Origin of the sequence: Streptomyces sp. NPDC088157 (assembly GCF_044741545.1) — a bacterium.
Taxonomy (GTDB): domain Bacteria; phylum Actinomycetota; class Actinomycetes; order Streptomycetales; family Streptomycetaceae; genus Streptomyces.
In genome coordinates this window covers 436235-491481 of the sequence record NZ_JBIUSU010000007.1, presented here as the reverse complement: position 1 = coordinate 491481, position 55247 = coordinate 436235, and the positions used below count along the sequence as shown (strand labels likewise).

General features: G+C 72.1%; 49 protein-coding genes, 1 tRNA gene, 3 pseudogenes and 1 riboswitch (2 of these 54 running past the window's edge). Of the genes and pseudogenes, 29 read left to right on the top strand and 24 right to left on the bottom strand.

The features are described from left to right. Positions 1 to 994, bottom strand: the 5' portion of a protein-coding gene (locus ACIPFH_RS29110; protein WP_356253696.1) for a sn-glycerol-3-phosphate ABC transporter ATP-binding protein UgpC. Its footprint begins 95 nt before the window's first position; only the first 994 of its 1089 coding nucleotides appear in the window; it begins with the start codon at positions 992 to 994; its stop codon lies off the left edge, out of view. A 274-nt stretch (positions 995 to 1268) separates the two neighbouring features. Here ACIPFH_RS29110 and ACIPFH_RS29105 point away from each other — a divergent pair. Further along, positions 1269 to 1342, top strand: a tRNA-Thr gene (locus ACIPFH_RS29105). 65 nt (positions 1343 to 1407) lie between these two features. On the opposite strand, the gene ACIPFH_RS29100 is transcribed toward ACIPFH_RS29105, so the two are convergent. Next, a complete protein-coding gene (locus tag ACIPFH_RS29100) occupies positions 1408 to 2235 on the bottom strand; it encodes an aminoglycoside phosphotransferase family protein (RefSeq protein WP_401831159.1) in 828 nt (275 codons plus the stop codon). Positions 2236 to 2275: 40 nt separating this feature from the next. On the opposite strand from ACIPFH_RS29100, the gene ACIPFH_RS29095 reads away from it, so the two are divergent. Further along, complete coding sequence (locus ACIPFH_RS29095) at positions 2276 to 2974, top strand: rhomboid-like protein (protein WP_401830948.1); 699 nt, start codon at positions 2276 to 2278, stop codon at positions 2972 to 2974. 9 nt (positions 2975 to 2983) lie between these two features. Next, complete coding sequence (locus ACIPFH_RS29090) at positions 2984 to 4402, top strand: NAD(P)/FAD-dependent oxidoreductase (RefSeq protein ID WP_401830946.1); 1419 nt, start codon at positions 2984 to 2986, stop codon at positions 4400 to 4402. Positions 4403 to 4483: 81 nt separating this feature from the next. Here ACIPFH_RS29090 and ACIPFH_RS29085 read toward each other — a convergent pair whose 3' ends face one another. Continuing rightward, on the bottom strand, positions 4484 to 5983 hold the full coding sequence (locus ACIPFH_RS29085) for an MFS transporter (protein WP_401830943.1): 1500 nt from the start codon (positions 5981 to 5983) through the stop codon (positions 4484 to 4486). Between the two features lie 155 nt (positions 5984 to 6138). On the opposite strand from ACIPFH_RS29085, the gene ACIPFH_RS29080 reads away from it, so the two are divergent. After that, entirely contained in the window at positions 6139 to 6843 is a 705-nt protein-coding gene (locus ACIPFH_RS29080; RefSeq protein ID WP_401830940.1) for a pentapeptide repeat-containing protein, read from the top strand. 75 nt (positions 6844 to 6918) lie between these two features. Here the strand turns inward: ACIPFH_RS29080 and ACIPFH_RS29075 are convergent, their stop codons facing one another. Next, positions 6919 to 7419, bottom strand: coding sequence for a hypothetical protein (locus ACIPFH_RS29075; RefSeq protein WP_401831157.1), 501 nt, complete (start codon positions 7417 to 7419; stop codon positions 6919 to 6921). A 58-nt stretch (positions 7420 to 7477) separates the two neighbouring features. On the opposite strand from ACIPFH_RS29075, the gene ACIPFH_RS29070 reads away from it, so the two are divergent. Continuing rightward, the gene (locus tag ACIPFH_RS29070) at positions 7478 to 8974 is read left to right on the top strand and encodes a M1 family metallopeptidase (protein WP_401830939.1); all 1497 of its coding nucleotides are present in this window, start codon (positions 7478 to 7480) and stop codon (positions 8972 to 8974) included. A 4-nt stretch (positions 8975 to 8978) separates the two neighbouring features. On the opposite strand, the gene ACIPFH_RS29065 is transcribed toward ACIPFH_RS29070, so the two are convergent. After that, complete coding sequence (locus ACIPFH_RS29065) at positions 8979 to 10013, bottom strand: GNAT family N-acetyltransferase (RefSeq protein ID WP_401830936.1); 1035 nt, start codon at positions 10011 to 10013, stop codon at positions 8979 to 8981. 214 nt (positions 10014 to 10227) lie between these two features. Here ACIPFH_RS29065 and ACIPFH_RS29060 point away from each other — a divergent pair. Continuing rightward, positions 10228 to 10710: pseudogene (locus ACIPFH_RS29060) on the top strand (RNA polymerase subunit sigma-24); the annotation flags it as partial. Positions 10711 to 10872: 162 nt separating this feature from the next. Here the strand turns inward: ACIPFH_RS29060 and ACIPFH_RS29055 are convergent. After that, entirely contained in the window at positions 10873 to 11448 is a 576-nt protein-coding gene (locus ACIPFH_RS29055; protein ID WP_121402233.1) for a TerD family protein, read from the bottom strand. A gap of 255 nt (positions 11449 to 11703) precedes the next feature. On the opposite strand from ACIPFH_RS29055, the gene arfB reads away from it, so the two are divergent. After that, positions 11704 to 12141: an alternative ribosome rescue aminoacyl-tRNA hydrolase ArfB gene (gene arfB, locus ACIPFH_RS29050; RefSeq protein WP_356253780.1), complete on the top strand. Its 438-nt coding sequence runs from the start codon at positions 11704 to 11706 to the stop codon at positions 12139 to 12141. A 312-nt stretch (positions 12142 to 12453) separates the two neighbouring features. Beyond that, a complete protein-coding gene (locus ACIPFH_RS29045; protein WP_401830934.1) occupies positions 12454 to 13317 on the top strand; it encodes a sigma-70 family RNA polymerase sigma factor in 864 nt (287 codons plus the stop codon). A gap of 75 nt (positions 13318 to 13392) precedes the next feature. Here the strand turns inward: ACIPFH_RS29045 and ACIPFH_RS29040 are convergent, their stop codons facing one another. Next, complete coding sequence (locus ACIPFH_RS29040; protein WP_401830933.1) at positions 13393 to 13899, bottom strand: GNAT family N-acetyltransferase; 507 nt, start codon at positions 13897 to 13899, stop codon at positions 13393 to 13395. A gap of 50 nt (positions 13900 to 13949) precedes the next feature. Next, positions 13950 to 14525: a flavin reductase family protein gene (locus ACIPFH_RS29035; protein WP_401831154.1), complete on the bottom strand. Its 576-nt coding sequence runs from the start codon at positions 14523 to 14525 to the stop codon at positions 13950 to 13952. A gap of 355 nt (positions 14526 to 14880) precedes the next feature. Here ACIPFH_RS29035 and cdgB point away from each other — a divergent pair, with 355 nt between their 5' ends. Together cdgB and ACIPFH_RS29025 are read left to right on the top strand one after the other, a co-directional pair. Beyond that, the gene (gene cdgB, locus ACIPFH_RS29030; RefSeq protein WP_401830930.1) at positions 14881 to 16548 is read left to right on the top strand and encodes a diguanylate cyclase CdgB; all 1668 of its coding nucleotides are present in this window, start codon (positions 14881 to 14883) and stop codon (positions 16546 to 16548) included. A 121-nt stretch (positions 16549 to 16669) separates the two neighbouring features. Then, complete coding sequence (locus ACIPFH_RS29025; RefSeq protein WP_401830928.1) at positions 16670 to 17620, top strand: carbohydrate-binding protein; 951 nt, start codon at positions 16670 to 16672, stop codon at positions 17618 to 17620. Between the two features lie 18 nt (positions 17621 to 17638). Here ACIPFH_RS29025 and ACIPFH_RS29020 read toward each other — a convergent pair whose 3' ends face one another. The 3 genes from ACIPFH_RS29020 to ACIPFH_RS29010 form a co-directional block, all read right to left on the bottom strand. Continuing rightward, entirely contained in the window at positions 17639 to 18568 is a 930-nt protein-coding gene (locus tag ACIPFH_RS29020) for a 1-phosphofructokinase family hexose kinase (RefSeq protein ID WP_401830925.1), read from the bottom strand. Positions 18569 to 18709: 141 nt separating this feature from the next. Continuing rightward, complete coding sequence (nagA, locus tag ACIPFH_RS29015; protein ID WP_401830923.1) at positions 18710 to 19936, bottom strand: N-acetylglucosamine-6-phosphate deacetylase; 1227 nt, start codon at positions 19934 to 19936, stop codon at positions 18710 to 18712. Continuing rightward, positions 19936 to 20877: an ROK family protein gene (locus tag ACIPFH_RS29010; RefSeq protein ID WP_401830921.1), complete on the bottom strand. Its 942-nt coding sequence runs from the start codon at positions 20875 to 20877 to the stop codon at positions 19936 to 19938. Before ACIPFH_RS29010 ends, nagA begins: the two co-directional genes overlap by 1 nt. A 192-nt stretch (positions 20878 to 21069) precedes the next feature. Between ACIPFH_RS29010 and ACIPFH_RS29005 the strand changes: the two genes are divergently transcribed. The 3 genes from ACIPFH_RS29005 (at position 21070) to otsB (ending at position 23566) form a co-directional block, all read left to right on the top strand. Continuing rightward, a complete protein-coding gene (locus ACIPFH_RS29005; RefSeq protein ID WP_401830918.1) occupies positions 21070 to 22332 on the top strand; it encodes an ABC transporter substrate-binding protein in 1263 nt (420 codons plus the stop codon). Between the two features lie 85 nt (positions 22333 to 22417). Further along, complete coding sequence (locus ACIPFH_RS29000) at positions 22418 to 22663, top strand: DUF3263 domain-containing protein (protein WP_401830916.1); 246 nt, start codon at positions 22418 to 22420, stop codon at positions 22661 to 22663. A 30-nt stretch (positions 22664 to 22693) separates the two neighbouring features. After that, positions 22694 to 23566, top strand: coding sequence for a trehalose-phosphatase (otsB, locus tag ACIPFH_RS28995; protein ID WP_356253756.1), 873 nt, complete (start codon positions 22694 to 22696; stop codon positions 23564 to 23566). On the opposite strand, the gene ACIPFH_RS28990 is transcribed toward otsB, so the two are convergent. Then, on the bottom strand, positions 23554 to 24966 hold the full coding sequence (locus tag ACIPFH_RS28990) for a trehalose-6-phosphate synthase (RefSeq protein ID WP_401830913.1): 1413 nt from the start codon (positions 24964 to 24966) through the stop codon (positions 23554 to 23556). The genes otsB and ACIPFH_RS28990 overlap by 13 nt on opposite strands. A 162-nt stretch (positions 24967 to 25128) precedes the next feature. On the opposite strand from ACIPFH_RS28990, the gene ACIPFH_RS28985 reads away from it, so the two are divergent. After that, positions 25129 to 25854, top strand: a complete 726-nt coding sequence (locus ACIPFH_RS28985; protein ID WP_401830910.1) for a hypothetical protein — start codon at positions 25129 to 25131, stop codon at positions 25852 to 25854. Positions 25855 to 25919: 65 nt separating this feature from the next. On the opposite strand, the gene ACIPFH_RS28980 is transcribed toward ACIPFH_RS28985, so the two are convergent. Beyond that, positions 25920 to 26864: a glucosyl-3-phosphoglycerate synthase gene (locus ACIPFH_RS28980; protein ID WP_401830908.1), complete on the bottom strand. Its 945-nt coding sequence runs from the start codon at positions 26862 to 26864 to the stop codon at positions 25920 to 25922. Positions 26865 to 27033: 169 nt separating this feature from the next. Beyond that, a riboswitch (SAM riboswitch) is annotated at positions 27034 to 27199 on the top strand. A gap of 18 nt (positions 27200 to 27217) precedes the next feature. Here ACIPFH_RS28980 and thrC point away from each other — a divergent pair. From thrC to groL, 4 genes are all read left to right on the top strand, one after another. Next, positions 27218 to 28519, top strand: coding sequence for a threonine synthase (gene thrC / locus ACIPFH_RS28975; protein WP_401830907.1), 1302 nt, complete (start codon positions 27218 to 27220; stop codon positions 28517 to 28519). Between the two features lie 137 nt (positions 28520 to 28656). Further along, complete coding sequence (locus ACIPFH_RS28970) at positions 28657 to 28932, top strand: ubiquitin-like small modifier protein 1 (RefSeq protein WP_385281045.1); 276 nt, start codon at positions 28657 to 28659, stop codon at positions 28930 to 28932. 498 nt (positions 28933 to 29430) lie between these two features. Continuing rightward, positions 29431 to 29637 (top strand): cold-shock protein, encoded by a 207-nt coding sequence (locus ACIPFH_RS28965; RefSeq protein WP_007493268.1) that lies wholly within the window; start codon positions 29431 to 29433, stop codon positions 29635 to 29637. Positions 29638 to 30029: 392 nt separating this feature from the next. Continuing rightward, on the top strand, positions 30030 to 31652 hold the full coding sequence (gene groL / locus ACIPFH_RS28960; RefSeq protein ID WP_356253774.1) for a chaperonin GroEL: 1623 nt from the start codon (positions 30030 to 30032) through the stop codon (positions 31650 to 31652). A 27-nt stretch (positions 31653 to 31679) separates the two neighbouring features. Here groL and ACIPFH_RS28955 read toward each other — a convergent pair whose 3' ends face one another. Then, complete coding sequence (locus ACIPFH_RS28955; protein ID WP_401830904.1) at positions 31680 to 31898, bottom strand: hypothetical protein; 219 nt, start codon at positions 31896 to 31898, stop codon at positions 31680 to 31682. Positions 31899 to 32137: 239 nt separating this feature from the next. Here ACIPFH_RS28955 and ACIPFH_RS28950 point away from each other — a divergent pair, with 239 nt between their 5' ends. The 4 genes and pseudogenes from ACIPFH_RS28950 (at position 32138) to ACIPFH_RS28935 (ending at position 37698) form a co-directional block, all read left to right on the top strand. Further along, positions 32138 to 33316: an NADH:flavin oxidoreductase gene (locus ACIPFH_RS28950; protein ID WP_401830902.1), complete on the top strand. Its 1179-nt coding sequence runs from the start codon at positions 32138 to 32140 to the stop codon at positions 33314 to 33316. Between the two features lie 81 nt (positions 33317 to 33397). After that, positions 33398 to 34252 carry a metallophosphoesterase gene (locus tag ACIPFH_RS28945; protein WP_401830900.1) on the top strand — a complete coding sequence of 285 codons (855 nt, stop codon included), beginning with the start codon at positions 33398 to 33400 and terminating at the stop codon, positions 34250 to 34252. A gap of 152 nt (positions 34253 to 34404) precedes the next feature. Further along, positions 34405 to 35895 (top strand): MFS transporter, encoded by a 1491-nt coding sequence (locus ACIPFH_RS28940; protein WP_401830898.1) that lies wholly within the window; start codon positions 34405 to 34407, stop codon positions 35893 to 35895. 211 nt (positions 35896 to 36106) lie between these two features. Beyond that, positions 36107 to 37698, top strand: a pseudogene (locus ACIPFH_RS28935) (carboxylesterase/lipase family protein). Between the two features lie 216 nt (positions 37699 to 37914). On the opposite strand, the gene ACIPFH_RS28930 reads toward ACIPFH_RS28935, so the two are convergent. From ACIPFH_RS28930 to ACIPFH_RS28915, 4 genes are all read right to left on the bottom strand, one after another. Beyond that, positions 37915 to 38490, bottom strand: a complete 576-nt coding sequence (locus tag ACIPFH_RS28930) for a hypothetical protein (RefSeq protein ID WP_356246441.1) — start codon at positions 38488 to 38490, stop codon at positions 37915 to 37917. A gap of 228 nt (positions 38491 to 38718) precedes the next feature. Next, on the bottom strand, positions 38719 to 40431 hold the full coding sequence (locus ACIPFH_RS28925) for a PTS transporter subunit EIIC (RefSeq protein ID WP_401830896.1): 1713 nt from the start codon (positions 40429 to 40431) through the stop codon (positions 38719 to 38721). A 16-nt stretch (positions 40432 to 40447) separates the two neighbouring features. Continuing rightward, positions 40448 to 41383, bottom strand: coding sequence for an N-acetylmuramic acid 6-phosphate etherase (murQ, locus tag ACIPFH_RS28920; protein ID WP_401830895.1), 936 nt, complete (start codon positions 41381 to 41383; stop codon positions 40448 to 40450). A 72-nt stretch (positions 41384 to 41455) separates the two neighbouring features. Then, positions 41456 to 42349, bottom strand: coding sequence for a MurR/RpiR family transcriptional regulator (locus tag ACIPFH_RS28915; protein WP_401830894.1), 894 nt, complete (start codon positions 42347 to 42349; stop codon positions 41456 to 41458). 55 nt (positions 42350 to 42404) lie between these two features. On the opposite strand from ACIPFH_RS28915, the gene ACIPFH_RS28910 reads away from it, so the two are divergent. Together ACIPFH_RS28910 and ACIPFH_RS28905 are read left to right on the top strand one after the other, a co-directional pair. After that, the gene (locus ACIPFH_RS28910) at positions 42405 to 42788 is read left to right on the top strand and encodes a hypothetical protein (protein ID WP_401830892.1); all 384 of its coding nucleotides are present in this window, start codon (positions 42405 to 42407) and stop codon (positions 42786 to 42788) included. Positions 42789 to 42795: 7 nt separating this feature from the next. Further along, positions 42796 to 43062, top strand: coding sequence for a DUF4031 domain-containing protein (locus ACIPFH_RS28905; RefSeq protein ID WP_401830890.1), 267 nt, complete (start codon positions 42796 to 42798; stop codon positions 43060 to 43062). Positions 43063 to 43073: 11 nt separating this feature from the next. Here the strand turns inward: ACIPFH_RS28905 and ACIPFH_RS28900 are convergent. Together ACIPFH_RS28900 and ACIPFH_RS28895 are read right to left on the bottom strand one after the other, a co-directional pair. Next, a pseudogene (locus tag ACIPFH_RS28900) lies at positions 43074 to 43574 on the bottom strand (GNAT family N-acetyltransferase); the annotation flags it as partial. 11 nt (positions 43575 to 43585) lie between these two features. Next, positions 43586 to 44230, bottom strand: a complete 645-nt coding sequence (locus ACIPFH_RS28895; RefSeq protein WP_401830888.1) for a hypothetical protein — start codon at positions 44228 to 44230, stop codon at positions 43586 to 43588. A gap of 140 nt (positions 44231 to 44370) precedes the next feature. Between ACIPFH_RS28895 and ACIPFH_RS28890 the strand changes: the two genes are divergently transcribed. Next, on the top strand, positions 44371 to 45081 hold the full coding sequence (locus ACIPFH_RS28890; protein WP_401830887.1) for a copper homeostasis protein CutC: 711 nt from the start codon (positions 44371 to 44373) through the stop codon (positions 45079 to 45081). Positions 45082 to 45489: 408 nt separating this feature from the next. On the opposite strand, the gene ACIPFH_RS28885 is transcribed toward ACIPFH_RS28890, so the two are convergent. Further along, positions 45490 to 47550, bottom strand: coding sequence for a HelD family protein (locus tag ACIPFH_RS28885; RefSeq protein ID WP_401830884.1), 2061 nt, complete (start codon positions 47548 to 47550; stop codon positions 45490 to 45492). 430 nt (positions 47551 to 47980) lie between these two features. On the opposite strand from ACIPFH_RS28885, the gene ACIPFH_RS28880 reads away from it, so the two are divergent. Beyond that, positions 47981 to 48163, top strand: coding sequence for a hypothetical protein (locus tag ACIPFH_RS28880; RefSeq protein WP_356246467.1), 183 nt, complete (start codon positions 47981 to 47983; stop codon positions 48161 to 48163). 30 nt (positions 48164 to 48193) lie between these two features. Here the strand turns inward: ACIPFH_RS28880 and ACIPFH_RS28875 are convergent, their stop codons facing one another. Further along, positions 48194 to 49840 (bottom strand): DNA repair helicase XPB, encoded by a 1647-nt coding sequence (locus ACIPFH_RS28875; protein WP_401830883.1) that lies wholly within the window; start codon positions 49838 to 49840, stop codon positions 48194 to 48196. A gap of 161 nt (positions 49841 to 50001) precedes the next feature. Between ACIPFH_RS28875 and ACIPFH_RS28870 the strand changes: the two genes are divergently transcribed. After that, positions 50002 to 50556: a hypothetical protein gene (locus ACIPFH_RS28870; protein ID WP_401830882.1), complete on the top strand. Its 555-nt coding sequence runs from the start codon at positions 50002 to 50004 to the stop codon at positions 50554 to 50556. Positions 50557 to 50569: 13 nt separating this feature from the next. Here the strand turns inward: ACIPFH_RS28870 and ACIPFH_RS28865 are convergent, their stop codons facing one another. Beyond that, on the bottom strand, positions 50570 to 53227 hold the full coding sequence (locus tag ACIPFH_RS28865) for a helicase-associated domain-containing protein (RefSeq protein ID WP_401830879.1): 2658 nt from the start codon (positions 53225 to 53227) through the stop codon (positions 50570 to 50572). A 305-nt stretch (positions 53228 to 53532) separates the two neighbouring features. Between ACIPFH_RS28865 and ACIPFH_RS28860 the strand changes: the two genes are divergently transcribed. Together ACIPFH_RS28860 and ACIPFH_RS28855 are read left to right on the top strand one after the other, a co-directional pair. After that, positions 53533 to 54540 (top strand): hypothetical protein, encoded by a 1008-nt coding sequence (locus ACIPFH_RS28860; protein ID WP_401830877.1) that lies wholly within the window; start codon positions 53533 to 53535, stop codon positions 54538 to 54540. A gap of 22 nt (positions 54541 to 54562) precedes the next feature. Beyond that, positions 54563 to 55210: an HAD family hydrolase gene (locus ACIPFH_RS28855; protein WP_401830875.1), complete on the top strand. Its 648-nt coding sequence runs from the start codon at positions 54563 to 54565 to the stop codon at positions 55208 to 55210. On the opposite strand, the gene ACIPFH_RS28850 is transcribed toward ACIPFH_RS28855, so the two are convergent. After that, a protein-coding gene (locus ACIPFH_RS28850) for a hypothetical protein (RefSeq protein WP_401830872.1) crosses the window boundary here: on the bottom strand, positions 55186 to 55247 show its 3' portion. 190 nt of this gene lie beyond the right edge of the window; 62 of the gene's 252 nt are visible here — the last part of the coding sequence; the start codon falls outside the window, past its right edge — the gene reads right to left on this strand; its stop codon occupies positions 55186 to 55188. The two genes, ACIPFH_RS28855 and ACIPFH_RS28850, sit on opposite strands and share 25 nt — an antisense overlap.

The window sequence follows — 55247 nt, the reverse complement described above, 5'->3', positions numbered from 1 at the left end:
CACGGCCGCCGACGCGGACCACGAGGTCCTTCGACTCGCCGCCGACCTTCGCGGTGCCGTAGACGAAGGCGTCGGAGCCGAGCTCCTCGACCACGTTCACGACGACCGCGAGACCCGTGTCGGCGTCGGCGCCGGCCACGTCGAAGTGCTCGGGGCGGACACCGACGGTGACCGTCTTGTCGGTGGCGGCGGCGAGCGCGTCGCGCTGCACCGGCACCACCGAGTTGCCGAACTTCACGCCGCCGTCGGCGATCGGCACCTCGACGAGGTTCATCGCCGGGGAGCCGATGAAGCCGGCCACGAAGAGGTTCGCGGGCCGGTCGTACATGTTGCGCGGGGTGTCGACCTGCTGGAGCAGACCGTCCTTGAGGACCGCCACCCGGTCGCCCATGGTCAGGGCCTCGACCTGGTCGTGGGTGACGTAGACGGTGGTGATGCCGAGGCGGCGCTGGAGCGAGGCGATCTGCGTACGCGTCGACACACGGAGCTTGGCGTCCAGGTTGGACAGCGGCTCGTCCATGAGGAAGACCTGCGGCTCACGCACGATGGCGCGGCCCATCGCGACACGCTGGCGCTGACCACCCGAGAGGGCCTTCGGCTTGCGGTCCAGGTACTCGGTGAGGTCGAGGATCTTCGCGGCCTCCTCGACCTTCTGCCGGATCTCCGCCTTGTTGACGCCGGCGATCTTGAGCGCGAAGCCCATGTTGTCGGCGACCGACATGTGCGGGTACAGCGCGTAGTTCTGGAACACCATGGCGATGTCCCGGTCCTTCGGCGGCAGGTGGGTGACGTCGCGGTCGCCGATGCGGATCGCACCGCCGTTGACGTCCTCGAGCCCCGCGAGCATGCGGAGCGAGGTGGACTTGCCGCAGCCGGACGGGCCGACCAGGACGAGGAACTCGCCGTCAGCGATGTCGATCTCGAGTGCGTCGACGGCGGGCTTGGTGGAGCCCGGGTAGACCCGGGTCGCCTTGTCGAACGTGACAGTGGCCATGGTGAAAGGCCCCCTTCTACCGGCAGGAACGTGCCGGACGATCCGTTGTAGGAAGGTGGTTGGTGTAGTCCACATGAGCGAACTGGGTCAGGACGGTACCTGGCGTTTCCCGGCCTGTCAGTACCTGGAGGCATGTGAACTTCACGAAAATTTCCCGAGTGGGGCCGCGCCGCTCCCCGGTGAGAGCCGCGCGGACCGGAGAAGTCCGTGGCTGGCGGAAACCGGGGCTGTGTACAGTGGAGCCGCCCTCGCGTGCGGCGTCGCGGCGCGTGGTGCCTCCTTAGCTCAGCTGGCCAGAGCAGCGCACTTGTAATGCGCAGGTCGTCGGTTCGAATCCGACAGGGGGCTCGATGAAAAGCCCAGGTCAGCGCTTGTCTGTCCTGGGCTTTCGGGTGCCTTCGCCCGACGCCCCGTCACCCTCGCAGAAGGCGGGCGATCTCCAGGCGTTCCGGGTCCGGTGGGCGGCCGCCCTGGGTCGCCCACAGGCAGTCCTGGAGGACGCGGCCGAGGGTCCAGGCTCGTGCCCGTTCCCGGTCCAGGCCGAGCACGCCGGTCATCGCGTCGAAACGGCGGCGCACGTCGAGCGGGTCGTAGCGGTTGACGAGCGCGGGGAGCAGTTCGAAGCCGGGGTCGCCGGCCAGCGGTTTGGGGTCGATGGCGAGCCAGGGGGCGCGGTCGGCCGCGAGGACGTTCTCGTAGTGCAGGTCCCAGTGCAGGAGCCGGTCGCCGGGCTCGGCCACGACCTCGCGGACGGCGGCCGCGCAGTCACGGACCAGTCGGCGTTCGGACGGGTCGGGGACGCGTTCCAGGGCCCGGGGAGTTTGTTCCAGCATGGCCCGGGCCATGTCGCCCAGTCTGCGCATGCCCTCGGGGGCCGGGACGGCCGTCAGACGGGCCAGCAGGCCGGCGATGACCAGCGCCGCCTCGTGGACGTCCTCGACGTGGGACAGCATGCGGGCCGGGTCGAGGCGTTCGAGGAGCATGGTGCCCGTCGGCTCGTCGTGCCGCAGCAGCCGTACGGCCCGGTCGCCGTCCCAGATCCGCAGGGCGGCCGGTTCGCCGGCGCTCTCCTCGTCGAGGATCTGCAGCTTCAGCACGGCCCGTGTGCCGTCGGTCGCCGTGACCGGCAGGACGAGCGCGCAGACCCCGTGCAGGGACGGGCCGTCGATCCGCAGTCCCCAGCGGTCGAGGAAGTCCGTCACCAGGGCCGGCAGGCCGGCGATGAACGTGCGTCCCGCCATGCCGTTGATCTTTACCTGTTCTGTCACCAGTGCATCCGGAATGTCGATCACTTCGCGGACGATACTGGGGCGCGTGAAGCGGCTCAGGGGAGTTTCCGGTGTGCGGCGGGCGGTCTGGGCGTACGTCCGCAGCGCGCCCGGCACGTACGTGTGGCTGACGGTCCTGTTCGTCACCACGGTCGCCCTGCATCACATGTCACCGGAGTTCGAGCAGGAGTTCCTGCGCCAGCGGTCCACCAACATCCATGAGCTGTCCCGGCATCCGGTGCGGGTGCTGGTGGCCAGCGCGATGTGGATCGACGGTGGGTACTGGCTGCCGTACGCGGTGTTGTACTCCGTCTTCCACGCCCAGGCCGAGCGCTGGCTGGGGACCGCGCGGTGGCTGGCGGTGTGCGCGGCCGCGCATGTGCTGGCGACGCTGCTGAGCGAGGGGGCGCTGGCGAAGGCGATCCGGGACGGGCTCGCTCCGCGGTCGGCGATCAACACCCTCGATGTCGGGGTGAGTTACGCCTTGTCGGGCGTGGTGGCGGTGCTGGTGTACCGGATCCGCCCGCCCTGGCGGTACGGGTGTCTCGCGGCCGTTCTCGTCTTCTACGCCGTTCCGCTGACGGCCGGGCCGACCTTCACCGACTTCGGTCACTTCGTCTCCGTCCTCATCGGACTGGGGTGTTATCCGCTGGTCAGAGGGCGCGAAAGAGTACGGAATCCGAAGGAGACAGCGCCCGTGCCGCCGGGTTAACGTCCGGCCATGAGCAGCTCGGCGAGCGGTGTCGTGAACGGCGTCGTCAATGGCGGTGTCTCCTTCTGGTACGCGGACGACGGTCTCCCGGCGGTGCGGGAGCCGCTCACCGGTGACGCCTCCGCCGACGTCGTGATCATCGGCGGCGGGTACACGGGCCTGTGGACGGCGTACTACCTGAAGAAGGCGGCGCCCTCCCTGAGGATCACCGTCCTGGAGCAGAGGTTCTGCGGATACGGAGCCTCGGGGCGCAACGGCGGCTGGCTGTACAACGGCATCGCGGGTCGTGACAGGTACGCGAGGCTCCACGGTCACGAGGCGGCCGTACGGCTCCAACGGGCGATGAACGACACCGTCGACGAGGTCGTCCGGGCGGTGGCGGAGGAGGGCTTCGACGCCGGTGTCCACCGGGGCGGGGTGCTGGAGGTGGCCCGGACCCCGGCGCAGCTGGCGCGGCTGAAGGACTTCCACGCGCACGAGCTGTCGTACGGGGAGCGGGACCGTGAGCTCTACGGGGCCCGGGAGACGGCCGAGCGGGTGCGGGTCGCGGGCGCCGTGGGGTCGAGCTGGACGCCGCACGGCGCGCGCGTGCACCCGGTGAGGCTGGTGAAGGGACTCGCGTCGGCCGTGGATGCGCTGGGGGTGGATGTCCGCGAGTCGACGCCGGTGACGGAGATCCTTCCGGGGCGGGCGGTGACGCCGTACGGGACCGTGCGGGCGCCGTACGTGCTGCGCTGTACGGAGGGGTTCACGGCCGCGTTGAAGGGGGAGCGGCGGACCTGGCTGCCCATGAACTCCTCGATGATCGCCACCGAGCCGCTCACCGAGGAGCAGTGGGCGGCGGTCGGCTGGGCGGGGCGCGAGGCGCTGGGCGACATGGCGCACGCCTACATGTACGCCCAGCGCACGGTCGACGGCCGGATCGCGCTCGGCGGGCGCGGGGTGCCCTACCGCTTCGGCTCGCGGACGGACAACGACGGGCGCACGCAGCTCGAGACCGCGCGGGCGCTGCGCGAGATCCTGGTCGGGTTCTTCCCGGCGCTGGCCGGGGTGCGGGTCGAGCACGCCTGGTCCGGGGTACTGGGCGTGCCGCGTGACTGGTGCGCGACGGTGACGCTGGACCGGGACACGGGCCTCGGCCGGGCGGGCGGTTACGTCGGCTCCGGCGTCGCCACCGCGAATCTCGCCGGGCGGACGCTGCGGGACCTGGTCCTTCTCCACTCCGGGCAGGAGGGAAGCACCGAACTGACCGGACTCCCCTGGGTCGGCCACAAGGTGCGCAGGTGGGAGCCGGAGCCGCTGCGGTGGCTGGGGGTGCAGGGCATGTACGCGACGTACCGGGCGGCGGACCGGCGGGAGACGGAGAGCCACGCGGCGGGCTCCTCACGGCTGGCGCGGCTCGCGGACCGGGTGGCGGGGCGCCACTGAGCCTGCCCGGTCGGGGCGGTCGCCCGGTGGGCGGTCGTGCAGCGGGTGCGCGTACCGGGGTTGGCGGCTGCTGGGAGGCGGTCAGTTCACGGGCTCCGGTACGGCCGACTGTGCCGGGGCGTGCCTCGGGGGTCCGGTCGTGACCATCAGGCCCGCCACCAGGCCGGCCAGCAGCATGATGCCGGCGGCCCACCAGATGGCGACCGTGTAGCCGTGCACGGTGCCTTCCGCCGCGACCTGCGCCTTGCGGGCGGGGCCGGTCAGATGGGCCGAGACGTAGGCGGCGCTGCTGGTGGTGGCGATCGTGTTGAGCAGCGCGGTGCCGATGGAGCCGCCCACCTGCTGTGAGGTGTTGACGGTGGCGGAGGTGACGCCCGCGTCCTGCGGGGCGACCCCGGCGGTCGCCGTGGAGAAGACCGGCATGAAGGTCAGGCCCATGCCGAGGCCCATCAGCAGCAGCGCGGGCAGGATCTCGCTGGTGTAGGAGGAGTGCACCGTCATCCGGGTGAGGATCACCATGCCGCCCGAGGCGAGGAGCATGCCGGGGACCATCAGCATGCGCGGCGGCACCCGGTTCATCAGCCGGGCGGAGATCTGGGTGGAGCCGATGATGATCGCCAGGGTGAGCGGGAGGAAGGCGAGACCCGTCTTGAGGGGGGAGTAGCCGAGGATGACCTGGAGGTAGTAGGTCATGAACAGGAACAGGCCGAACATCCCGATGATGGCCAGGCCCATGGTCAGGAAGCAGCCCGCGCGGTTGCGCTCCTTGATGATGTGCAGGGGCAGCAGCGGCACCCGCGCCTTCGTCTGCCACCACACGAAGACCGTGAGCAGGACGATCCCGCCCGCGAAGAGGGCCAGCACCAGGGGGTCGGTCCAGCCGCGCGGCTCGGCCTCGCTGAAGCCGTAGACGATCGCGACCAGGCCGCCGCAGCCGAGCACCGCGCCGGGCACGTCGAGACGGGCGCCCGCGTGGCCGGGGCGGTCGTGGAGCAGCGCGAGGGCGCCGAGCACGGCGACGACGGCGATGGGCACGTTGACGTACAGGCACCAGCGCCAGTCGAGGTACTCGGTGAGCAGACCGCCGACGATGAAGCCGATCGCGGCGCCGCTGCCGGCGAGGGCGCCGTAGATGCCGAAGGCCTTGCCGCGTTCCTTGGGGTCGGTGAACGTCGTCGTCAGGAGGCTGAGCGCGGAAGGGGCGAGTACGGCCGCGAAGGCGCCCTGGAGGGCGCGGGCGCCGAACAGCATGGCCGAGTTGGTGGCCGCCCCGCCGAGCGCGGAGGCGGCGGCGAAGCCGATTAGCCCGATGACGAACGTGCGTTTGCGGCCCACCAGGTCGGCGATGCGGCCGCCGAGCAGCAGCAGGCCGCCGAAGGCGAGGGTGTAGGCGGTGATCACCCATTGCCGGTCGCCGTCGGAGATGCCCAGGTCCTGCTGGGCGGAAGGCAGCGCGATGTTCACGATCGTCGCGTCCAGGACGACCATGAGCTGGGCGAGGGCGATGATCACCAGGCCCCACCAGCGGCGGGGATCGGGTTCGGTGTCGGCGGAGGATTCACCTGTCCGGGTGACACTCATCCAGACAGAACACCACGAATCGGGTCGTGTCGCATCCCTGAACCGGTCGCCTGGGCGGCCTGCGGGGCGGCAGCCTGCCAGGTGGCCTGGCCAGGGGTGGGGTCGCCGGGGACGGGGTTGACGGGATTGTCAGTGGCGGGGTGCAGCATGGGGGCATGGCGAGGACAGGTACCGGCAGGACCGGCAGCGGCGGGGGCAGGGCCAGTACGGCGGTGAAGGGCGCGCGGCGTCCGGAGGTGCGGCTGCCGGCCCTGGAGCCGTACGGGGGCGGGGAGCTGGAGCCCGACGGGGACTACGACGGCGTGGAGTTGCGCGAGCTGGACCTCGTCGGGCAGGACGGCGGGGGCGCCCGTTTCATGGACTGCGCCCTGACGGGCTGCGCGCTGGACGAGACGCGGCTGCGCCACACCCGCTTCCTCGACTCGGTCCTCACCGGCATCCGGGGCGTCGGTACGGACCTGGCGGAGGCCACGCTGCGCGATGTCGAGCTGCTCGACGCCCGCCTGGGCGGCACCCAGATGTACGGCGCCGTCCTGGAACGGGTCGTGATCCGCGGCGGCAAGATCGACTACCTGAACCTGCGCCAGGCGCGGCTGCGGGACGTGGTCTTCGAGGCGTGCGTCCTGGTCGAACCGGACTTCGGCGGCGCCCGCCTGGAACGCGTCGAGTTCGTCGACTGCGCCCTGAAGTCCGCCGACTTCACCGCGGCGACCCTGACGGACGTGGACCTGCGAGGAGCGGTGGAACTCGGCATCGCGGGCGGCGTGGACCGACTGTCGGGCGCGGTGATCAGCGCGGCCCAACTGCTCGACCTGGCACCGGTACTGGCAGGGGAACTGGGAATCAGGGTGGAGGACTGAGGAAGGGTCCGGGAGCCGGGCGGAGCGGAGGCCCGGCGGCGCGGAAGCGTAGGGGACGGGGGATGGTCCTTGGGGCTATCTCGCTCGTGGGAAGCGGGACTGCAGGGTCCAGATCGCGGGGTTCTCGGCCAGGTCCTCGTGCAGATCGGTCAGATCGGCGAGGAGGTCGTGCAGGAAGTCGCGGGCCTCGCGGCGGAGTTCGGCGTGGGAGAAGGTGAGCGGGGGCTCCTCCGCCGGCATCCAGTCGGCCTCGATGTCCACCCAGCCGAAGCGGCGCTCGAAGAGCATGCGGTCGGTGGACTCGGTGAAGTCCAGTTCCGCGTACTGCGGGCGGGAGGCGCGGGAGCCCGCCGGATCCTGGTCGATCCGTTCCACGATGTCGCACAGCGCCCACGCGAAGTCCAGCACCGGCACCCATCCCCAGGCTGTGGACACCTCACGGTCCGCCTTGGTGTCGGCGAGGTAGACGTCGCCGCAGAACAGGTCATGGCGCAGGGTGTGGACGTCCGCGCGCCGGTAGTCCAGCTGCGGCGGGTCCGGAAAGCGGTTGGAGAGGGCGTAGCCGATGTCGAGCACGTAGGCGATGGTGTCACGCCCCCGCGCCGGAGCCGGTCGTCCCCATAAGATCGCTGACATGTCCCGATCCGTACGCCTTGTTCCGGCGGTGGCCGCCGCGACGCTCGTGCTCGCCCTGACCGCGTGTGACGACGAAGGGGCGCCGGACGCCTCGGGCGCCCCGGGCGTGGGCGACCCGTACTTCCCGAAGGCGGGCAACGGCGGCTACGACGTCTCCCACTACGGCCTCACCCTCGCCTACACCCCCGAAGGCAACCGACTCAGCGGCACCGCCGCCGTCACGGCCCGCGCGACCGAGGACCTGGCCGCCTTCGACCTGGACCTGGCGGGCATGGAGGTCGAGGCGGTGACCGTCGAGGGCGGCGCGGCCGAGTTCCGCCGGGACGGCCAGGAACTGATCGTCCGCCCGCGCGACACCCTTTCCGAGGGCGAGACCTTCGAGGTCCGGGTCCGCTACTCCGGCAGCCCGCGGACGATCACCGACTCGGACGGCTCGAAGGAGGGCTGGCTGCGCACCGGGGACGGAGCCCTCGCACTGGGCGAACCGAACGGCTCGATGGCCTGGTTCCCCGGCAACCACCACCCGTCCGACAAGGCGTCCTACGACGTCGCTGTCACCGTCCCGAAGGGCCTGACTGCCGTCTCCAACGGCGAGTTGAGGAGTGAGAGGAGAGCGGACGACGGCCGTACGACCTTCACCTGGCATGCCGCCGAGCCGATGGCGAGCTATGTGGCGACCGTCGCGATCGGCCGCTACACCGTCACTCGCCCCACCGTCACCGGTGCCTCAGACGCGGACGCGGAAACGGACACGGACACGGACACGGAGGCGAACGCGGCCCCGGACACGGGAGCAGGCTCCGGCTCCGCGACGGAGGGCGGCCTGCCGGTGTATGTCGCCGTCGACCCGTCCCAGGTGGCCGCGAGCCGCAAGGTGCTGGCCCGGCTCCCCGAGGTCATGGAGTGGGCGGAGACCAACTTCGGTCCCTACCCGTTCTCCTCCGCCGGCGCGATCGTCGACCGCCCCGAGGATGTCGAATACGCCCTGGAGACGCAGAACCGCCCCGTCTACCCCGGCGCCCCCGACCTCGAGACCCTCGTCCACGAGACCGCCCACCAGTGGTTCGGCGACTCCGTCACGCCGAAGAACTGGCAGGACATGTGGCTCAACGAGAGCTTCGCGACCTACGCCGAGTGGCTGTGGGCGGAGGACGAGGGCGGCGCCACGGCGGAGGAGACGTTCACGAAGCTGTACGACCACGGCGAGGACGAGTACGAGGACCTGTGGGCCTTTCCGCCCGCGAAGCCCACGACCGCGGCCAACATCTCCGACAGCCCCGTCTATCAGCGCGGCGCGATGGTGATCCACCGCATCCGAACGACCGTCGGCGATGACGCCTTCTACGACATCGTCCAGGGCTGGGCCGCCGCCCACCGCCACGGCAACGCGAGCACCGGCGACTTCACCGCGTATGTGGAGCAGCAGGCGCCGGAGGACTTCACCGAGATCTGGGCGGACTGGCTGTACGGGGAGGGGAAGCCGGAACGCCCCTGATTCGTCAGCGGGTTCCGGACGACGGTGGCCGGTGTCGGTCTCCTGCTCCCGGTCCCTCCTCCTCTACCGCTTCTTCTTCCCCTTCTCCTTCTCCCTTCCTCTCCCAATCGTCGATCAGCCGGGCGAGGCCGGGCGGCCACACCGGCTCCGCCTCCTGCGCGAGCTCCTCGCGCGTCCACCAGCGCCAGCCGAGGATGCCGTCCGTGGCATGGGAGGCCGCGAGGTCGGGGCCGCCGGGCTCGCGGTGCGGGCCGGTGGTGACGTAGATGTGCTCGTGCTGGCTGACGAGGATGTTCATGCGGGTGAAGTCGTGTTCCCAGGTGCACAGCAGGGGCCCCGGCTCCAGGTCCGCCCACCCGGTCTCCTCGCGCAGCTCCCGCAGCGCCCCTTCGCGCGGCGACTCGCCCTCCTCCAATCCGCCGCCGGGCAGCGCCCAGTGCTTGCCGACCTCGGCGTTGTGGTAGCCGAAGAGGAAGACGGCGCCCTGCGGATCGACCACGGCCACCCGGGCGGCCCGGCGGGCCCGCCGCAGCGGTTTGCGCAACACAGCGCACGGGCGGCCGAGTTGGAGGTCGGGCCGATGCCCGATGACCTGGTAGCCGAGGGCGGTCCAGAAGGCGAGCCCCTGAGGGTTGGCGTCGAGTACGGCGAGCCGCAGGGCATCGCGGCCGGCCGTGCGGAAGCGGTCCTCGACCTGCTTGACGATCTGCCTGCCGTAGCCGCGGCCCTGCACGGCCGCGTCCACCATCAGCAACCCCACCCAGGGATCGGGATCGGCCGGATCGGGATGACGGTCGAGCGTGACGACGACTCCCACCAGCCGCCCTTCTCCGCGGGCGAGCAGCACCTCCACGCCCTCGCGCGCCAACTCCTGCGCCAGCGCCGCCGCCACCTGCTCCGGCCGGATGTCGTCCGGATCCGGGAACTCGCCGCTCAGGGCGTGGAACTCGTGGTGCGAGGCGTAGAGGGCGGTGAGTTCGGTGAGCAGGGGTGCGGGGATGTCGCGGTCGGAGGTGAGGGGGAGGGGGCTGAGAAGCATGAAGAGAGGCTAGTCGGCGGACCCCGGGGCGGACGTGCCTTCGCCGGGTGTCACATTCTCGGGCCCGGCGGTGTCTTCATGCCGTACACGCCGACAAGGCCGTACACGCCGGCCGACCCAGTACGTCGGCAGGCCGAGCAGAACCGAGCAGAACCGAGCAGGCCGAGCAGAACCGAGCAGGCCGGACAAGACACCGGGACAAGGAGAGAACACCGGCGAGATCGCCGAGGCGACGGGCAAGTCGGCGGCCGCGGTGCGGCAGATCGCGCGGCGGGCCCGCGAGCACGTGGCGGCCCGGCGGCCGCGGGTACGGGTGAGCCCGACGGAGCAGCAGGCGGTGGTGGAACGGTTCCTGGCGTCGTTGGGCACCGGGCGGTTGCAGGAACTGATGGAGATCATGTCGCCGGACGTGGTGCTGATCGCCGATGGCGGCGGGGTCGCGGCGGCCGCGTCGGCGCCGATCCACGGGGCCGCAACGGTGGCGAGAGTGCTCGCGCGTGCGAACCAGCCGACGGCGCCCGCGTTCGACACGACGACGGTGTGGCTCAACGGCGCGCCCGCGGGCCGGTTCGAGATCGACGGCGAGCCGACCGCGGTGAGCCTGGTGGTGGAGAACGGGCGGGTCATCCGGGTCTATCTGATGAGGAACCCGCGGAAGCTGACGCGGCTGGACGAACCGGCCGGACTCGCCAGGTAGGCCCGCCCCCGCTCGCACCGCGCGAGCGACCGGGCGAGCCACCGGGCGAGCGGGCGGGCGGTCCCGCTCCCGGCCGCGTCCGGAGCGAGGACGCCGCGGAGCCCCCGGCCGAGTGGCCGGGGGCTCCGTCGCAGCGTGCGCGCGCGTGGGTGTGCGCGTGGCTCAGACGCTCACGCCGAAGTCCTGGGCGATGCCCACGAGACCCGACGCGTAGCCCTGGCCGACCGCGCGGAACTTCCACTCCGCGCCGTTGCGGTAGAGCTCGCCGAAGACCATGGCCGTCTCGGTGGCCGCGTCCTCCGAGAGGTCGTAGCGGGCGATCTCGGCGCCGCCCGCCTGGTTGACGATGCGGATGTAGGCGTTGCGGACCTGGCCGAAGTTCTGCGAGCGGTTCTCCGCGTCGTAGATCGAGACCGGGAAGACGATCTTCTCGACGTCGGCCGGGAGACCGGCCAGGTTGACGTTGATCGCCTCGTCGTCGCCCGCGCCCTCGCCGGTGCGGTTGTCGCCCGTGTGGACGATGGTCTGGTCCGGCGTCTGCTTGTTGTTGAAGAAGACGAAGTGGCCGTCGGAGTAGACCTTGCCCTGGGGGTTGACCGCGATCGCGGAGGCGTCGAGGTCGAAGTCCGTGCCGGTGGTGGTGCGGACGTCCCAGCCGAGGCCCACAGTGACGGCGGTCAGGCCCGGAGCCTCCTTGGTGAGCGAGACGTTGCCACCCTTGGACAGGCTTACAGCCATGGTTGGGAGTCCTTCCCTCGTTGCGTACGGCTTCGTACGGGGCTTCGTACGGGCACGAAGCTACAGCTATCCCTATGAACGCAGCGAAGGGTGCTCAAGGTTCCCCGCCACTCCGCGTTTCTTTACTTTCTTTACCAAGACGTCCGGCTACGGGTTCCGTGACGGGGCCCGTAGCCGGGCCGCGACGCATCCCGCGCCGGGCCGCGACAGGTCCCGGGGATATTCGCGTGACGTGGGAGTGCCGTGAGCGGGAACATGGTCGGCATGTCTGGTCCCTATGTCGTCCGCGGCTCCGTCTCGCTTCCCGAGGCCGAGCTCATGTGGCGTTTCTCGCGGTCTTCGGGGCCGGGCGGGCAGCACGTCAACACCAGCGACTCGCAGGTGGAGCTCCGCTTCGACCTCGCACGCACCGAGGCGCTGCCCGAGGTGTGGAAGGCCCGGGCGCTCGAGCGGCTGGCCGGCCGGCTCGTCGACGGCGTCGTCACCGTCCGTGCCTCCGAACACCGCTCCCAGTGGCGCAACCGCGAGACCGCCGCCGTGCGTCTCGCCGCCCTCCTCGCCGAGGCCACCGCCCCGCCGCCCAAGCCGCGCCGGCCGACCCGGATACCGCGCGGGATCAACGAGCGCCGGCTGCGGGAGAAGAAGCAGCGGGCGCAGACGAAGCGGGGCCGCACCGGACGGGACTGGTCCTGACGGAACCGGGACCCACCACGACCGGGCGGGACCCATCACGACCGGGCGGGGCCGCTCACGACTGGGCGGGGCCGGTCAGGACCGGGCGGGGCCGCTCCTGATCGGGCGGCGACGGCGTACCGACCGGGCGGCGGGAGCGTTGCCGACCGGGACGGCCCGGTCCCGGTCCTGACCGGGAGAGCCCGCTCCTGACCGGTCCCTGATCGATTTCCTGGCACCTCGCGTGCGCGTGCCACTACTCGTGTGTCACATCCTGGCCGTGCCGTCCGTCAGATATCCAACAGCCGACGACGAACAGGGATGTGACGAACGATGGCACCGGGCGACGACGACTTCCTCGCCGAGCGTTTCGAGGCGCACCGCGGCCGCCTGCGTGCCGTCGCGCACCGCATGCTCGGGTCCGCCACCGAGGCCGACGACGCCGTGCAGGAGGCGTGGGTACGGCTCAGCCGGAGCGGTGGCGACAGTGCGGGCGGGGAGATCGACAACCTGGCGGGCTGGCTGACGACCGTTGTGGGCCGGGTCTGCCTGGACATGCTGCGTTCGCGCCGCTCCCGTGCCGAGGAACCGCTGGAGAGCTGGACGCCGGTCCCGTCGTCCGAGGCGGCCGATCCGGCGCAGGACGCGCTCCTCGCCGACTCCGTGGGCGTCGCGTTGCTCGTCGTCCTGGACACCCTCACCCCCGGCGAGCGGCTGGCGTTCGTGCTGCACGACCTGTTCGGCGTGCCCTACGAGGAGATCGCCGGCATCGTCGACCGGACCCCCGAAGCCGCCCGGCAACTCGCCAGCCGGGCCCGGCGCCGGGTGCGGGGCGCCCAGGAGCCGGACGTCGATCCCGCCCGGCAGCGGAGGGTCGTCGACGCCTTCCTGGCCGCCGCCCGGGGCGGGGACTTCGAGGGGTTGCTCGCCGTGCTGGACCCGGACGTCGTGGCCCGCTCCGAGGCCGGGGTGGTGGCGGGCGCGGCGGCGGTCGCGTCGGGCGCGTCGCGTTTCGCCGCCATGGCCGCCGTGGCCCAACCCGCGCTCGTCGACGGCGCGACGGGACTGGCGGTGCTCGTCGGCGACCGGGTGGAGCGGACGCTCATCTTCACGTTCGTACGCGGCGGCCGGATCGCCGTGATCGACGTCGTGACCGACCTCGACCGCATCCTTGGACTGGAGGTGGTCCTGCTCTAGGGCCTTTCGTTCGGAACAACGCGGCGAGGTGCGGTGCCAGGGCTCGCGAGCCCGGCCTGATCCGAACGAGAGGCCCTAGACCACGAGGTCGGGCAGCCGCGGGGACGGGTCCAGTGAGAGGACGCCGACCGTCTCGCCCTCGCTGGTCTCCCCGGTCCTTCTGAAGCCCAGCTTGAGATAGAAGTCCGCGGGACCGTGCTCGCCCTCGTGCCAGGTCACGTACAGCTCCTCGGTGCCACGGCGGCGCAGTTCCGCGGCGACGGACTCCACGGCGAACCGGCCGTAGCCGCACCCCTGTTCGCCGGCGGCGATGTTGAGCCGCCACAGGCCGGAGCGGATCAGGGTGCGGTCGCCGTGGCCGTTCCATTCGATGTCGAGGAATGCCATGAGAAAGCCGACGGGCCGGTCCTCGTCCATGATCAGGCGCGGCCAGGCGACGCCTTCGGGATGGACATGGGCCTCCGCGAGCGACCGCATGACCGGGGAGACCGCGAACTCCTGCTCAGGGTGCACCCGAATGCCGGTCGCGGCCTCGAAATTCCGCGGAGTTATTTCCTCGAGACGGGGTCCTGGAGACGTCATGCGGGCACCCTAGGCGGAATGATCGTCAGGCGGCCACGGCATTTCCGCCGTCATCCCAACTGCCGGTAACGGCCCCGGAAATACATCAGCGGGCCGCCGTCCGCACTCGGTACCGACGCGGTCAGCACCCGGCCGATCACCAGCGTGTGGTCGCCCGCCGGAACCCGCTGCTCGGTGCGGCACTCCAGGGTCGCCAGAGCGCCGCCGACCAGGGGCGCGCCGGTGACCTCCCCACGCGTGTACGGGATGTCGTCGAAGAGCAGCCGGTCGCTGATGCGGCCCTTCATGGCGAAGCGGCCGGCGATGTGGCGCTGGCTCTCGGAGAGCACCGACACCGCCCACGAGGGCTGCTCGTCGAGCAGGTCGTCCATGCGGGAGCCGGTGCGCAGACTGATCAGGACCAGTGGCGGGTCCAGGGAGACCGACATGAAGGCCGTCGCGGTCATGCCGACGTCCTCACCGTCCGGTGCCCGGGGATCGTCCGGGTCGAGGGACGCTTCCCGGGCGGTCACCAGCACCACGCCGTCGGCGAGCCGGGACATGGCGGCGCGGAACTCGTCGTTGCTCACCCCCTCAGGATGCCTGGGAGGAGTCGTCGACACGGTCTTGGGTACGGTGTTGAGCACGTCTGGGGACACGTCCGAAACGCTAGTGTCCGGCCGGTGCGCGCCGCATCGGACCTCCGCCCGAGTAGGGTCGTAGGACTGTGGACCGATTCCCCCGGCTCCCTTTCGGTGCCTGTCCGTGTTCAGGAAACACACAGGAAAACGCGGAAACTCCACTCAAATGTTCACCTTCGCCTGTGACTTGAGTCACAAGGCGTATTAATTGTTGACCCTGTGTACCGAGTGGGCAGCGCGCTGTGATTCAGTGGCGGAGGCGTCACAAGGAGACACACACCGACAACACAGCACCAGAAACGACGTTACGCCGAAGACAACCCTTGATTCGCTGCGAAGTCTCGGGGGGAGGGCGAAACACATGGAGACCGAGTCGGAGCCTTACGTCCGCCTTGCGTCCCTGCGACAGCTGCACCAGGTCATGGGCGACATGAACACGGCCCGTAGCCTGGCCGACACACTGCAGACCGTCGCCGACGGCGTGGTCACGGCACTCGGGTACGAACTGGCGTGCGTCAACCTCGTACGCGCTGACAACAACCTCGTGGTCGCCGCCTTCGCCGGCAACCCGGCCGCCGAGGCCCTCATCACCGGCCGGGTCGGCTCGCGCGAGTCCTGGGATCGGCGCCTCGGCATGGGCGAGACCTGGGGCGACCTGGTCTTCATACCCCACACCGAGGGCTGGATCCTCGACGACGACGACGTCCCCCAGTGGTACACCGACGGTCCCGCGCCCCGCTTCGAGGACGAGTGGCACCCCTCGGACCGCCTCTTCGCCCCCATGTACATGCCCGCCGCCCCCGGCAGCGGGGGTGCCTGCGGGGAGCTGATCGGTGTCCTGTCCGTGGACCGGCCGCGCAACGGCCGGCGGCCCGGCGCGTGGGGGCGCGAAGCCCTCCAGATGTACGCCTTCCAGGCTGCCATCGCGATTAGCAACGCGCGTCTACGTGCGAATATGCAGCGGGCACTGGTCAGGCTCGAACGCGAGCAGCAGGCGCTGCGCGCCAGTGAGGAAAGCTTCCGCCAGGCCTTCGAGTACGCCCCCTCCGGCATGGCGATAGCCGAGATGGGCGGCGACCAGCACGGGCGGATACTCAGGACCAACGACGCCCTGTGCCGTCTGCTGGGCCGCCCCGCCTCCGCGATGCGCCGCTACTCCTTCTCCGACCTCGTGCACCCCGAGGACATAGGCACCCTGCTCCGCACTTCCGCGGAGGGCGGCCGCGCCGAACTCCGCCTCGGCCGCAGGGACGGCACCTATGTCTGGGTCAGTCTCCGCAACTCCGTCGTCGCCGACGCCGCCGACGGGCCGCGTTTCCTCCTCACCCACGTCGAGGACATAGAGGACCGCAAGCGCCGCGAGCTCCAGCTCGCCCACCGCGCCTCGCACGACTCCCTCACCGGTCTGCCGAACTCCGCGGAACTGCGCTCGCGCCTCGCCGCCCGGCTCTGTCAGCGCCCCCGGTCGACCCACCCCGCCGCCGTCGACGCCATGGACACGGCCTACGGCCACGCCGCCTTCGACGCCAACGGCCACGGCTTCGACTACCGCCCCGGCGGCACCGAGTCCTTCGACGGCTACGACCACCATGTGCACACCGCCGCCCCCGAAGAGGGCAGCGACGACGGCGCCAAGGGGCTCGCGGTCCTCTTCTGCGACCTCGACGGCTTCAAGTCGATCAACGACCGGTTCGGCCACAACGCCGGCGACGCGGTTCTCATCGAGGTCGCCCGCCGGCTCTCCCGCCAGGTCCGCGACGGCGACACGGTCGCCCGGCTCGGCGGCGACGAGTTCGTGATCCTCGCCGACGGCCTCGGCCGCGCCGACGCCGCCGACCTCGCCGTACGCCTGCGCAACGAGATCATCCAGCCGATCCGCGCCGAGGGCAGGGCCGTGCGGGTCGGCGCCAGCTTCGGCATCGGCTGGGCGCATTGCGGGATGACCGCGGACGAAGTTCTGAAGTCCGCCGACGAGCGCATGTACGTAGAGAAACGATCTCGTCCCAAACAGCACCGACGTGCGGGATGATCACCAGGTCAGCGAACCGATGCGAGCAGAGTCACCTGTTTGGGCCATTCGGAGCGGGTAGGCTCGCCAGTCTGACCGCATCATTCGCATCCGACCCGCACCTGCTGAGGAGTACCAAGGGATGACGTCCGGGAACAACGGGGCGAGCACGCCCGAGGACGACGACCCGTTCGGCTACCTCTACGCCGACGGCCAGGCCAATGGGGCCCAGCCGCCGTCCGGCGGTGGCTACGGCTACCCCAACTCGGTCAGCAGAGTGCGCGCGGTCGGCGAGCGCCGTAACGGACAGCAGCAGACCGCGCAGTACGGGCAGGCGCCGACGGTTCCTCAGCAGGGCGCGTACGGCCAGCCGAACGCGCACTACGCGGCGCCCGAGAACTTCTCCGGCGGCGGCGGTCCCTCCACCGGCCGGCAGCCCGTGCAGGGCGGCGGCGGGCGTGGTCGTGGCCCCAACACCAAGGGTCTGCTGATCGGCGCGGTCGCGGTGGTCGCCGCGGTCGTGATCGGCATCGCGGTGGCCATGGCCAACGGCGACGACGGCTCCGACGACAACAAGGCGAGCGACCAGGTCTCCACCTCGGCCTCGGCCTCCGCGAGCGCCTCACCCAGCGAGTCGGCCCCCGACGACGCGAACGAGGCCGAGCTGCCGAAGGCCGACGCGAAGGCGCTGAACCTCGGCGGCAGCGCCGCGCTGGCCTCGGACGTCGAGGGCGCGCAGGCCGACGGCGGCGTCTACGTCGGCAACCTCAACCAGGTCGGCAACTCCGTCACCTGGACGGTCAACGGCATTCCGTCGGACGGCACGTACACCGTCTTCGCGCACTACAGCGCGGCAGGTGAGGACCAGTCGATGACGCTCACCGTCAACGGCAAGGTCTTCGGCACCAAGTTCAACCTGGGTAACTTCGCCCATGCCAAGGACGGCGACTTCGCCAAGGGCTGGACGAAGACCTACTCCTGGCCCACGCTGACCAAGGGCACCAACACGATCTCGGTCTCCTGCCAGGACGGCGACAAGTGCAACGTCCTGCTGGACCAGCTGTACCTGAAGGCCGGTCAGGTCAAGAACTGACCCGGCTGCCCCCCGGCTTCAGGCCGCGGTGGCCTCCGCGGTCACCGTGATCCGGCCGAGCAGCGACTCGTAGGCGGCGCGGTCGAACTCGCCCGCCACCGGGGCCGTCACGGTCGCCGCCGACAGGGCGACGGCGCGGGACAGGCGGTCCGGCCAGGGGAGGCGTTCCACCAGGCCGGACAGCAGGCCCGCGACCGCCGAGTCACCCGCGCCGGTCGGGTTGCCGTGGACACGCAGTGGCGGAGCGGCGCGCCAGCGGCCCTCCGGGGTGACCGCGAGGAAGCCTTCGGCGCCCAGCGAGGCCACGACGGCGTGCGCGCCGCGCCTGCGGGCGTCCCGGGTCGCCTGCGACGGCTCGTGCGAGCCGGTGAGTTCGGCCAGTTCGTCGGCGTTCGGTTTGACGACGTCCGGGCGGGCGGCGACTCCCCGGCGCAACGGCTCCCCGCTCGTGTCCAGCAGTACGGGGACGCCCGCGGCCCGTGCCGCCCGTACCAGGACCGCGTAAGCGCCCACCGGCACCCCCGGCGGCAGGCTGCCGCACAGGGCCACCGCGTCGGCGCCGGCGACGAGATCCTCGTACGCCTCCTGGAAGGCGGACCACTCGGCGGGCGCGATTATCGGGCCGGGTTCGTTGAGCTGGGTGGTGTCACCCGTGCGGGCGTCGACGACGGCGACCGTGCGGCGGGTGGCCCCGGCGACCGGCACGAGCGCGTCCACCACCCCGGCCGTACCGGTGAGCAGGTCCTGCACGGCCCGCCCGGTGGCGCCGCCCGTGAAACCGGTCACCGTCACCTGGTGGCCGAGGGCGGCCAGCACCCGGGCGACGTTCAGCCCCTTGCCGCCGGGCCGCTCCCGTACGTCGGTGACCCGGTGCGAGGCGTGCGCGCGCAGTGCGGGCACGTGATAGGTGACGTCGAGAGCGGTGTTCAGGGTGACGGTGAGGATCATCTGGGCCGGCCTCCTCCCCGATGGCGTGCGAACGTGACCGGTCCCGGAGCCTTCGCGAGTCCCGGGAGGCCTGATCATGCCAAAGAGACGGCGACCGGCCCAGCCCTCGGGTCGGCCACCGTTTCCGTGCGGGCGGACGTTTCAGGTCAGTTGGGGATCCACCACCCAGTCCCCCTTGCGCATCACGCCCTTGAGCTCGAAGTTCTCGTCCAGCAGGACCAGGTCGGCGTCCTTGCCGGGTTCCAGTGAGCCCACCCTGTCGTCGATGCCCAGCAGCCGGGCCGGGTTGGCGGACAGGGCGGCCACCACGTCCTCGACCGGCAGCCGGTCGATCGTCACCGCCCGCTGGAAGGCGCGGTCCTGGGTGAGGGTGGAGCCCGCGATCGAGCCGCCCTCCACCAGCCGGGCCACGCCCTCGCTGACCTCGACCTCCAGCGGTCCGAGCAGATAGCGGCCGTCGCCGATGCCGGCCGCGTCCATGGCGTCCGTGATGAACGCGACCCGGCCCGGCCCGGCGTGCCGGAACGCCAGTTCCAGGGCGGCCGGGTGCAGATGGGTGCCGTCGTTGATGAGCTCGACCGTCACCCGCTCGTCCTCCAGGAGCGCGGCGATCGGGCCGGGGGAGCGGTGGCCGAGCTGCGGCATCGCGTTGAAGAGGTGGGTGGCGACGGTGGCTCCGGCCTCGATGGCCTGAACCGTCTGCTCGTACGTGGCGTCCGTGTGCCCGACGGCTGCGATGACGCCGTGTTCGGCGAGCAGCCGTACGGAGTCCAGGCCGCCGGGGAGTTCCGTCGCGAGGGTGACCATCCTGGCCCGGCCGCGCGCCGCGTCGATCAGCTTGCGCACCTCCGACGGGTCCGGGTCGCGCAGCAGTTCCTCGGAGTGCGCGCCCTTGCGGCACGGCGAGATGAACGGGCCCTCGAAGTGGATGCCGGCCAGGTCGCCCTGCTCGGCCAGCTCGCTCAGCAGGCCGGCCTGACGGACCAGGATGTCCATGTCGTCGGTGACGGTCGAGGCGACGAGGGTGGTGGTGCCGTGCAGACGGTGGGTGTGGATGGCCTTCAGGACGTCCTCGGCCGTGCCGGAGAAGGAGGCTCCGCCGCCGCCGTGGTTGTGCAGGTCGACGAAGCCGGGGACCAGCCAGTGGCCCGTCACGTCGATCACCGTCGCGGTTCCGCGCGGGGTCCCGTGCGCGGCTTCTCCGGACGTGATCTTCGTGCCGTCGATCGTGACGCGGCCGTCGTCGACCGTGCCGGTGGGGAGTACCACCCGGGCGCCGGTGAGTACCCGCCTCCGTGCGCCGGTTGCGGGCCGCGGGTGCGTCGTGGCTGGTCGCGCAGTTCCCCGCGCCCCTAGGGGGGTGGCCATCAGGGGGTTACCTCCGTACGGTCGGTTGATTTGAGGAGATCCCAGGCCAGTAGGCCCGCGCCCAGGCAGCCCGCGCTGTCGCCCAGGGCCGCCGGGACTATCTCCGGCAGCTTCTGGAAGGTCACCCGGCGGCGGACCGCGTCCCGTAGTGGTGTGAACAGGGTTTCCCCCGCCTCCGCGAGGCCGCCACCGATGACGAGCGCGCGGGGGTCCAGCAGGGTGAGCGCGGTGACCAGGCCGTCGGCGAGCGCGTCCACGGCCGCCTGCCAGATCCGGACGGCGTTCGGGTCGCCGGACACGACGGCCTTCGCGCAGTCCGCGGCATCGGCCTCCGGGTCCCCGCAGGCCGCCGCCCAGGCAGCGCTGACCGCCGCCGCCGAGGCGAACCGCTCCAGACAGCCGTGCTGCCCGCAGGGACACGTGGTTCCGCCGGGCCGTACGACGATGTGGCCGATCTCGCCCGCGAAGCCGTGGGCGCCCGCCTCCACCCGGCCGTCGACGCCGATCGCGCCGGCGATGCCGGTGCCGAGTGCCACGAACAGGAACCGGTCGGCGCCCCGGCCCGCACCGATCCGGCCCTCGGCGAGGCCGCCGGTGCGCACGTCGTGCCCGAGGGCGACAGGAGTGCCGAGGCGGTCGGCGAGCAGGGCGCGCAGGGGTACGTCCCGCCAGCCCAGGTTGGCCGCGTAGGCGGCGACGCCGTTCGCCTCGTCGACGATGCCGGGTACGGCGACGCCGGCCGCGGCGGCGGGTTCGCCGAGCTGCCGGACGCCGTGTTCGCGCAGTTCGGCGGCGAAGTCGAGGATGCCGGCGACGACCGCGTCGGGCCCCCGCTCACGGCCGGTGGGCCGGCGGGCCCGGTGCAGCAGTGTGCCGTCCGCGCCGACCAGGGCGGCCTTCATCCCGGTGCCGCCCACGTCCAGGGCGATGACATGTCTCACGGTGACAGTGTGGACCGAGGACCCGCGAGAGGTCTAGTCCACTCGCGCCTCTTGGGGGTACCGTGCCGCCCCATAGGCCCGAAAGAGGTCTAGTCCACATAGGTGGTGTAGACCTTGATCCGGATAACGGTCCATTGGTATGAGCAATCAGTTGGGAGCAGTGCGGTGCAGCGGCGGGCACGGAAGTCAGGAATGATCTCGGGAACCATCGCGGGGGTGTCCGCCCTCGGCATGGCCGCGGTCCTCACCGGCTGCGGACTGTCCTCAGGCTCCGACGACGTCACCCTGAGACTGGTCGCCGCCGACTACGGCGACAGCAGCGCCAACAGCTCGCAGAAGTACTGGGACAAGCTCGTCGAGGCGTACGAGAAGGAGCACCCCGGCGTCACCGTCGACGTGACCGTCTACTCCTGGAACGACGTGGACGCCAAGGTCAAGGCGATGGTCGAGGCGGGCAAGGCGCCCGACATGGCCCAGATCGGCGCGTACGCCGACTACGCGGCCGCCGACCAGCTGTACAGGGTGAGCGACCTGCTCTCCATCCCCGTCGAAGCCGACTTCGTGCCCCAGCTCGCCAACGCCGGCGAGGTCCGCGGCGTGGGGTACGGCATGCCGTTCGCCTCCTCCACGCGGCTGCTGTTCTACAACAAGACCCTCTTCGCCAAGGCCGGCATCACGCCGCCGACCACCTGGGCCGAGCTCGCCGAGGACGCGAAGGCGCTCAAGGACGAGGGCGTGAAGTACCCGTACGCGCTGCCCCTCGGGTCCGAGGAGGCACAGGCCGAGACCCTTCAGTGGCTGCTCAGCGGCGGTGGCGGCTACACCCAGACCGTCAGCGCCTACAGCATCGACTCCACCGAGAACGTCGAGACCTTCGACTGGCTGAAGAACGACCTGGTCGGCAAGGGCCTCACCGGGCCGGTCGCACCGGGCAAGCTGAACCGGGCCGCCGCGTTCGCCGCGTTCGCCGCGGGCGACGTGGGCATGCTCAACGGACACCCCTCGCTGATGAAGGCGGCCGAGAGCAAGGGCGTGAAGTTCGGCATGGTGCCGATGCCCGGCGTCGCCGGCCCGAGCAAGGTCTCCATGGGCGTCGCCGACTGGATGACGGCCTTCAAGCAGAACGGACACGCCGACGAGGTCGGCGACTTCCTCGACTTCGTCTACGACGAGAAGAACGTGCTCGACTTCTCCCGCGAGTACGACCTGCTGCCGGTCACCAACTCCGCCTCCCTGGTCATGGGCGCGGCCGAAGAGGACGCCGACCTCAAGCCGTTCCTGGACGAACTCGTGCTCTCCGAGACCTATCCCGTCGGGCGGACCTCCTGGGCGAAGGTCAGCGCGGAGATCAAGAAGCGGATCGGCCAGGCTGTGACCGAGAACGGCGACCCGGCCGCGGTGCTGAGCGCGCTCCAGACCACGGCCACGACGCTGGACGACGGCTCCGGCGGATGACCGGGCGGGCCGCCGGGTCCGTCGGGTGCACCGGATCCGTCGGGTGCACCGGGACGCTGTCGGTGCCGGGCGTTACGGTGCGGACATGGAGCGGCGAGCGGAAGAGGACGAGCTGGGGGCGGCGGAGCGGGACCTCCTCGCCCTGGAGCGGCGCGGGTTCCCCGGCCCCGGCGCCAAGGAACGGGCGATACGCGAGGAGCTGGACCTGTCCCCGGTCCGCTACTACCAACTCCTCAACGCCCTCCTGGACGACCCCAGGGCCCTGGCCCACGACCCGGTCACGGTGAACAGACTGCGCAGGGTGCGCGAGACGAGGCGGGGGGAGCGGTAGTCGCGGGCGCCCGTTGGTTATCGTCGCCGTATGGGCAGCCACGAGACGCACTCCACGGATCCCGACCCCCTCACCCTCCCCGTCCCGGTCACCCCGGCGGGCCGCGACGCGCTCGACGCGATCGTCGGCCGGCCGTCCACCACCCTCGTCGCGCTCGACTTCGACGGCACCCTCGCCCCGATCGTCGAGAACCCGGAGGACGCCCGGGCGCACCCCGACGCCGTCCCCGCGCTCGCGGCCCTCGCGCCGAAGGTCGCCGCCGTGGCCGTCGTCACGGGGCGGCCCGCCGAGGTCGCCGTGCGGCACGGCGGGTTCGCCGGAGCGGCGGGGCTGGAGCACCTCTCCGTCCTCGGCCACTACGGCGCCGAACGCTGGGACGCCCGCACCGGCGCCCTGAGCGCCCCCGCTCCGCACCCGGGAGTGGCCGCGGTCCGCGCCGAACTCCCGCGGGTGCTGGCCGCCGCAGGGGACCGGCCGGGCGTCTCGGTCGAGGAGAAGGGCGGCCGGGCCGTCGCCGTCCACACCCGCCGCGCCGACGATCCCCAGGCCGCCTTCGAAGCCCTGCGAGCCCCGCTCACCGACCTCGCCGCCCGGCACGGCCTGATCGTCGAGCCCGGCCGGATGGTGCTGGAGCTGCGCCCGCCGGGCATGGACAAGGGCGTCGCCCTGCTGGAGCACGTCCGCGAGACCGGCGCGCGCGCCGTCCTCTACGCCGGTGACGACCTGGGTGACCTGCCCGCCTTCGCCGCCGTGGAGAAGCTCCGCTCGGACGGCGTTCCCGGGCTGCTGGTGTGCAGCGGCAGCACGGAGGTCGGCGCACTGGCGGAGCGCGCGGACCTCGTCGTGGACGGGCCCGCCGGGGTCGTGCGGCTGCTGCGGCAGCTGGCCGCTCAGCTCGGCTGAATCTCCCGCAGGGCGTTCAGCTGGTCCAGGAACCACTGGGCAGGGGGGAGCGCGGTCGCGGCCGCGGCCAGCCGCTTCGTGCGCTCGGCCCGCTCCTCCGGCTTCATGCTCAGCCCCTCGTGCAGGGCGCGGGCGGTCTCCAGGACGTCGTACGGGTTCACCGTGATCGCGTCCTCGCGCAGCTCCCAGTAGGCGCCCGCCTCCCGGGACAGGACCAGCGCGCAGCCCTCCTCGGAGATCACCGGAACCTCCTTGGCGACCAGGTTCATGCCGTCGCGGATGGGGTTCACCAGGGCCACGTCGGCCAGGCGGTAGGCGGCCAGGGAGCGGGCGAAGTCGTCCTTGAGGTTCAGCAGGACCGGGGTCCAGCCGGGCGTGCCGTAGTGGTCGTTGATCTCCTCGGACAGGCGCTGCACCTCGGCCATGTAGTCGCGGTAGACGGCGAGGTCCTGGCGGGAGGGGTAGGCGAAGGCCACGTGGACGACCCGCTCGCGCCACTCCGGGTGGTCCTCGAGCAGCTGCCGGTAGGCCAGGAGCCCGCGCACGATGTTCTTCGACAGCTCGGTGCGGTCGACGCGGACGATCGTCTTCCGGCCCTCGCCGATCTCCGCGCGGAGTGCCGTCAGGCGCTCGTCGACGTCCGGCCGGTGCGCACGCTCGCGCAGGAAGTCGGCGTCCGCGCCGAGGCCGTGCACGCCGACCCGCGTCTTGCCCGGTCCGCCGGCGAACTCCGTACAGCACGCGGCGAACGCGTCGGCCCAGCGCCGGGTGAGGAAGCCGAGGCGGTCCGCGCCCAGCATCCCGCGCAGCAGCTGCTCGCGGATGTCCCCCGGCAGCATTGCGAAGTAGTCCACCGGCGCCCACGGTGTGTGCGAGAAGTGTCCGATGCGCAGGTCGGGGCGGAGGTCGCGCAGCATCCCGGGGACAAGACACAGGTGGTAGTCCTGCACGAGGACGGCCGCGCCGTCCGCCGCCTCCTCCGCCAGCGCCTCCGCGAACGCCCGGTTGTAGGCCTCGTACGACGCCCACTGCCGGCGGAACTCCGCGTCGAAGGCGGGCTCCAGCGGCGTCTGGTAGAGCAGGTGGTGGACGAACCACAGCACGGAGTTGGCGATGCCGTTGTACGCGTCGGCGTGCACGTCGGCCGGGACGGCCAGCATGCGCACGCCCTCCTCACCGACCCCGCGCCGAACCGCCTCGCGGTCGCCGTCGGAGAGCGCCGAGCACACCCAGAGGGCGCCCGTGTCGGGCCCGATGGCCGACAGGCCGGAGACCAGCCCGCCGCCGCCGCGTTTCGCGTGCAGCGAGCCGTCCTCGCCCACCTCGTAGGAGACCGGGCCGCGGTTGGACGCGACCAGCACCTCGGCGGCCCTGGCGGCAGTGTCGTGCGTGGAAGCCATACGCCTCAACCTAGCCCGGTCTGTAAACGCTCAAACGTTCGCCGCGGCGAGGGCAGGGTCACCCGCGGCTCCCGTTCCCGCCGAGCGCGTTGTGGAGATTGTGTGATGAGAGGAGGATGCGCCCTGCACTCGCACAGCGCACCTCGGGGGGTTTCCATCGCCATGCTCCGACTTCGTCCGCACCACCGCCACGCCCGCGGCGTCTCCTGGGCCGTCGCGCTGACGGCCGCGGCCGCCCTGACCCTGGCGGGCTGCCAGGGCGACGACACCGACGCCGACGGCAAGGCCGCCCCGGAGACGACCGCGGCCGCCGGCGCGACCCCCGCGCCGAGCAGCGCGACTCCGGAACCGGAGCCGTCTCCGAGCAGCAGCAGCCCGGCGCCGACGCCCACGGTCGCGACCCTCGTCGACCACTCCGGCACCGCCGTCGGAAAGGCCGTGGCCGAAGCCGAGGCGGACGGACTCCGCTACGTCGTCTACCTCCAGGGCACCGGCGCCTCCCTCGACGGCGGCGGACGGAAGGCCTCCTCGTGGAACGCGGGGGAGAAGATCTGCGAGCAGATCGACGACCCCGCCGACGTCAACAGCTCCTTCGACGTGGCCTTCGTCGTCCCGCGAGACGGCCGGAACTGCGCCGGCAGCCTGCTGCACACCCCGAAGCCGACGAAGACGGCAACCGGCACGACCAGCGGCGGGACGACCGGCGGCTCCGGTTCCGGCGGCAAGGGGTGCGAGCTCACCAGCCCGGCGGGCAACTGCTACGCCGACGGCCAGTTCTGCGCCCAGCGCCACCGCGGACTCAGCACCTACGGCAAGGGGGGCGAGTACCTCACCTGCGAGGAGGACGCCGCCGGAGTCTGGCGCTGGTCGGACGGCCACGCCGGCTGACGCGCCGCCGCCCGACGATCCCGTCCCGGGCCGGTCCCGGGACGGGATCGTCGGGCGGGAGGGTCCTAGGCCACCTTCCGGGTCGCGTACTCCGCGACGTCCGTCATCGGCGGCCGTTCCTCGGTGTCCACCGAGTAGGTGCGCGGCTCGAAACCGTCCGAGCTCCGTTCGAACTGGGTGAGGGACGGGCGGATCAGGTGCCCGCGGGCCAGCCGGAGCTGGGCGGTGCGGTAGATGGCCGCCGCCATCCGCCCCAGCGCCTGGCCGTCCTGGTGGCGGTGCTTGCGCACGCCGACGTCGACCTGTGCGAGGGCGTCCAGGCCCACCAGGTGGAGGGCGTCGACCAGCATGCCCAGCTCCACGCCGTAGCCGACGGGGAAGGGCAGCTGCTCCAGCAGGCTGCGGCGGGCCGCGTACTCGCCGCCGAGCGGCTGCACGAACCCGGCCAGCTGCGGCCAGTGCATGTTGAGCAGCGGGCGGGCCATCAGCTCCGTGACCCTCCCGCCCTGGCCGGCCGCGCCGCCCAGCGGACGGTCGTACATGCCCTTGACCAGGTCCACCCCGGGATCGGTGAGCAGCGGGCCGACGATCCCCGAGACGAAGTCGGAGGAGAACTCCCGCAGATCGGCGTCGATGAAACAGACGATGTCGCCGGTCGTGACCAGCAGCGAGCGCCACAGCACCTCGCCCTTGCCGGGCACGGCCGGTATGCGCGGCAGGATGTCGTCCCGGTGGACGACCCGCGCGCCGGCCGCCGCGGCGACCTGGGACGTACGGTCGGTCGACCCCGAGTCGACGACGACTATCTCGTCGACGAGCGGGACCTGGTGCATGAGGTCGTGTCGGATGATCGCGACGATGTCACCGACCGTCTCCTCCTCGTTCAGCGCGGGCAGAACGACGGACACCGTCTGGTTCGTGGCGCGCTTCGCGGCCAGGATCCTGTGCAGCGGACGGTCGGTCAGGGACCAGGAGCGGGTGGCCAGCCAGCGCTCGGTTTCTTGAAGCACAGTCTGCGGCTCCTCACTGTCGTGATCACACCGGGTGCACGGAGGGTGACCGTGTGATCCATCTCGCGGTTCGGACGACTATCTCAACTGTCCTGGCCTTCGGTTACAGTCTTGAACAGCGCGGGTGACCATCGCATGTCCGAGGCCGCCCCCGTTCACAACTTCATACCGCTCATCCAGAGGGGCAGAGGGATACGGCCCGATGAAGCCCCGGCAACCCTCCAGCCGGTCTCGTAACGATCACTGATCCACTCGGTGACCGCTCCGCGAGGCTCCCGGCTCGGGAAGGTGCCAAATCCGTCTCACGGCGAGATGCGTCGTGAGGAAGATGAGGAGAAAGGGCCTCGCCTCACATGGCTGCGCAGACTGTTGCAAGCACCACCGACTCTACGACGACCTCCGCTGTCGACCTCGGTCCGGCCACCGGGCTGAGCTGCCGCGAGTGCGGTCACCGCGTGCCCCTCGGCCCGGTCTTCGCCTGCGAGGAGTGTTTCGGCCCGCTCGAGATCGCGTACGACTTCTCCTCCTACGACACGGAGGAGCTCCGCAAGCGCATCGAGGCGGGACCCGCGAACATCTGGCGCTACGCGCCGCTGCTGCCCGTCCCGGCGGACGTGGCCGACAAGCCCAACATCAATCCCGGCTGGACCAAGCTCGTGCAGGCCGACAACCTCGCCCGCGAGCTGGGCGTCGACGCGGGCAAGCTCTTCGTCAAGGACGACTCCGGCAACCCGACGCACTCCTTCAAGGACCGGGTCGTCGCCCAGGCCATCGAGGCCGCCCGCGCGTTCGGCTTCACCACGCTCTCCTGCTCCTCCACGGGCAACCTGGCCGGCGCCGTCGGCGCGGCCGCCGCCCGGGCCGGCTTCCGGTCCTGCGTGTTCATCCCGCACGACCTGGAGCAGGGCAAGGTCGTCATGGCCGCGATCTACGGCGGCGAACTCGTCGGCATCGAGGGCAACTACGACGACGTCAACCGCTTCTGCTCCGAGCTCATCGGCGACTCCGCGGGCGAGGGCTGGGGCTTCGTCAACGTCAACCTGCGGCCGTACTACGCCGAGGGTTCCAAGACGCTGGCGTACGAGATCTGCGAGCAGCTCGGCTGGCGGCTGCCGGACCAGCTGGTCGTGCCGATCGCCTCCGGCTCGCAGCTCACGAAGATCGACAAGGGCCTCCAGGAGCTGATCAGGCTGGGGCTCGTCGAGGACCGGCCGTACAAGATCTTCGGCGCGCAGGCGGAGGGGTGCTCCCCGGTGTCCGTGGCCTACAAGGCCGGGCACGACGTCGTGCGCCCGCAGAAGCCGAACACCATCGCCAAGTCGCTGGCCATCGGCAACCCGGCGGACGGCCCGTACGTCCTCGACATCGCCCGGCGGACGGGCGGCGCGGTGGAGGACGTGAACGACGAGCAGATCGTCGACGCGATCAAGCTGCTGGCGCGGACCGAGGGCATCTTCGCGGAGACCGCCGGCGGTGTGACGGTGGGTGTGACGCGCAAGCTGATCGAGAACGGTCTTCTCGACCCGACGCAGACGACCGTCGTCCTCAACACGGGTGACGGCCTGAAGACCCTGGACGCGGTGGAGGGCACCGGTCTGACCGCCACCATCCGTCCGAACCTCGACTCGTTCCGAGAGGCCGGCCTCGCGTCATGAGCGGGGCGCTCCGCTATAAGACCGTATGTGCGCTGCGGGCCGGTGTGGGCCGGCCGCGCCCACGCGGCGGCAGCCGCACGATCCACATGGCCCCGCGCCCCTGAGGCCGACCCCCGACCGACCGGAGATCACAAGACATGAGCGTCAACGTCCGCATCCCCACCATCCTGCGCACCTACACGGGCGGCAAGGCCGAGGTGAGCGCCGAAGGAGCCACCCTCGGCGAGGTCATCTCCGATCTGGAGAAGAACCACACCGGCATCGCCGCCCGCGTCCTGGACGACCAGGGCAAGCTGCGCCGGTTCGTCAACGTGTACGTGAACGACGACGACGTCCGCTTCGAGCAGGGGCTGGAGACGGCCACTCCGGACGGCGCCGGAATCTCGATCATCCCGGCGGTCGCCGGCGGATGAACGCCGGTTGAACGACGAACTACCGTCGTTTCCACCCCGGCGGTACCCATCGGTAGTACCCACCGGTAGTAACCGTCGGTAACAGTGATTACCGAGTGTTCATCGAATTGCCCTCTCCGCGATAGAAGCGGAGGGGGCAATTCAGTGTGGTTGAGCGCGGTACAGTTGGGGAACCCGGTCCCGATCGCTGGATCCGGTGGTTTTTCTTTCCGCCCGGAGCCCGACAAGAAGCAGCCAAAGTGTGCGCCTCTTTCGTGGCTTTTGTGGCCTTTGTGCGGCCCGACTTGCCCTCAATTCAGGCGAATTCTCGCCACATTCCGGATCCCGTACGTCCGGAATTCTCGTCCGACTGACCTGTTGCAGACGGCAGTTGGACAGATACATTCAGCCGCGGTCGACGCGTTCCGGCGCACGCCCCCAAGCCAACCGGGGGGTGAGGTCTGACCCGGATCCGCGAAGTGCGGGTCTGCGCAAGGGCCAGTAATAGGGGAGTTAGGCATGGCTCAGGGCACCGTCAAGTGGTTCAACGCGGAGAAGGGGTACGGCTTCATCGCGGTCGACGGTGGTGCGGATGTTTTCGTCCACTACAGCGCGATTCAGATGGACGGCTACCGCACCCTGGAAGAGGGTCAGCGGGTCGATTTCGAGATCTCGCAGGGCCAGAAGGGGCCGCAGGCGGACATGGTCCGTCTCGCGACCGGCTGAAGCGCGCGCCGACTGACAGCGTCGTTCTTCTGTACATCTGTCGAAGGGCTCGCACCTCCTGGGGGGTGCGAGCCCTTCGGCCTGTCCTGGGGGCGTCCGGGAACCGCCCCGAGGCTGTCCGGGGGTGTGCGCGGGGGTCGTCCGGCGTCCGTCCCGGGGGTGTGCGGCGGAAGCGTCCGGAAGGGCCCCGGTCCGGTGGAGGCGCTTGCACTCTCCTGGGTCGAGTGCTAATCATTGGCGTTAGCACTCTGAAGGTGAGAGTGACAACGAGGACCGGGTCGGTGAGGCCCGCAGGCCAGGTGGGGCAAGGAACCACGAGGCCGGCGAGCCGTCCGTCGCGGGCGCCAGCGCGGTCCGGAGCAATCCACCCCAGTCCGGGAGGACCACTTCACATGGCCAAGATCATCGCGTTCGACGAGGAGGCACGGCGCGGCCTCGAGCGCGGCATGAACCAGCTCGCGGACGCCGTGAAGGTGACGCTCGGCCCCAAGGGCCGCAACGTCGTCCTCGAGAAGAAGTGGGGCGCCCCCACGATCACCAACGATGGTGTCTCCATCGCCAAGGAGATCGAGCTCGAGGACCCGTACGAGAAGATCGGCGCAGAGCTGGTCAAGGAAGTCGCCAAGAAGACGGACGACGTCGCCGGTGACGGTACGACCACCGCGACCGTCCTCGCCCAGGCGCTCGTCAAGGAAGGCCTGCGCAACGTAGCCGCCGGCGCCAACCCGATGGCCCTCAAGCGCGGTATCGAGAAGGCCGTCGAGGCCGTCTCCGGTGCCCTGCTCGAGCAGGCCAAGGATGTCGAGACCAAGGAGCAGATCGCTTCCACGGCCTCCATCTCCGCCGCCGACACCCAGATCGGCGAGCTCATCGCCGAGGCGATGGACAAGGTCGGCAAGGAAGGCGTCATCACCGTCGAGGAGTCCCAGACCTTCGGTCTGGAGCTGGAGCTCACCGAGGGTATGCGCTTCGACAAGGGCTACATCTCGGCGTACTTCGCCACCGACATGGAGCGTATGGAGGCCGTCCTCGACGACCCGTACATCCTGATCGCGAACTCCAAGATCGCCAACGTCAAGGACCTGCTCCCGCTCCTCGAGAAGGTCATGCAGGGCGGCAAGCCGCTGCTGATCATCGCCGAGGACGTCGAGGGCGAGGCCCTGTCCACGCTGGTCGTCAACAAGATCCGCGGCACCTTCAAGTCCGTCGCGGTCAAGGCCCCGGGCTTCGGCGACCGCCGCAAGGCGATGCTGAACGACATCGCCATCCTCACCGGCGGCGAGGTCATCTCCGAGGAGGTCGGTCTCAAGCTCGAGAACACGACCATCGACCTGCTCGGCAAGGCCCGCAAGGTCGTCATCACCAAGGACGAGACCACCATCGTCGACGGTGCGGGTTCCTCGGACCAGGTCGCCGGTCGGGTCAACCAGATCCGCGCCGAGATCGAGAACAGCGACTCGGACTACGACCGCGAGAAGCTGCAGGAGCGCCTGGCGAAGCTCGCCGGCGGTGTCGCGGTCATCAAGGCCGGTGCCGCCACCGAGGTGGAGCTCAAGGAGCGCAAGCACCGCATCGAGGACGCCGTCCGCAACGCGAAGGCCGCCGTCGAGGAGGGCATCGTCGCCGGCGGTGGCGTGGCGCTCATCCAGGCGTCCGCCGTCTTCGAGAAGCTGGAGCTCGAGGGTGACGAGGCGACCGGCGCCAACGCCGTGCGCATCGCGCTCGAGGCCCCGCTGAAGCAGATCGCCGTCAACGGTGGTCTCGAGGGTGGCGTCGTCGTCGAGAAGGTCCGCAACCTGCCCATCGGTCACGGCCTGAACGCCGCGACCGGCGAGTACGTCGACATGATCGCCGAAGGCATCATCGACCCGGCGAAGGTCACGCGCTCTGCCCTGCAGAACGCGGCCTCCATCGCCGCGCTGTTCCTCACCACCGAGGCCGTCATCGCCGACAAGCCGGAGAAGGCGTCCGCGCCGGCCGGCGGCGGCATGCCGGGCGGTGACATGGACTTCTGATCGACCTGACGGTTGATCGCCTGTCCTTCACACCGAGGGCGGCACTTCCCGGAAACGGGGGGTGCCGCCCTCGGCGTTTCTGTCCGCGTACTCGTTCAGTTCCTCGGTGTCGAGGGTGATGGTCACCGGGGGCGGGAGCTCGACGGTCGTGCCCCAGGGGTAGGAGACGGTCTGCCGGTAGCGGCCGTCCTTGGGGTCGCTGTAGACCACGACGGTGTTGTTGTCGCGGTCGATGAGGCGCGACACCCGCTGCCGTGCGGCGGCCGTCGGTCAGGAGGCGGTGTAGCAGGAGGCGATGGCGGGCTGGCCCGTGTAGTTGGGGCCGGCGGTCGGGTCGGAGGGCGGGTTGGAGGCGGGTCGGAGGCGCGGGGCTGGAGGGAGGGGGCAGCCGGGCGGCCGGTCGGCGTGGCCGGGATCACAGGGGCTGTCCCGTGGGGCTGGAATGGCGCGGGAGGTCCGGGGGGTTCAAGTGGGAGAGGCACTCAATGCATGTGCACATACCAATCGGTTCATCGTCCTCCCGAGGAGTCCCCCACGTGAGCATCACCCCGCCTGCCGCTTCGCGCGCCGCCGAGATCCTCTCCCGTCCGGTGTCCATCAACGGACTGACCGTCCCGAACCGCATCGCCATGGCGCCCATGACGCGTATGTTCTCCCCGGGCGGCATTCCCGGCGAGGACGTCGTGTCGTACTACGGCCGTCGGGCCGCCGCCGGTGTCGGTCTCATCGTCACCGAGGGGACGTACGTCGGGCACGACTCCGCGGGGCAGAGCGACCGGGTGCCCCGGTTCCACGGTGCGGAGCAGCTCGCGGGCTGGGCGAAGGTCGCCGAGGCCGTGCACGCGGGCGGCGGGAGGATCGTGCCGCAGCTGTGGCACATCGGGATGGTGCGCAGCCAGGGTGAGCCGCCGTTCGCGGACGCGCCCGCCGTCGGCCCCTCCGGCATCCGTGTCGACGGCACCGAGGGCACCGGCAAGGCGATGACCCAGCGCGACCTGGACGACGTCATCGGCGCGTTCGCCGAGGCCGCGGCCGCCGCCGAGCGCATCGGCTTCGACGGCGTGGAGATCCACGGCGCCCACGGCTACCTCATCGACCAGTTCCTGTGGGCCGGCACCAACCGCCGCACCGACGCCTACGGCGGCGGCGCCGTGGCCCGGGCGAAGTTCGCCGCCGAGGTGGTGGCCGCGGTGCGCGAGACCGTCTCGGCCGATTTCCCGGTCATCTTCCGTTACTCGCAGTGGAAGCAGGAGGCCTACGACGCCCGGCTCGCCGAGACGCCGGAGGAACTGGAAGCCATCCTCGCCCCGCTCGCCGCGGCCGGCGTCGACGCCTTCCACGCGTCCACCCGCCGCTACTGGCTGCCGGAGTTCGACGACTCCGACCTCAATCTCGCGGGCTGGACGAAGAAGCTCACCGGCAAGCCCTCCATCACGGTCGGCTCGGTAGGCCTCGACGGCGACTTCATCAGGGGCTTCGCGGGTGAGGGCGCCCCGGTCAAGGGCTTCGACGACCTTCTCGACCGGCTGGAGCGCGACGAGTTCGACATGGTCGCCGTCGGTCGTGCGCTGCTGCAGGACCCGGAGTGGGCGGCGAAGGTGCTCGGTGGCCGTCTCGACGAGCTGGAGCCCTTCGACGCCGCCGCGCTGCGGACCCTCAGCTGAGCGTCGTGCCGCGCGTTCTCGGCTGATCGTCCCACTGCGGAGCATCGGCCCGGCCGTCAACTCGGGGGTATTGTCCGGGAGATGAGGATCCTTCATCTCTCGGACACCCATATCGGTCGCGTCGACGGTCCTGAGGGCCGCCGCGTCGAAGCCGTCGACTCCCTGCGGCTCCTCCTCGGTGAACTCCGCCACCAGCGGGACGTGGACGCGGTCGTCGTCACCGGCGACCTCGCCGACGACGGCTCGGTGGAGGCGTACACGACCGTACGGGAGCTGATCGGCGGCTTCGCGCGCTCCCTGGACGCGCCCGTCTTCTACACCACCGGCAACCACGACGAGCGGTCCGCCTTCGCCAAGGTGCTGGGCAGCGGGCACCCGGACGCCGTCCTCGAGTTCCCCGGCGCCGAGCGGGCGGCCGTCAGCACGGTCGGTGGCCGGCGGTTCGTCACCCTGGACTCGCTGGTGCCGGGGCAGGTGTACGGCCGGCTCGGCGCGGAGCAACTGCGCTGGCTGCGGGACGTGTTGAGCACTCCGGCCGAGCTGGGCACCGTCGTCGCCTTCCATCACCCCCCGATCGCTCTCGACATCTCGCCGACCCAGCGGGTCTTCGGGCTGCGCGACCCCGGCGAGCTGGCGGACGTGATCCGGGGGAGTGACGTACGCGTTCTGCTCACCGGGCACTTCCACCTCCAGCTCTTCGGGCTGCTGGCCGCCGTGCCGGTGTGGGTGACGCCCGGGGTCGTCAATCGCATCGACCTGACCACCGCGCCCGGCACCGAGCGGGCGGTGCGGGGCGCGTCCGCGTCCCTCGTGGAGCTGGGCGGGGCGACGGGACCGATGTTCCACACCCTGCACGCGCGGGATCCGCGCGCCCACGAGACGGTCTACGAGCTGGACGAGGAGCGGACCCGGGAGATCATCGCGCGGCACGGCTGAGGCCCGCGGCGGGGTTTCCGCCCGTTCGGCGTCGGCGATGTCCCTGGGCGGCGCGAGGGTGGGAAATTTAGCTTGCTTAACTCAATCAATCTATATAAGCTTGCTTGAGTCAAGCAGTTCAAATCCCTCGTGCATCCGACGGAGGCCCTGTCATGTCCGACGCCCTTGCCCGACCCGCTGCGGCGGGAACATCCGCCCCGCCGAGGTCGAACGCCGTGGTGGCGGTGCTGGCCCTGGCCGGGATCGTCGTCTCGCTGATGCAGACCCTGGTCATCCCGATCGTCCCCGAGCTGCCCAAGCTGCTGGACGCGCCCGCCTCCGACACCGCCTGGGCGGTCACCGCCACGCTGCTCGCCGCCGCCGTCGCCACCCCCGTCGTGGGACGGCTCGGCGACATGGTCGGCAAGCGGCGGATGCTGCTCACCAGCATCGTGCTGCTGGTGTCCGGCTCGGTGGTCTGCGCCCTCGCCGACTCCCTCGTCCCGATGATCGTCGGCCGTGCGCTCCAGGGCCTGTCGGCCGCCGTGGTGCCGCTGGGCATCAGCATCCTGCGGGACACGGTGTCCGCCGAGAAGCTCGCCGGTTCGACGGCGGTGATGAGCGCCTCCCTCGGCGTCGGCGGCGCGCTCGGTCTGCCCACCGCCGCGTTCATCGCGGACAACTGGGACTGGCACATCCTCTTCTGGACCTCCGCCGCCCTCGGCGTCGTCTCCTTCCTGCTCGTGCTGACGTTCGTCCCGGAATCACGGAACCGCGTCGGAGGCCGCTTCGACCTCGTCGGCTCGCTCGGTCTGGCGGCCGGTCTGGTCTCACTGCTGCTGGCCGTGTCCAAGGGCGCCGACTGGGGCTGGACCTCCGGCACGACGCTGGGCCTGGGCGCCGCCGCCGTCCTGATCCTGGCCGCCTGGGGCTGGTGGGAGCTCAAGGCGAAGCGGCCGCTGGTCGACCTGCGTACCACCGCCAGGCCGCAGGTGCTCTTCACCAACCTCGCCTCGATCGCCCTCGGCGTCTCGATGTTCGCGATGTCCCTGGTCCTGCCCCAGCTGCTCCAGCTGCCCGAGCAGACCGGCTACGGCCTGGGCAGGTCGATGCTGACCGTCGGCCTGGTGCTGGCCCCGCAGGGCCTGGTCATGATGGTCATGTCCGCCGCGTCTGCCAAGATCACCAAGGCCAAGGGCCCCAAGGTCACCCTGATGATCGGCGCGCTGATCGTCGCCGCCGGCTACGGCCTGAACATCCTGCTCATGTCCGAGGTCTGGCACCTGATCCTGGTGTCCTGCATCATCGGCGCCGGTATCGGCTTCACCTACGGCGCGCTCCCGGCCCTGATCATGGGCGCGGTGGACCCCTCCCAGACGGGCGCGGCCAACAGCCTCAACACCCTGATGCGGTCCCTGGGCACCAGCTTCGCCAGCGCCATCGCCGGTGTGGTCCTCGCCCAGATGACCACCGACTTCGGCGGCTACGCGCTGCCCTCGGAGAACGGCTTCAAGGTCGTCATGGCCATCGGCGCCGGAGCGGCCCTGGCCGCCTTCCTGCTGGCCACCTTCATCCCGAAGCGCAAGGCCCCGGCCGGCCTCTCGGTGGTGGATGACGCGGCAGGCACGGAAGGCGCCGAGGAGGCCACCCCCGTCAAGGCGTGAGCGCCGACCGGCCTGCCGGAGACCGACCGACCTGCGGGAAGCCGATCGACCTTGCTGGGAGCCGACTGAGCTGCCGGAGGCCGACCGACCTGTGGGAAGCCGACTGAGCTGCCGGAGGCGGCTGTCACCCACACGAGGGGTGATGGCCGCCTTCGGCACTTTCGCCGATCACCGCCCGTTCCACGAGCAGCCGCCATTCCAGGAGTGATCAATGACGACACCCGACGCCACCGGCACCACCGATGCCCCCGGCACCACCGACCGGCTCGTCGCACGCACCACCGCCGGCGCCGTACGCGGTCGCCGCGAGGAGGACCTGACCGTCTTCCGCGGCATTCCCTTCGCCGCGCCCCCGGTCGGCGAGGCCCGCTTCCAGGCCCCCCGCCCACCGCACCCGTGGGACGGGATACGCGACGCGTACGCCTTCGGGCCGCCGCCCCCGCAGGAGGCGGGCATCCAGGGCCGGGCGGGGATCCCGGACGCCCCGACCGGGGACGACTGGCTGACGGTCAACGTCTGGAGCCCGGACCCGGAGCCGGACCCGTCGGGCGCCCGCCCGGTGATGGTGTGGATCTACGGCGGCGCCTACAAACTCGGCCACTCCGGCAGCCCCGGCTACGACGCGCAGCACCTCGCCCGCGCCGGCGACCTGGTCATCGTCACCTTCAACTACCGCGTCGGCATAGAGGGGTTCGCCCGGATCGAGGGCGCGCCGGCCAACCGGGGGCTGCTCGACCAGGTCGCCGCGCTGGAGTGGGTGCGGGACAACATCGCGGCGTTCGGCGGCGACCCGGGCCGGGTGACCGTCTTCGGCGAGTCGGCGGGCGCCGGTTCGGTGGCCGCGCTGCTGGCCATGCCGAGCGCACGGGGTCTGTTCGGGCGGGCCATCGCGCAGAGCGTGCCCGGCACGTACTTCTCCGACGAACTGGCCCGCGACCTCGCGGGCGCGATCGCCGCGGAGGCCGGCCTGCGACCGACGGCAGCCGACCTGGCCACGGTGGACCCTCGCACGCTGCCCGAGGCCGGTGCGGCGCTGGGCGCGAAGATGGCGCAGCGGGTGGACCGGTGGGGGCAGGTCGCGCCCACGGTCACCCCGTTCTCCCCTGTGGTCGACGGCGAGATCCTGCCGACGACTCCGTGGCAGGCGCTGGCGTCGGGCGCCGCTCGGGACGTCGAGCTGGTCGTCGGACACAACGCGCAGGAGTTCCGCCTGTTCATTGCCATGGGCGGCCTGCTGGGCAAGGTGACCGAGGATCAGGCGACAGCGGTCCTGCGTCTGTTCGCCCCGGGCGGGGGAGCGCAGGGCGAACAGGCGTACCGGTCGGCCTTCCCGGACGCGGATCCGGGCGAGCTGTACGAGCGGGTGCAGTCGGACTGGCTGTTCCACATACCTTCCCTGCACCTGGCCGAGGCGCAGGTGGCGGGGGGCGGGCGGGCCCATGTCTACGAGCTGACCTGGCCGGCCCCGGGAGCGGGCGGCACCCTGGGCGCGTGCCACGGCCTGGACATCCCGCTGCTGTTCGGCACCTACGGGGCGGACCTCGGGAACCTGCTGTTCGCGGGGGTGGAGGTGACGGACGAGGCGCGGGCCCTGACGGCGAGCTTCCACCGGTCGTGGACGTCCTTCGCGAAAACGGGAGATCCGGGCTGGCCCGCGTACGACCCGGAACGGAGGCTGGTGCAGGTGCTGGATGTGGAGCCCGAGGTGCGCCCCTACCCGGAGGAGACGTCCCGTCGGCTGTGGGAGACCACGACTTCCCGCCACTGCCGCTGCTGGACGGGGGCGTCCGGGACAGGGCGTAGAGCCCGCCTGAGGGACTGGGCCTGGGCACAAGAGCCCTTGGAGTCCTGGAGCGTTGGGGGCTCGGGGGCTCGGGGGCTCGGGGGCTCGGGGGCTCGGGGGCTCGGGGGCTCGGAGGCTTGGGGGCTTGGGCGGGGGGCCTGGAGCCTTGGGGCTTGGGGCCTCTGGGCGGGCTGAAGCCCTGGGTGCGCCTGGGTGCCCCGGGGTGGTCTGAAGCTCTAGAGGTTGCCGAGGGGCTCGATGTCGACCTTCACCGGGGTGCCCCAGATCCGCAGCACCTCGTAGTCGGTGAACTCGTGCACCAGCCGGTAGGCCATCGCGGGCCGGGATCCGCGGCGCAGGGCGGTGATGTAGAGCTCGGCCTCCCGGCGGTCCCTGCGCGGCGTCCCGCAGAGCTGCCACTCCTGACCGTTCCACAGCTCCGCCAGCCAGCGCTGCTGGGGCTGCGGGCGGTCGGCGCGGGTGCCGTACCGGGAGACGGACGGGGTGGGGGCGGTGTACGGCGCCTGCGGGGCGGGGCCGTTGAACTCGGCTCGGCGGGCCGCCCGACGGCGCGTCTCGCACAGCAGGCACAGGTCGGGTGCCGCCTCGTCGACCGGACCGTGCGGGTGCTCGGCGCAGCGGGTGGTGGGCGTGGCGCCGACGACGCTGTCGTCCAGCAGGTCCAGGGCACGCCGCAGATCGGCCTTGACCTCGTGCAGCCGGGCGTCCGGGGTGTCTGCGGAGAGCGCTTCGCCATGCTCGCCGAGAAGACGGAGGGCACGGCCGAGCGCGGTGAGCTGGGCGTGGTTCATGGCTCCAAGGGTAGGCGGGCGCGGCGGACGGCCACTCCCGGCCGATCTGCGGCGACGACGTCGACACGGCCTGCTCCCGGACGCCGACCATGGCGCCGCCCCGAATCCGGCCGCCCCGAATCCGGCCGACCTGGATACGAGCGACTCGTCAGCTGGATCGGCGGAGTGTCAGGCCACCAGGGGCTGCCGCTGCCGGGGAAGTGGCGTCGGCGGGATCACCCCGGTCGATCAGGGCGTGGAAGGCGGCTGCGCTTCCACCTGCCACCGCTCGTGCCTGGCTTTCTCGCCGGCGGTCTCGTCGTGCCGGGTCTTCTCGCCCGTGATCTCGTCGTGCCCGGTCTTCTCGTCGGCGATCTCGTCGTGCTCGGCCTCCTCGCCCCCGGTCTTCTCGTGCCCGGTCTTCTCGCCCGTGATCTCGTCGTGCCCGGTCTTCTCGTCGGCGATCTCCTCGTGCCCGGCCTCCTCGTGCCGGGTCTCCTCGTGCCGGTTCTTCCCGCCGGCGGTCTCCTCGTGCCCGGTCTTCTGGCCCGCGGTCTCCTCGTGCCCGGTCTCGCCGCTCGGGGCGGTGCCCGTCGGTCCCAGTCCGCCGAAGGCGTACGTCGCCGTGAAGCCGACCGCGTAGCCCGTCAGCAGCCCGCCCGCGTAGACCGCCGCCGTCAGGCCGAGTCCCCTGTTGCCCGCCAGTAGCGGGAACAGGGCCCAGCCGGACGGGCCGATCGCCGTCGCCCCCACCTTGTCGCCGAGCATCGCGAAGAAGCCGACGAAGGCCCCGCCGGCCGCGCCGCCCGCGCAGGCGGTGAGGAAGGGGCGGCCCAGCGGGAGCGACACCCCGTAGATCAAAGGCTCCCCGACGCCCAGCAGCCCGGCCGGGAGCGCCGACCTGATCGTCGTCCGGATGGACGTGTCGCGCAGCCGGACGTACACCGCCACGGCCGCGCCGACCTGCCCGGCGCCAGCCATCGCCAGGACGGGCAGCAGGACCGTATAGCCCTGCTGCTCGATGAGGGTGGTGTGGATGGGGATGAGGGCCTGGTGGAGGCCGAGCATCACCAGCGGCAGGAAGAGGCCGCCGAGCACCAGCCCCGCGAAGGCGCCCGTCGTCGCCAGCAGCCAGTTCGCCGCCGTGCCGATGGCCGAGGACACCGCGCCGGCCGCGTACATCAGGCCGTACAGCGTGCCGAGTCCCGCGACGAGGACGGTCAGGGTGGGGGTGAGGAGTACGTCCAGCGCCTCCGGGACGCGGCCGCGGCACCATCTCTCGACGCGGGTGGCCAGCAGCGCGGCCGCCAGCGCGCCGAGGACCCCGCCCTGGCCGGGGGCGAGGGCAACCCCGAACGCCGTCACCTTGGCGACCCCCGGGTAGACGACGATCGCCGCGACCGCGCCGCCCAGGATCGGGGTGCCGCCGAACTCCTTCGCCGTGTGGTGACCGACGAAGACGGCGATCAGTGCCATGAACGCGGACGCGACGGCGGCCAGGGCGGGGGTGAGGCCGGGCAGCCACCCGGCGTTGAGCAGCAGACCGTTGACACCGGCGAGGACGCCGCAGCCGATGAGCGCGGGGATCAGCGGGACGAACACGGCGGCCAGCCGGCGCAGGCCGGACTTGAACGGGGTCGCGTTGTCCCTGCGCCGCTCCTCCCGCAACCCGGCCCCTCGCGCGCCCAGTTCCTCGGCGGTGGACGGCCGGGCGAGCAGCTGCTCGAAGGCGGCCGTCACCCGCGTCACCACGCCCGGCCCGAGGACCACCTGGTACGAGCCGCCGTCCACGACGACCCCGAGCACCCCGGGCACCGCCCGCAGCGCCTCCTCGTCCGCGCGGGACGGATCGGAGAGGCCCAGCCGCAGCCGGGTCATGCAGTGGGCGACGGACGTGACGTTGGCGGGGCCGCCCACCAGGGGCAGGATCGCGGCGGCTGTGGAGGGGGAGTCGATGCGCACCCCCCGAGCGTGCGGCTCAGCCGCCCGCCGCACCGAGCGCGGCGCGCAGATGTCCCCCGGACTCCTCCAGAAGGCGGGCGGCGTCCGGCCCGTCCACCCCCGTCAGCAGGACGAGGATCGCGTTCTTCACCTCGCCGTCGGTGGCGGCGAGGGCGGCCTCGATCTCCGTCTCGTCCGCCCCGGTCGCCAGCGCCACGATCCGCCGTGAACGGGCGCGCAGCTTCTCGTTCGAGGCGCGGACGTCGACCATCAGGTTCCCGTACGTCTTGCCCAGCCGGACCATCGTGATCGTCGAGATCATGTTCAGCACCAGCTTCTGCGCGGTGCCCGCCTTCAGCCGGGTGGACCCGGTGAGCAGCTCCGGGCCCACGACCACCTCGATGCCGTGCTCGGCGGCGGCGGCCAGCGCGCTGCCCGGGTTGCAGGCCAGCCCGACGGTCAGGGCGCCCCGTGCCCGCGCGTACCGGACGGCGCCGACGGCGTACGGGGTGCGGCCGGAGGCGGAGACGCCGACCACGGTGTCGTCGGGGGTGAGCGCGAGGGCGGCCAGGTCCGCTTCGGCGAGTTCCGCGGAGTCCTCGGCGCCCTCGACGGAGGTGACCATGGCCGTCGGGCCGCCCGCGATCAGCCCTACGACCTGTCCGGGCGCGGTGTTGAAGGTCGGCGGGCACTCGGAGGCGTCGAGCACACCGAGCCGTCCGGCGGTACCGGCGCCGGCGTAGACCAGCCGGCCGCCGCGCGCCATGCGGGCGGCGACGGCGTCGACGACGGCGGCGATCTGCGGGAGCCGCGCGCCGACGGCGGCGGGGACGGCGGCGTCCTCGCCGTTCATGAGCCGGGCGATGTCGAGGGTGGGGAGCCGGTCGATCTCGGCGAGGTCGGGGCGGAACGCCTCGGTCGTGAGGGATTCGAGCGCGGTGCGCAGCTCACGGGGGTCGGGGTGGTGGGTCATCGGGAGCGGCTCTTTCCGGTGCGGTTCTGGGCAACTGTCGGCACCGCCACGGTCTACCGGTGCCCCTACGGTCTACCGGTGCCGGTGGGCCAGCGCCTCGTACGACGCGGCCAGCGCCGGCGCGGCCGTCGCGTAGGTCCGCTGGGCCACCCCGACGAACAGGCAGTCGACCACGAGCAGTTGACTCGTCCGGGACGACATGGCCGCCGGACGCAGCTCACTCTCCCGCGCGGTCGACGTGGCCAGCACATGATCGGCGTACTGCGTGACCGCGCTCTTCGGCCGCCCCGTGATGGCGACGGTCGTGGCCCCGTGCTCGAACGCCACCCGCAGCGGTTCGATGACGTCCCGTGTCGCACCGGAGTGCGTGATGGCGATGGCGAGGTCACCGGCGGCGAGCTGCACCGCGTTCGTCACCGCGAGGTGGGTGTCGCTGTGGGCGTGCGCGATGAGCCCTATCCGCAGCAGCTTCTGGGTGAGGTCCTGGGCGACGAGACCGGACGCCCCGACGCCGTACACGTCGATGCGCCGGGCGGCCGCCGCGGCGGTGACGGCGGCCTCGAGCTGGCCGGTGTCGAGGGTGGCGGCGGTGTCGGCGAGGGTCTGCCGCTCGTCGTGGGCGAGCTTGGCGACCACGTCCGCCAGGGGATCGTCGACCGCGATGTCGGTGGTGATGGCCGGCGCCCGCCCGGACCGCTGCTGCGCCGCCAGCCCGGCGAGGGCGAGCCGCAGGTCACGGTAGCCGGAGTAGCCGAGGAGGCGGGCGGTGCGCACGACGGTCGCCTCGCTGGTGCCGGTGAGTTCGGCGAGGCCGGTGACGGTGAGGGCGGCGCAGCCCGCCGGGTCGTTCGCGACCGCTTCGGCGACGCGCCGCATGGAGCGGGTCAGCGAGGGGGCCAGGGTGCGGACCTTGGCGGCGAGCGCGGCGGGATCGGGACTGAAGGTTTCCTTCACAGCCTTGGTCACATCTGAAAGCTATTTTCTGTTCGGGCTTCGGGTCAAGCGTGCGCACAATAGGGGCATGGACCCCATCACCCCCCTGGAACAGGCGTTGCACACGGCACGCGCCCTCGTGCTGGCCGATCTGGCCTCGGGCGAGGTCGCCGCGGCGGACGTGGTGTCGCTGGTCGAGGAATCCGTCGTGCAGCGGCGTTGGTGGGTGGAGCAGTGGCCGGACGGTGTGACGTACGTGGCGGGACTGGTCGCGCAGGACGTGCAGGACGCGCTGCTGGAGCGGCACGGGCGCTGGCCCCTGTGCCCGGTCTGCGGCTCGGGCGACCCGCACGCGCTCGAGGTCGAGCCCGAACTCGGTCCCGACCCGCACTGGGTGTGCCACCAGGCCGGCGTGAAGGTCGCGTCGGTGGGTTCCCTGGGGTCGGCCCTGGGAGGGGCGTCGTCCTCATGAGGCTCTCGTGACCGTCTACATCGACCCGCCGGACTGGCCGGGGCACGGCCGTATGTGGTCGCACCTCGTCAGCGATCTCTCGTACGCCGAACTGCACCTCTTCGCCGAGGGCTTGGGCGTCCCGCGGCGCGCCTTCGAGCGGGATCACTACGACATCCCCTCGCATCGGTACGCCGAGGTCGTGGCGGCGGGCGCGGTCCGGGTGAGCAGCCGCGAGGTGGTGCGCCTGCTGACGGCGTCCGGCCTGCGCAGACGCAAGGGCGCCGGGAAGTAGCGACACGGCGATCAGGTCGAGGGCGGGTGGAGTCGGCCGCGCAGTTCGTACGCGTCCTCCGCGTCGCCCTCGCCGACCCTGACGAAACCGGCCCGCTCGAGCACCCCCCGAGAGGGGGCGTTGGCGTGCTCGACGACCGCGAACAGGCGGCGTACGTCGTCCCGCGCCAACGCCCAGCCGGTCAGCGCGCGCAGCGCCTCGGTCGCGTAGCCGTGGCCGCGGGCGGTTTCGACCAGGTCGTAGCCGATCTCCGCGCGGCCGTCCCCGTCCGGAGCCGCGTGGAAGCACATGCTGCCGACGGCCCGGCCGTCCTCCCGCCGCACGAGGACGTAGAGGCCGAACTCCGGCCGGTGCACGCCGGACACGTACGCCCGCACCATCATCCCGGCGGCGTCCCGCGTTCCCTCGAACGGTCCGCCGCCGAGCCACTCGAAGCCTCCGCCGCCGCCCGCCCGCAGTCCGGCCGCGGCGGTGGGCGTGACGCCTTCCAGGGTGAGGCGTTCGGCGGGGATGCGCGGGGTGGTCACGAGGTGAGCAGTTCCAGTTCGCCCCGCAGGTTGTAGCGGGCCGTGGCCTCCCACCGCTCGCTCCCGTACGGCGTCCTGAACAGCCGGGGCAGGTCGAGGAGTCGGCCCAGGATGTCCGCCCGGCCGGCCCGGAAGGCGTCGCTGGGCACGAAGTGGTACTCCTCGCGGACGGCGGCGGTGTAGGCGGCGTACGCGGTGGGCGGCGCGCCGAGGATCGCCAGGTCGGCGTCGCACAGGACCTGGCCGTCGAGGTCGTCGTCGGCCGGGTCGTGGGTGTCGGTGAGCCGGACGAGCCTCGCGACCTCGGCGGTCCGCTCCGGCGGGACCCCGGCCTCGGGCAGGGCGCGCTCGGCGAGGCGGGCGGAGCGCTCCTCGTTCTCGGAGCGGTCGGGCAGGTAGACGGCGTCGTGGAACCAGGCGGCCAGCCGGACGACGTCCGGGTCGGCGGCGTACTCGGCGAGGACGTCGACGCGGTCGAGGACCTCGGTGAGGTGCGTGAGCGTGTGGTAGCGGCGCTGCGGCTCCTGCCAGCGGGCGAGGAGGTCGTCGGCGTACGGCGCCGGGTCGGGGCCGCCGGCCGGGCCCCGGGTTCGGTCCAGGGTGTGGCTGAAACGGGTGCGCAGGGCGTCGAGATCGGCCATGACCCCATTGTCGCGCGTACGGACCGGTTCTCCGGCGTATTCTTGAATTGGACTAGACCTGTAGTCGCCCGATGAAGCCGACGCAGCCGATGTTGCCGATGTGACCGATGAACGCGAGTAACGCCGACGAATGGGGTGCCATGAGCAAGCGTGCAGTTCTGGAGGTGATCGCCCTCGATGCCGAGGACGCGGTCGCCGCCCAGGCCGGAGGCGCGGACCGCCTCGAGCTGGTCACCGACATGGCCGCCGACGGGCTCACCCCGCCGGTCGCGGTCTTCGCCGGGATCCGGGCCGCCGTGGATCTCTCCCTGCGCGTGATGCTGAGGCGCTCCGACGGCTTCGCGGCGGGAACCGCGCAGGACGTCGCCTCCCTCGTACGGCTCGCCGGCGAGCTGCGGACGGCCGGCGCGGAGGAGTTCGTGCTCGGGTTCCTCGACGCCGAGGGCGGAGTGGACCTGGCCGCGGTGGAGCGGGTCGTCGCCGAGCTGGACGGCTGCCGCTGGACCTTCCACCGCGCCCTCGACCACGCCGGCGACCGCGATGCCCTGCGCAAGCAGCTGGACGGTCTGCCCGGACTGGACACCTACCTCACGGCCGGTTCCGCCACCGGCGTCGACACCGGCCTGCCCACCCTCCTCGCGGAGGCGGCACGGCAGGGGGAGCAGGGCTACGAGCAGCAGCTCCTCGTGGGCGGCGGCCTGCGCCTCGACCATGTGCCGGTGCTGAGGGCCGGCGGCATCGACGCCTTCCACATCGGCGGCGCGGCCCGCCCCGACGGCTGGACCGGCCCGGTGTCGGCGCAGGCCGTGGCGCAATGGCGACGAGCCGTGGACGCCGAACGGACCGAGTAGCCCGCCCGCCGACGGTCGGCCCGGCTCGGGCGGCGGCCCGTCCGCCGAGGGTCGGCCCGGCTCGGGTGGCGGCCCGCCCGCCGACCCGTCGGCCCGGCTGGGGTGGCGGCAGCGGCCGTGCGGGTCAGGCCAGTTGGGGTGGCAGCGCGCCCGCCGAGGGTCGGCCCGGCTCGGGTGGCGGCCCGCCCGCCGACCCGTCGGCCCGGCTGGGGTGGCGGCAGCGGCCGTGTGGGTCAGGCCGGCGGGTCGGCCCGGCTGGGGTGGTAGCGCGGTCGTGTGGGTCAGGCCAGTTGGGGTGGCAGCGCGCCCGCCGACGGTCGGCCCGGCTCGGGTGGCGGCCCGCCAGCCGACCCGTCGGCCCGGCTGGGCGGGCGAGCGGCGCACCGGGTGGCAGCGTGGTCGTGTGGGTCAGGCCAGTTGGGGTGGCAGCGCGGCCGCGTGGGTCACGATCAGGCCCGATACCGCTCGGGTCAGTGCCACGTAGAGCCGGCGCAGGCCTGTCCGTTCGTCCGGTTCGCCGTCGACCACCGCCCGGGGTTCGTCCAGGACGACGTAGTCGTACTCCAGGCCCTTGGCCAGGGAGGCCGGGACCAGGGTGAGGCGGGTCTCGGCCGTCGTCTCCTCGCCGGGGGACAGATGGCCGACGCCCGCCGCGGCCAGCGCTTCGGCCAGTGCCGGGATCCGGGCGTCGGCCGCGATCAGGCCCGTCGAGCCCTCGTTGCGCAGCAACTCCTCGCAGGCGGCCACGACGTCGGCGTCACCGGCGGCCGGCCGGAGGTCGAAGAAGCCGGGGTTCTCACGGACCGACGCGACGGGCGTGAGGCCCGGTGCGATGTGCGGGAGCAGACGGGAGGCGTAGGTGATGACGTCCGTCGGCACGCGGAAACCGGCCGTCAGTTCCTCGATCACCGCGTCCGCCTTGCCGAGGTGACCGAGGGCCTCCTCCCAGCTCCGGGTCGCCCAGGGGGTGGTGCCCTGCGCCAGGTCGCCCAGCACGGTCGCCGACCCCGTGGTGCAGCGGCGGCCGACCGCCCGGTACTGCATGGGGGACAGGTCCTGCGCCTCGTCCAGGACCACATGGCCGAGCGAGTGCGTGCGCTCGACGATGTCGGTCGCCTCGTCGATCAGCACCGCGTCCGCCGCCGACCACCTGGCCGACTTCACGGACCGCACCGGCTTCGCCCACAGGATCGTCTTCTGCTCGTCCTCGCTCAGCACGCCCGCCGCGTGCTCCGCCAGGAACTCCCCGTCCGTGAGCAGCCGGAGCACCAGCTTCGCCGGATCGACGACCGGCCAGACCGCCTTCACGGCCGCCTTCACCGCGCTGTTGCGGGCGACGGCGTCCTGGACCCGGTCGTCAGGCGCCTCGCCCGAGCGTTCCATCTGCACCAGGATCGCGTGCGCGATGCGCTGCGGCAGGGCCTCGCGGGCGGCGCCGTAGCGGATGTCCCGGTCCAGCAACTCGCGGACCATCTCCTCCAGTTCGTACGCGGGCAGCCGCCACCGACGGGAGCCGCGCACGACGACGAGGGGTTCGCCCGGCATGGTGACGTGCGAGCGGACGGCCCGCCGCAGCACCTTCGCCATCCTCGCGTCCCCCTTGACGATCGCCGCCGCCGCCTCGTCCGTGCCCCGCACCTCCACATGGGCCACCAGGTCGTCGACCGTGCCCTGGCGGACCGTCAACTCACCCAGTGCGGGCAGCACTTGCTCGATGTAGTGGAGGAAGGACCTGTTCGGCCCGATGACCAGCGTGCCGGTGCGGGCGAGCCGCTCGCGGTGGGCGTAGAGCAGATAGGCCACCCGGTGCAGACCGACTGCCGTCTTCCCGGTGCCAGGCCCTCCCTGGACACAGACCGTCCCGCCCAGCCCGCTGCGCACGATCTCGTCCTGCTCGGGCTGGATGGTCGCGACGATGTCGCGCATCGGTCCGACACGCGGCCGCTCGATCTCCCGCTGGAGCAGCTTGCTGGTCCGCGCCGTCTCGGCCGGGTCCGAGAGATGCTCGTCCTCGTACGCGGTGAGGTCGCCGCCGGTGTAACCGAAGCGGCGGCGCAGCCCGACGTCCATCGGGTCCTTCTTCGAGGCCCGGTAGAACGGCTGGGAGACCGGCGCACGCCAGTCGATCACCATCGGATCGCCGTCGCCGTCGTGCACATGCCTACGTCCGATGTAGAACTGTTCCCCCTCCGCGCCCTCCGCCCGATCGGCGCCCGGGGCGTGCAGGTAGTCGAGCCGGCCGAAGAACAACGGGGTGTGGCTGAGGTCGGCGAGCGCCTTGATGCGCTCCCCGATCTGGCGCTCCAGGATCTGGGCGTTGACCCAGTTCGCGGTGACGTCACTGATGTCGAGCGCCTCGACGTCCTCGCGCATGGCCCGCAGGGCGCCCCGGGAGGAGGCGAGGTGGGCGCGTTCGCGGGCGAGCGGATCGTCGTCGACAGGCGTGGACGGTGTGGACGGCGTGGACAAGGGGGTGCCTCCGGGCCGGCTGAGGGGGGCGCTGCGGTGAGGCCGTCCGGTTTCCGTCCGGACAGCGGCACTCCGGGAAGGGAGGCGGGCAAGAGCGGAGATTGTAGGTGAACGGGGGAGGCGTGTGCCAACGCATTTACCCCGGCGACCCCGGCGACCCTGGTGCGGGGGTGCGGGGGTGCGGGGGTGCGGGGGTGCGGGGGTGCGGGGGTGCGGGGGTGCGGGGGTGCGGGGGTGCGGGGGTGCGGGGGTGCGGGGGTGCGAGTCCGGTACGTACGGGACGTACGGGTGCCCGCGGATCCCTCCCACCCTGAGGGCGGGCTCTCCGTCCCGTAGGGGAGACCCCCCTCCGCAGGGGTACCCGAGGAGTAGGCCGAACGGGGACCTGGGACCGATGCCCCCTTTACCCCTTGGATCCCATCATGGAGACATGAGTGCAGCGACCTTCACCCCGGCCCCCGGTCGCCCGTCCGGCGCGACCTCCCTGTCCGGTACGCACCGCCACCGCCTCGGCGACGCCCTGCGCGCCATGAAGGTGTTCGCGGGCGCCGCCTTCGACGTGATCATCCTCGGCGAGTACGGAGAGGAAGCCGGAGTCCGCCGCCGCAGGTGACTCCACCGCCGCGGTCGGCCCCGGGGGGACTCAGGCGCCCTCCGCCAGCAGCTCGTCCGCGTCCATGATCCGGTACGCGTAACCCTGTTCCGCCAGGAAGCGCTGGCGGTGCGCCGCGAAGTCCTGGTCGAGGGTGTCCCGTGCCACCACCGAGTAGAAGTGGGCCTGGTGGCCGTCCGCCTTGGGGCGCAGGACACGGCCGAGGCGCTGGGCCTCCTCCTGACGGGAGCCGAAGGTGCCCGAGACCTGGACGGCGACCGTCGCCTCAGGCAGGTCGATCGAGAAGTTCGCGACCTTGGACACCACCAGCACGCTGATCTCGCCCTCCCGGAAGGCGTTGAACAGCTTCTCGCGCTGGGCGTTCGAGGTCTCGCCCTTGATCACCGGCGCGCCGAGGTGCTCGCCCAGCTCGTCCAGCTGGTCGATGTACTGGCCGATGACGAGGATCTGCTGCCCCGCGAAGCGGCGGACGATCGCCTCCGTCACCTTCCGCTTCGTCGCCGTCGTCGCGCAGAAGCGGTACTTCTCCTCCGCCTCGGCCGTCGCGTACGCCAGCCGCTCGGAGTCCGTCAGGTTGACCCGGACCTCGACGCAGTCCGCGGGCGCGATGTAGCCCTGCGCCTCGATCTCCTTCCACGGCGCGTCGAAGCGCTTCGGCCCGATCAGGGAGAACACGTCCGACTCACGGCCGTCCTCGCGGACCAGGGTCGCGGTCAGACCGAGACGCCGACGGGCCTGGAGATCCGCCGTGAACTTGAAGACCGGCGCCGGCAGCAGGTGCACCTCGTCGTAGAGGATGAGCCCCCAGTCCCGGGAGTCGAACAGCTCCAGGTGCGGGTAGACGCCCTTCCGGCGGGTCGTCAGCACCTGGTAGGTGGCGATGGTGACCGGCCGGATCTCCTTCCTGGTCCCGCTGTACTCGCCGATCTCCTCCTCGGTCAGCGACGTCCGCTTCACCAGCTCGTGCTTCCACTGCCGCGCGGAGACCGTGTTGGTGACGAGGATCAGCGTCGTCGACTTCGCCTGGGCCATCGCCCCGGCGCCGACGAGGGTCTTGCCCGCACCGCAGGGCAGGACCACGACGCCGCTGCCGCCGTGCCAGAAGTTCTCCACCGCCTGCTTCTGGTACGGCCTGAGCGCCCAGCCGTCCTCGGCCAGCTCGATCGGGTGCGCCTCGCCGTCGACGTACCCCGCGAGGTCCTCGGCCGGCCAGCCCAGCTTCAGCAGCGTCTGCTTGATCTGTCCCCGCTCGGAGGGGTGCACGGCGACGCTGTCCGGGTCGATCCGGACGCCGACGAGCGGAGCGACCCGCTTGGAGCGCAGGATCTCCTCCAGCACCGGCCGGTCGGTGGTGGTGAGCACGAGCCCGTGTGCGGGGTGCTTGCTCAGGGTCAGACGGCCGTAGCGGTCCATCGTCTCGGCGATGTCGACGAGCAGCGCGTGCGGCACCGGGTAGCGGCTGTACTGCACGAGCGCGTCCACCACCTGCTCGGCGTCGTGCCCGGCCGCCCGGGCGTTCCACAGGCCCAGCGGGGTCAGCCGGTAGGTGTGGATGTGCTCCGGCGCCCGCTCCAGTTCCGCGAACGGCGCGATGGCACGACGGCAGTCGTCCGCCTGCTCATGGTCGACCTCCAGGAGCAGAGTCTTGTCCGACTGGACGATCAGCGGTCCGTTCACGTACGCCATCCCTTCCGCACGGGCCAAACCTCCAGTGTGCCGTACGCCGTGCCGTTACGGCGGCCCGCTTCTTCCCGGCGACGCTGAGCAACCCTGTCCACCTTTCGCGTGTCTGACCGGGGGAGCAGCGCGATGGGCGCGACGCGGTGGGGAGTCACGGTATGTCGGTCCTGTCGTTCCGCAGAGGCGCGGTCGGCGTGGGAGCCGCGGCGGTGCTGGCGGCCACGGGTACCTGGGTCATGTGGCCGGCGGACATCGACGGGCGGCTGTGGGGCGAGGTGCGGCCGGTGATCGAGGCCAGGATCGCGGCGGAGTCGCGGGGGAGCGGCTACGGCGAGAGCGTGCCCGCGCTCGAGGCGCGCTGGTTCTGCCGGGCGGAGGCGCTCGAGCTGGAGGAGCACGGGGGCGAGGTGCGGGCCGGCGTCAACACGCTGTGCGTCGAGTACGGGGTGCAGGGCGACAACCTGGTGGAATGCGGGGCCGGGCAGTACCCGCAGGTGGTGCGGCTGGAGCGGGACGACGCGGCCGCCGGGGGCTACCGGGTCGTGGCCCGGGAGGAGCCGCCGGACGGCGACGGCTACGGGCGGTGGACGGAGTCCCACTTCGGCGTCTTCACCCGGCCCGCCCTCCAGGACCCGATGTCGTCCCGCACCCTGGAGGCCACGGCCCGCGCCCACTTCGGCCTGCCGGCGGACGCCGGCGTCGGGGAGTGCTGAACGGCCGGCGCGGTCAGTCCTCCGCCAGTTCCGCCACGCCCGTGATCCGGTGCAGCGGGTAGGTGCGGACCTCGTCGGCCGTGTGGTCGTAGGCCGTGACGAAGCCGCCCTCCACCCGGACCGGGGCGATGACGTGCTGGCTGGCGGTGCCCTCGGCGTTGACGTAGCCGATCCACAGGGCCTCGCCGGTGAGGACGGCGGCCTGCATGGTGGCGAGGGTCTCGGCGGAGCTGGTCCGGGGGAGTTCGCCCGCGGCGAGCGGGGCGGCGTCCTCCGTCGGTTTGCGGGGGGTCGTCGCGGCCAGGTCACCGGCCCGGATCGCGCGGATCGCCGCGGTGAGCAGGGTGGTGTCGGGCACCGGCGGGCCGTCCGGCACCGGCTCCGGAGCCGTGCGCGGCGGGGTGCGGTGGGCGTGGGCGCGGGTGATCAGGACATCCCCCTCGGCGGACTCGGCGGCGGGCGCGAAGCCCATCGCCCGCAGACCGTCGAGGAGGGTCGCCGGGTCGGCCTGGGCCGCGAGCACGGTGGGGGCCAGTCGGCGCAGGCGCAGTGCGGCGGCGCGCTTGTCGGCGAGGATCTCGTTCAGCAGGGCGTCGTCGTCGCAGCGGACGTAGGCCGAGGCCGCGCCCACCCGTAGATGGCCGTGCCGGCGGGCCACGTCGTCGATCAGGTAGGCCAGCGGCTGCGGCACCGGCGTACGGGAGTGCTCGGTGAGGAAGGCGTGCAGGTCGGAGGCGCTGCGGCCGGCGTCCAGAGCTCGTCGCACCGAGCCGGGCGTGAAGCGGTAGACGGTCGCGCCGCCCTTGGACTCGACGTCCGCGAGGACGCTCAGCACATCGGCCAGCGGGCGTCGCAGCGGACCGGGGGCGACGGCGGTCAGATCGGCCTGGAGCAGGACGTGGTCCAGGGGCTCGGGGAGGAGCGGGGTGAGCAGACGGGCGGCGGCCGCGGTGGCCACGGCCTGCTCCGGAGGCGAGAGAGGCGCGGCCCGGTGTCCCGGGGCGGCCGGGCGGTGGTGCGCGGGCAGCTTGTCGCCGGGACCGGTCGGGACGGCCGGTGCGTCGGTGGTGGCGGCGGTGGCGGCCGGTTTCGCCGCGGGCCACGCCCCGAGCAGGGCCCGCCCGTGCGACGACAGCGCGCCCCGGCCGGTCACGCCCAGGAGTTCGGCCTCCGTCAGGGTCCAGCGGGCCAGCCGGGAGCGCAGGTCGTCGTCGCCCTGAACACCCTGAGCGCCCTGGCCCTGAGCACCCTGGGTACCGGAACCCTGAGGACTCTGCGGGCCGGGCTGCGCCTGCGGGTTGTGCTGACCCTGCGGTCCGCGCAGCGGGCGCTCCCAGCGCAGCCGGGCCAGCACCGTCCCGGCGTCCGGCGCCGCGCCCTCGGGCAGCCCGGCCAGCAGGGTCAGCACCCGGTGGCGCACCTCGGGCGCGGCGGACCGGTCCAGGCCCGGCCCCAGCGCCGCCAGCGCCCGCTCCTTGAGATCCCGGCCGCCGACCACCCCGGACGTCCGGGTCGCCGCCAGCCACGCCTGCGCGAGCTGCGCCCACCGGTCGGCGGGAGGCCGCTCCAGCCACTCGTCGTACTCCGGGGTCGCCGCGTACCGCTCGTCGGCCTCCCCGTCGGAGGCGAGCAGCCCGGCCGCGTACGTCAACTCGACCCAGAACGCGGCCATCGGCTCGGACACATCGAGGGCGACGGCCGTCCGCTTGAGGTCGCGCACGCTCAGCCCACCGGCCCGCAGGACGGCGGGGCCACCCTCGTGCCAGTCCTTCAGCAGCTCCTCCACGGTCGTCAACGCCGTGTACGCCTGCCCGGCCGCCGTCGCGTCCACCACCTGAGGACGGTGCGCGACGGTCGCCTCGACGGCGGGCGGCACGGGTTCGGGCGTGCGGTGGGCCCGGCCCTCGCGCAGATGCAGGGCGACCTCGCGGGGCAGTACGACGGTCCCGGGCGCCGTCGGCAGCAGCAGCCCGCGGTCGAGCAGCCAGCGCAGCCGCGCCGCCGGGTCGGCCGTGACCTGCCCGTACGGAGGCCCCCACATCAGCCGCTTCAGGACGTCGACGGAGTCGGCGGGCGCCTTCGCGAGCAGCGCCGTCATCTTCTTGCGGTGGGTGAACAGGGAGGTGAGCGCACCGACGGCCGACACCGAGTCGTGCGTGGACGGCAGTCCGGCCGCCGCCACCAGCTCCTGGATCCGGCCCGGTGACATGCCCGCCGTGGCCTCCCGCACGCTCGGCCCGAGCCCCGTCGGGGACGGGTGCTGCGCGGACGGCGCGAGCAGTTCACGGGCGGTGCGCACGAGGCGGAGGCTGCCTTCGTCACCCCAGACCAGGGCCTGTTCCCGCAGGGCCGCCAGGGCGCCGGGCAGCGCGTCGGCGACGGCCGGGTCGCGCGCGTCGCCCGCCATCAGCCCGAGCAGCTCGTCGTACGTCGCCGGGTCGCCTGCCACGGCCAGCGCCTCCGCGGTCTGGAGGGCGAACCGGTCGAGCCGTTCCAGCGCGCGGACGACGGAGGCACGGGTGCCGGCCCGGGTGGCGAGCTGGGTGAGGTCGGTGGGGACCGGGGTGATGAGGTCGGGGCGGGCGCGCAGCAGCGCGGCCAGGGAAGCGTCGTCCCGGGCGCGGAGCGCTGCCGCTAGGGAGCGGGGGGCCCGCTGGTCCTCGGTGCTCATCTTGCCCACGGTAGCGGTTGGCGCCCCCTGGGGGCTGCGCCCCCGGACCCCGCTTCGGCCCCGAAAGGGCCTCGTCCTCAAACGCCGGACGGGCTGGATGATGCGCACCGGCGCTCGATCGCCGCCGCTCCCGGACCCCGGATGATGCGTGCCGGGGCTCGATCGCCGCCGTCCCGGATCTCCCGCGTCGGTCCTTGGCGGGGGCTCGTCCTCACCTGCCGGACGGGAGGAGTGACTCAGGCCGGTGCACGATCGCTGACGGTGCATGGGCTGGTCTGTGCCGGCCTGCGCGGTAGCGTCTTCCCGTGGGGATCGAGAGCGACCAAGTCGTCTACGAGTATCTGAGCCGGGTCGGGGACGTCGCGCAGCAGCGACAGTTGTCGTCGGCCACGCGGATGCGGCTCGTCTCCGAGCTGCGCAACGAGATCGACCGGCGCCGGGCGAAGGCCGCCGTCGACTCTCCCGCCGCCGTCCGCCGCATCATCGACCGTCTCGGCAGCCCCGACGACATCGTGGCCGCCGCGGCCGAACGCGGCGGTGTCGCGCCGCAGCCGCAGCCGCCTGCGCCCTCCGTGCCCGCGCAACGCGACCGCGAGGAGGAGCAGGAGCGGCCGAAGGGGATCCGGCGGGTCGTGCCGCGGCCGCGGACCGGCGCGCCGCCCCCCGCCGCCACCCCCTCCGACGTGGCCTCCCCGCCGCACCGCGCGCCCCTGCACGAGCTGGGCGACAGCCGTGAGACGCCCGACTGGTGGCTGAACGAGCCGACCCCGCTGGGCATCGGCGAGGACGTGCCCGGGTTCGTCGGCGGCGTGGAGATCCCGGACCTGCTCAAGCCGCCGCGGCCCAGGAAACTCGAGGAGGAGGGGGCGGACGGGGAGGAGGAGGCCGACGGGGAACCGGGTGAGGACGGGGACGGCGGCCGGCCGCGCCGCCGCCGGCTCCGCCTCCTTCGGCGCTCGCCCTCCGGTGAGCGGGCCCGCTGGAGCAACCCCCTGCTGCTGCTCGCCGCCGGCTGTCTCGTCGTCGGCGCGGTGCTCGGGAACTGGTTCGGGCTGATCCTGGGGTGGCTCATCGCCTACGCCTCGCGCCGGCTGACCGAGCGGGAGACGAAGTTCGCCGTCATGGGGCTGCCGGGGCTCGCGCTCACGGCCGGGCTCGTCTGGCTGTGGGGGCGGTCCGAGGGGCGCTGGGGCGATCCCGTCGCCGAGGGGCACATGAACGACGCCATCGCCCAGACCTGGCCGTGGGTGATCCGGGGCGCGGCCGTGGCGTCGGCGCTGTTCCTGGTCTGGCGGTCACAAAAACCGAGGTAGGGAGGTCGTACCGCCCGGCAGAATGGGCCGCATGACGTCACCAGTGCTCACCGTCGGCTTCGACCTCGACATGACCCTCATCGACTCCCGGCCCGGCATCCGCGCGACGTATGTGGCGCTCGCCGAGCGGACGGGGACGTACATCGACGCCGACCTGGTGGTCACCCGGCTCGGGCCGCCGCCGGAGACCGAGCTGGCCCACTGGTACCCGGCGGAGCGGGTCCCGGCCATCGCCGACCTGTACCGCTCGCTGTACCCCGAGCACGGCGTCGCCGGCGCGACCGCGCTGCCCGGCGCCCGCGAGTCGATCGCGGCGGTGCGGGCGGCCGGCGGGCGGGCGATCATCGTCACCGCCAAGCACCAGCCCAACGCCGAGCTCCAGGTGGAGCATCTGCGCCTCGGCCCCGACGCGGTCATCGGAAACCTGTGGGCCGAGCAGAAGGCGCAGGCGCTGCGCGAGCACGGCGCGAGCGTCTACGTCGGCGACCACGTGGGCGACATACGCGGCGCGCGTGCCGCGGGCGCGCTGTCGGTCACCGTGCCGACCGGGCCGATCGGTGCGGAGGAACTGCGGACGGCCGGTGCGGATGTCGTGCTCACCGACCTCACCGCGTTCCCCGAGTGGCTCACCGGCCACCTCGAGGCCTACCGCGCCGCGCCCCGCGCCTGACGCCGGCCCGCGGCGACCGCCCGCAGGACGCCGGCGC

What these genes read in the sequence shown, in the direction of transcription:
- ACIPFH_RS29100 (WP_401831159.1), bottom strand. Translation starts at nt 2,235, where the DNA reads ATGGCGGGACGCACGTTCATCGCCGGCCTGCCGGCCCTGGTGACGGAC.
- ACIPFH_RS29095 (WP_401830948.1), top strand. Translation starts at nt 2,276, where the DNA reads ATGTCGATCACTTCGCGGACGATACTGGGGCGCGTGAAGCGGCTCAGG.
- ACIPFH_RS29090 (WP_401830946.1), top strand. Translation starts at nt 2,984, where the DNA reads ATGAGCAGCTCGGCGAGCGGTGTCGTGAACGGCGTCGTCAATGGCGGT.
- ACIPFH_RS29085 (WP_401830943.1), bottom strand. Translation starts at nt 5,983, where the DNA reads ATGAGTGTCACCCGGACAGGTGAATCCTCCGCCGACACCGAACCCGAT.
- ACIPFH_RS29080 (WP_401830940.1), top strand. Translation starts at nt 6,139, where the DNA reads ATGGCGAGGACAGGTACCGGCAGGACCGGCAGCGGCGGGGGCAGGGCC.
- ACIPFH_RS29070 (WP_401830939.1), top strand. Translation starts at nt 7,478, where the DNA reads ATGTCCCGATCCGTACGCCTTGTTCCGGCGGTGGCCGCCGCGACGCTC.
- ACIPFH_RS29065 (WP_401830936.1), bottom strand. Translation starts at nt 10,013, where the DNA reads ATGCTTCTCAGCCCCCTCCCCCTCACCTCCGACCGCGACATCCCCGCA.
- ACIPFH_RS29055 (WP_121402233.1), bottom strand. Translation starts at nt 11,448, where the DNA reads ATGGCTGTAAGCCTGTCCAAGGGTGGCAACGTCTCGCTCACCAAGGAG.
- arfB (WP_356253780.1), top strand. Translation starts at nt 11,704, where the DNA reads ATGGTCGGCATGTCTGGTCCCTATGTCGTCCGCGGCTCCGTCTCGCTT.
- ACIPFH_RS29045 (WP_401830934.1), top strand. Translation starts at nt 12,454, where the DNA reads ATGGCACCGGGCGACGACGACTTCCTCGCCGAGCGTTTCGAGGCGCAC.
- ACIPFH_RS29040 (WP_401830933.1), bottom strand. Translation starts at nt 13,899, where the DNA reads ATGACGTCTCCAGGACCCCGTCTCGAGGAAATAACTCCGCGGAATTTC.
- cdgB (WP_401830930.1), top strand. Translation starts at nt 14,881, where the DNA reads ATGGAGACCGAGTCGGAGCCTTACGTCCGCCTTGCGTCCCTGCGACAG.
- ACIPFH_RS29025 (WP_401830928.1), top strand. Translation starts at nt 16,670, where the DNA reads ATGACGTCCGGGAACAACGGGGCGAGCACGCCCGAGGACGACGACCCG.
- ACIPFH_RS29020 (WP_401830925.1), bottom strand. Translation starts at nt 18,568, where the DNA reads ATGATCCTCACCGTCACCCTGAACACCGCTCTCGACGTCACCTATCAC.
- nagA (WP_401830923.1), bottom strand. Translation starts at nt 19,936, where the DNA reads ATGGCCACCCCCCTAGGGGCGCGGGGAACTGCGCGACCAGCCACGACG.
- ACIPFH_RS29005 (WP_401830918.1), top strand. Translation starts at nt 21,070, where the DNA reads ATGATCTCGGGAACCATCGCGGGGGTGTCCGCCCTCGGCATGGCCGCG.
- ACIPFH_RS29000 (WP_401830916.1), top strand. Translation starts at nt 22,418, where the DNA reads ATGGAGCGGCGAGCGGAAGAGGACGAGCTGGGGGCGGCGGAGCGGGAC.
- otsB (WP_356253756.1), top strand. Translation starts at nt 22,694, where the DNA reads ATGGGCAGCCACGAGACGCACTCCACGGATCCCGACCCCCTCACCCTC.
- ACIPFH_RS28990 (WP_401830913.1), bottom strand. Translation starts at nt 24,966, where the DNA reads ATGGCTTCCACGCACGACACTGCCGCCAGGGCCGCCGAGGTGCTGGTC.
- ACIPFH_RS28985 (WP_401830910.1), top strand. Translation starts at nt 25,129, where the DNA reads ATGCTCCGACTTCGTCCGCACCACCGCCACGCCCGCGGCGTCTCCTGG.
- thrC (WP_401830907.1), top strand. Translation starts at nt 27,218, where the DNA reads ATGGCTGCGCAGACTGTTGCAAGCACCACCGACTCTACGACGACCTCC.
- ACIPFH_RS28970 (WP_385281045.1), top strand. Translation starts at nt 28,657, where the DNA reads ATGAGCGTCAACGTCCGCATCCCCACCATCCTGCGCACCTACACGGGC.
- ACIPFH_RS28965 (WP_007493268.1), top strand. Translation starts at nt 29,431, where the DNA reads ATGGCTCAGGGCACCGTCAAGTGGTTCAACGCGGAGAAGGGGTACGGC.
- groL (WP_356253774.1), top strand. Translation starts at nt 30,030, where the DNA reads ATGGCCAAGATCATCGCGTTCGACGAGGAGGCACGGCGCGGCCTCGAG.
- ACIPFH_RS28950 (WP_401830902.1), top strand. Translation starts at nt 32,138, where the DNA reads ATGCATGTGCACATACCAATCGGTTCATCGTCCTCCCGAGGAGTCCCC.
- ACIPFH_RS28945 (WP_401830900.1), top strand. Translation starts at nt 33,398, where the DNA reads ATGAGGATCCTTCATCTCTCGGACACCCATATCGGTCGCGTCGACGGT.
- ACIPFH_RS28940 (WP_401830898.1), top strand. Translation starts at nt 34,405, where the DNA reads ATGTCCGACGCCCTTGCCCGACCCGCTGCGGCGGGAACATCCGCCCCG.
- ACIPFH_RS28930 (WP_356246441.1), bottom strand. Translation starts at nt 38,490, where the DNA reads ATGAACCACGCCCAGCTCACCGCGCTCGGCCGTGCCCTCCGTCTTCTC.
- murQ (WP_401830895.1), bottom strand. Translation starts at nt 41,383, where the DNA reads ATGACCCACCACCCCGACCCCCGTGAGCTGCGCACCGCGCTCGAATCC.
- ACIPFH_RS28910 (WP_401830892.1), top strand. Translation starts at nt 42,405, where the DNA reads ATGGACCCCATCACCCCCCTGGAACAGGCGTTGCACACGGCACGCGCC.
- ACIPFH_RS28895 (WP_401830888.1), bottom strand. Translation starts at nt 44,230, where the DNA reads ATGGCCGATCTCGACGCCCTGCGCACCCGTTTCAGCCACACCCTGGAC.
- ACIPFH_RS28890 (WP_401830887.1), top strand. Translation starts at nt 44,371, where the DNA reads ATGAGCAAGCGTGCAGTTCTGGAGGTGATCGCCCTCGATGCCGAGGAC.
- ACIPFH_RS28880 (WP_356246467.1), top strand. Translation starts at nt 47,981, where the DNA reads ATGAGTGCAGCGACCTTCACCCCGGCCCCCGGTCGCCCGTCCGGCGCG.
- ACIPFH_RS28870 (WP_401830882.1), top strand. Translation starts at nt 50,002, where the DNA reads ATGTCGGTCCTGTCGTTCCGCAGAGGCGCGGTCGGCGTGGGAGCCGCG.
- ACIPFH_RS28865 (WP_401830879.1), bottom strand. Translation starts at nt 53,227, where the DNA reads ATGAGCACCGAGGACCAGCGGGCCCCCCGCTCCCTAGCGGCAGCGCTC.
- ACIPFH_RS28855 (WP_401830875.1), top strand. Translation starts at nt 54,563, where the DNA reads ATGGGCCGCATGACGTCACCAGTGCTCACCGTCGGCTTCGACCTCGAC.